Origin of the sequence: Photobacterium carnosum (genome assembly GCF_021236965.1) — a bacterium.
Taxonomy (GTDB): domain Bacteria; phylum Pseudomonadota; class Gammaproteobacteria; order Enterobacterales; family Vibrionaceae; genus Photobacterium; species Photobacterium carnosum.
The window spans coordinates 57,672-113,048 of sequence record NZ_WMDN01000013.1 but is presented as its reverse complement, the minus strand read 5'-3'; the positions used below and the strand labels follow the sequence as shown (position 1 = coordinate 113,048).

At 41.0% G+C, this 55,377-nt stretch carries 45 protein-coding genes, 2 tRNA genes and 1 riboswitch (1 of these 48 cut by a window edge); of the genes, 19 read left to right on the top strand and 28 right to left on the bottom strand.

Annotated features, from left to right (window positions below):
- The first annotated feature begins 40 nt into the window (after positions 1 to 40).
- From GLP24_RS13225 to tamB, 4 genes are all read left to right on the top strand, one after another.
- Positions 41 to 117 (top strand) — tRNA-Asp (locus GLP24_RS13225).
- A 658-nt stretch (positions 118 to 775) separates the two neighbouring features.
- Entirely contained in the window at positions 776 to 880 is a 105-nt protein-coding gene (locus GLP24_RS19965; RefSeq protein WP_232604051.1) for a DUF1107 family protein, read from the top strand.
- A 478-nt stretch (positions 881 to 1,358) separates the two neighbouring features.
- Entirely contained in the window at positions 1,359 to 3,083 is a 1,725-nt protein-coding gene (tamA, locus tag GLP24_RS13220; protein WP_232616138.1) for an autotransporter assembly complex protein TamA, read from the top strand.
- On the top strand, positions 3,080 to 6,841 hold the full coding sequence (gene tamB / locus GLP24_RS13215; protein WP_232616137.1) for an autotransporter assembly complex protein TamB: 3,762 nt from the start codon (positions 3,080 to 3,082) through the stop codon (positions 6,839 to 6,841). The genes tamA and tamB overlap by 4 nt, the downstream gene beginning before the upstream one ends.
- 81 nt (positions 6,842 to 6,922) lie before the next feature.
- Here the strand turns inward: tamB and GLP24_RS13210 are convergent, their stop codons facing one another.
- The 3 genes from GLP24_RS13210 to fbp all read right to left on the bottom strand — a co-directional run bounded on the left by GLP24_RS13210 (position 6,923) and on the right by fbp (position 9,020).
- Positions 6,923 to 7,303 carry a rhodanese-like domain-containing protein gene (locus GLP24_RS13210; RefSeq protein ID WP_232616136.1) on the bottom strand — a complete coding sequence of 127 codons (381 nt, stop codon included), beginning with the start codon at positions 7,301 to 7,303 and terminating at the stop codon, positions 6,923 to 6,925.
- 12 nt (positions 7,304 to 7,315) lie between these two features.
- Positions 7,316 to 7,843: an inorganic diphosphatase gene (ppa, locus tag GLP24_RS13205; RefSeq protein ID WP_232579222.1), complete on the bottom strand. Its 528-nt coding sequence runs from the start codon at positions 7,841 to 7,843 to the stop codon at positions 7,316 to 7,318.
- 166 nt (positions 7,844 to 8,009) lie between these two features.
- Positions 8,010 to 9,020: a class 1 fructose-bisphosphatase gene (fbp, locus tag GLP24_RS13200; protein ID WP_232577628.1), complete on the bottom strand. Its 1,011-nt coding sequence runs from the start codon at positions 9,018 to 9,020 to the stop codon at positions 8,010 to 8,012.
- A 196-nt stretch (positions 9,021 to 9,216) separates the two neighbouring features.
- Here fbp and mpl point away from each other — a divergent pair, with 196 nt between their 5' ends.
- Both mpl and GLP24_RS13190 read left to right on the top strand, forming a co-directional pair.
- On the top strand, positions 9,217 to 10,572 hold the full coding sequence (gene mpl, locus GLP24_RS13195) for a UDP-N-acetylmuramate:L-alanyl-gamma-D-glutamyl-meso-diaminopimelate ligase (protein ID WP_232577622.1): 1,356 nt from the start codon (positions 9,217 to 9,219) through the stop codon (positions 10,570 to 10,572).
- A gap of 11 nt (positions 10,573 to 10,583) precedes the next feature.
- Positions 10,584 to 11,207, top strand: a complete 624-nt coding sequence (locus GLP24_RS13190) for a flavin prenyltransferase UbiX (RefSeq protein WP_101769195.1) — start codon at positions 10,584 to 10,586, stop codon at positions 11,205 to 11,207.
- 107 nt (positions 11,208 to 11,314) lie between these two features.
- Here the strand turns inward: GLP24_RS13190 and argR are convergent, their stop codons facing one another.
- Complete coding sequence (gene argR / locus GLP24_RS13185) at positions 11,315 to 11,785, bottom strand: transcriptional regulator ArgR (RefSeq protein ID WP_101769196.1); 471 nt, start codon at positions 11,783 to 11,785, stop codon at positions 11,315 to 11,317.
- A gap of 394 nt (positions 11,786 to 12,179) precedes the next feature.
- Here argR and mdh point away from each other — a divergent pair, with 394 nt between their 5' ends.
- Positions 12,180 to 13,118: a malate dehydrogenase gene (gene mdh, locus GLP24_RS13180; protein WP_232577621.1), complete on the top strand. Its 939-nt coding sequence runs from the start codon at positions 12,180 to 12,182 to the stop codon at positions 13,116 to 13,118.
- Positions 13,119 to 13,190: 72 nt separating this feature from the next.
- Here mdh and GLP24_RS13175 read toward each other — a convergent pair whose 3' ends face one another.
- Together GLP24_RS13175 and ispB are read right to left on the bottom strand one after the other, a co-directional pair.
- Positions 13,191 to 13,382: a hypothetical protein gene (locus tag GLP24_RS13175; RefSeq protein WP_232577619.1), complete on the bottom strand. Its 192-nt coding sequence runs from the start codon at positions 13,380 to 13,382 to the stop codon at positions 13,191 to 13,193.
- A 148-nt stretch (positions 13,383 to 13,530) separates the two neighbouring features.
- On the bottom strand, positions 13,531 to 14,502 hold the full coding sequence (ispB, locus tag GLP24_RS13170; protein WP_101769199.1) for an octaprenyl diphosphate synthase: 972 nt from the start codon (positions 14,500 to 14,502) through the stop codon (positions 13,531 to 13,533).
- 278 nt (positions 14,503 to 14,780) lie between these two features.
- On the opposite strand from ispB, the gene rplU reads away from it, so the two are divergent.
- The 7 genes from rplU (at position 14,781) to folA (ending at position 19,557) form a co-directional block, all read left to right on the top strand.
- Positions 14,781 to 15,092, top strand: coding sequence for a 50S ribosomal protein L21 (rplU, locus tag GLP24_RS13165; protein WP_045028003.1), 312 nt, complete (start codon positions 14,781 to 14,783; stop codon positions 15,090 to 15,092).
- 18 nt (positions 15,093 to 15,110) lie between these two features.
- Positions 15,111 to 15,368 (top strand): 50S ribosomal protein L27, encoded by a 258-nt coding sequence (rpmA, locus tag GLP24_RS13160; RefSeq protein ID WP_036796188.1) that lies wholly within the window; start codon positions 15,111 to 15,113, stop codon positions 15,366 to 15,368.
- 67 nt (positions 15,369 to 15,435) lie between these two features.
- Entirely contained in the window at positions 15,436 to 16,362 is a 927-nt protein-coding gene (locus GLP24_RS13155; RefSeq protein WP_101769200.1) for a DMT family transporter, read from the top strand.
- A gap of 87 nt (positions 16,363 to 16,449) precedes the next feature.
- Positions 16,450 to 17,625 carry an Obg family GTPase CgtA gene (cgtA, locus tag GLP24_RS13150; protein ID WP_101769201.1) on the top strand — a complete coding sequence of 392 codons (1,176 nt, stop codon included), beginning with the start codon at positions 16,450 to 16,452 and terminating at the stop codon, positions 17,623 to 17,625.
- Between the two features lie 130 nt (positions 17,626 to 17,755).
- Entirely contained in the window at positions 17,756 to 18,559 is an 804-nt protein-coding gene (locus GLP24_RS13145; protein ID WP_194164830.1) for a threonine/serine exporter family protein, read from the top strand.
- Positions 18,556 to 19,020 (top strand): threonine/serine exporter family protein, encoded by a 465-nt coding sequence (locus GLP24_RS13140; RefSeq protein ID WP_232579219.1) that lies wholly within the window; start codon positions 18,556 to 18,558, stop codon positions 19,018 to 19,020. Before GLP24_RS13145 ends, GLP24_RS13140 begins: the two co-directional genes overlap by 4 nt.
- A 51-nt stretch (positions 19,021 to 19,071) precedes the next feature.
- Positions 19,072 to 19,557, top strand: a complete 486-nt coding sequence (gene folA, locus GLP24_RS13135) for a type 3 dihydrofolate reductase (protein WP_232579218.1) — start codon at positions 19,072 to 19,074, stop codon at positions 19,555 to 19,557.
- Between the two features lie 65 nt (positions 19,558 to 19,622).
- Here folA and GLP24_RS13130 read toward each other — a convergent pair whose 3' ends face one another.
- The 6 genes from GLP24_RS13130 to lptD all read right to left on the bottom strand — a co-directional run bounded on the left by GLP24_RS13130 (position 19,623) and on the right by lptD (position 26,585).
- Positions 19,623 to 20,441 (bottom strand): symmetrical bis(5'-nucleosyl)-tetraphosphatase, encoded by an 819-nt coding sequence (locus GLP24_RS13130; protein ID WP_152654003.1) that lies wholly within the window; start codon positions 20,439 to 20,441, stop codon positions 19,623 to 19,625.
- A gap of 50 nt (positions 20,442 to 20,491) precedes the next feature.
- Positions 20,492 to 20,908 carry a Co2+/Mg2+ efflux protein ApaG gene (apaG, locus tag GLP24_RS13125; RefSeq protein ID WP_233462193.1) on the bottom strand — a complete coding sequence of 139 codons (417 nt, stop codon included), beginning with the start codon at positions 20,906 to 20,908 and terminating at the stop codon, positions 20,492 to 20,494.
- A gap of 101 nt (positions 20,909 to 21,009) precedes the next feature.
- Positions 21,010 to 21,831, bottom strand: coding sequence for a 16S rRNA (adenine(1518)-N(6)/adenine(1519)-N(6))-dimethyltransferase RsmA (rsmA, locus tag GLP24_RS13120; RefSeq protein ID WP_101769206.1), 822 nt, complete (start codon positions 21,829 to 21,831; stop codon positions 21,010 to 21,012).
- Entirely contained in the window at positions 21,828 to 22,820 is a 993-nt protein-coding gene (gene pdxA / locus GLP24_RS13115; protein WP_101769269.1) for a 4-hydroxythreonine-4-phosphate dehydrogenase PdxA, read from the bottom strand. The genes rsmA and pdxA overlap by 4 nt, the downstream gene beginning before the upstream one ends.
- 10 nt (positions 22,821 to 22,830) lie before the next feature.
- Entirely contained in the window at positions 22,831 to 24,138 is a 1,308-nt protein-coding gene (gene surA, locus GLP24_RS13110) for a peptidylprolyl isomerase SurA (protein WP_232576143.1), read from the bottom strand.
- 47 nt (positions 24,139 to 24,185) lie between these two features.
- On the bottom strand, positions 24,186 to 26,585 hold the full coding sequence (gene lptD / locus GLP24_RS13105; RefSeq protein WP_152654001.1) for an LPS assembly protein LptD: 2,400 nt from the start codon (positions 26,583 to 26,585) through the stop codon (positions 24,186 to 24,188).
- 170 nt (positions 26,586 to 26,755) lie between these two features.
- Here lptD and djlA point away from each other — a divergent pair, with 170 nt between their 5' ends.
- Positions 26,756 to 27,601, top strand: coding sequence for a co-chaperone DjlA (gene djlA / locus GLP24_RS13100; RefSeq protein WP_101769209.1), 846 nt, complete (start codon positions 26,756 to 26,758; stop codon positions 27,599 to 27,601).
- A 79-nt stretch (positions 27,602 to 27,680) separates the two neighbouring features.
- Here the strand turns inward: djlA and GLP24_RS13095 are convergent, their stop codons facing one another.
- Entirely contained in the window at positions 27,681 to 28,634 is a 954-nt protein-coding gene (locus tag GLP24_RS13095; RefSeq protein WP_232602979.1) for a D-2-hydroxyacid dehydrogenase, read from the bottom strand.
- Positions 28,635 to 29,186: 552 nt separating this feature from the next.
- Positions 29,187 to 32,108, bottom strand: coding sequence for an RNA polymerase-associated protein RapA (gene rapA / locus GLP24_RS13085; RefSeq protein WP_232616135.1), 2,922 nt, complete (start codon positions 32,106 to 32,108; stop codon positions 29,187 to 29,189).
- Between the two features lie 341 nt (positions 32,109 to 32,449).
- On the opposite strand from rapA, the gene GLP24_RS13080 reads away from it, so the two are divergent.
- Positions 32,450 to 33,826 carry a PhoH family protein gene (locus GLP24_RS13080; protein ID WP_232616134.1) on the top strand — a complete coding sequence of 459 codons (1,377 nt, stop codon included), beginning with the start codon at positions 32,450 to 32,452 and terminating at the stop codon, positions 33,824 to 33,826.
- Positions 33,827 to 33,904: 78 nt separating this feature from the next.
- Here GLP24_RS13080 and thiQ read toward each other — a convergent pair whose 3' ends face one another.
- From thiQ to leuA, 8 genes are all read right to left on the bottom strand, one after another.
- A complete protein-coding gene (gene thiQ, locus GLP24_RS13075) occupies positions 33,905 to 34,627 on the bottom strand; it encodes a thiamine ABC transporter ATP-binding protein (protein ID WP_107237511.1) in 723 nt (240 codons plus the stop codon).
- A complete protein-coding gene (gene thiP, locus GLP24_RS13070) occupies positions 34,620 to 36,227 on the bottom strand; it encodes a thiamine/thiamine pyrophosphate ABC transporter permease ThiP (RefSeq protein WP_232616133.1) in 1,608 nt (535 codons plus the stop codon). The genes thiQ and thiP overlap by 8 nt, the downstream gene beginning before the upstream one ends.
- Positions 36,228 to 36,239: 12 nt before the next feature.
- The gene (thiB, locus tag GLP24_RS13065; RefSeq protein ID WP_232616139.1) at positions 36,240 to 37,202 is read right to left on the bottom strand and encodes a thiamine ABC transporter substrate binding subunit; all 963 of its coding nucleotides are present in this window, start codon (positions 37,200 to 37,202) and stop codon (positions 36,240 to 36,242) included.
- A gap of 144 nt (positions 37,203 to 37,346) precedes the next feature.
- A riboswitch (TPP riboswitch) is annotated at positions 37,347 to 37,463 on the bottom strand.
- Between the two features lie 28 nt (positions 37,464 to 37,491).
- Positions 37,492 to 38,274, bottom strand: coding sequence for a DUF547 domain-containing protein (locus tag GLP24_RS13060; RefSeq protein WP_232616132.1), 783 nt, complete (start codon positions 38,272 to 38,274; stop codon positions 37,492 to 37,494).
- Positions 38,275 to 38,402: 128 nt separating this feature from the next.
- Positions 38,403 to 39,005 carry a 3-isopropylmalate dehydratase small subunit gene (leuD, locus tag GLP24_RS13055; RefSeq protein ID WP_045036352.1) on the bottom strand — a complete coding sequence of 201 codons (603 nt, stop codon included), beginning with the start codon at positions 39,003 to 39,005 and terminating at the stop codon, positions 38,403 to 38,405.
- A gap of 13 nt (positions 39,006 to 39,018) precedes the next feature.
- Positions 39,019 to 40,461: a 3-isopropylmalate dehydratase large subunit gene (leuC, locus tag GLP24_RS13050; protein WP_232616131.1), complete on the bottom strand. Its 1,443-nt coding sequence runs from the start codon at positions 40,459 to 40,461 to the stop codon at positions 39,019 to 39,021.
- A gap of 11 nt (positions 40,462 to 40,472) precedes the next feature.
- Complete coding sequence (gene leuB / locus GLP24_RS13045; protein WP_232616130.1) at positions 40,473 to 41,561, bottom strand: 3-isopropylmalate dehydrogenase; 1,089 nt, start codon at positions 41,559 to 41,561, stop codon at positions 40,473 to 40,475.
- 56 nt (positions 41,562 to 41,617) lie between these two features.
- The gene (leuA, locus tag GLP24_RS13040; RefSeq protein WP_232616129.1) at positions 41,618 to 43,159 is read right to left on the bottom strand and encodes a 2-isopropylmalate synthase; all 1,542 of its coding nucleotides are present in this window, start codon (positions 43,157 to 43,159) and stop codon (positions 41,618 to 41,620) included.
- Positions 43,160 to 43,892: 733 nt separating this feature from the next.
- Between leuA and GLP24_RS13035 the strand changes: the two genes are divergently transcribed.
- The 3 genes from GLP24_RS13035 (at position 43,893) to ilvN (ending at position 48,263) form a co-directional block, all read left to right on the top strand.
- Complete coding sequence (locus GLP24_RS13035) at positions 43,893 to 45,716, top strand: AMP-dependent synthetase/ligase (protein ID WP_232616128.1); 1,824 nt, start codon at positions 43,893 to 43,895, stop codon at positions 45,714 to 45,716.
- 331 nt (positions 45,717 to 46,047) lie between these two features.
- Positions 46,048 to 47,766: an acetolactate synthase 3 large subunit gene (locus GLP24_RS13030; RefSeq protein WP_232616127.1), complete on the top strand. Its 1,719-nt coding sequence runs from the start codon at positions 46,048 to 46,050 to the stop codon at positions 47,764 to 47,766.
- Positions 47,766 to 48,263 (top strand): acetolactate synthase small subunit, encoded by a 498-nt coding sequence (gene ilvN, locus GLP24_RS13025; protein WP_101769220.1) that lies wholly within the window; start codon positions 47,766 to 47,768, stop codon positions 48,261 to 48,263. The genes GLP24_RS13030 and ilvN overlap by 1 nt, the downstream gene beginning before the upstream one ends.
- Positions 48,264 to 48,337: 74 nt before the next feature.
- On the opposite strand, the gene GLP24_RS13020 is transcribed toward ilvN, so the two are convergent.
- From GLP24_RS13020 to GLP24_RS12995, 6 genes are all read right to left on the bottom strand, one after another.
- Entirely contained in the window at positions 48,338 to 48,961 is a 624-nt protein-coding gene (locus tag GLP24_RS13020) for an FCD domain-containing protein (protein WP_101769221.1), read from the bottom strand.
- Positions 48,962 to 49,340: 379 nt separating this feature from the next.
- On the bottom strand, positions 49,341 to 50,753 hold the full coding sequence (gene pykF, locus GLP24_RS13015) for a pyruvate kinase PykF (RefSeq protein WP_152653990.1): 1,413 nt from the start codon (positions 50,751 to 50,753) through the stop codon (positions 49,341 to 49,343).
- A gap of 507 nt (positions 50,754 to 51,260) precedes the next feature.
- Positions 51,261 to 51,336 (bottom strand) — tRNA-Ile (locus GLP24_RS13010).
- Positions 51,337 to 51,514: 178 nt separating this feature from the next.
- The gene (gene rpoD, locus GLP24_RS13005; protein ID WP_101769223.1) at positions 51,515 to 53,368 is read right to left on the bottom strand and encodes an RNA polymerase sigma factor RpoD; all 1,854 of its coding nucleotides are present in this window, start codon (positions 53,366 to 53,368) and stop codon (positions 51,515 to 51,517) included.
- Positions 53,369 to 53,460: 92 nt separating this feature from the next.
- Positions 53,461 to 55,218 (bottom strand): DNA primase, encoded by a 1,758-nt coding sequence (gene dnaG / locus GLP24_RS13000; RefSeq protein WP_101769224.1) that lies wholly within the window; start codon positions 55,216 to 55,218, stop codon positions 53,461 to 53,463.
- A gap of 131 nt (positions 55,219 to 55,349) precedes the next feature.
- Positions 55,350 to 55,377: the end of a GatB/YqeY domain-containing protein gene (locus GLP24_RS12995; protein ID WP_101769225.1), read on the bottom strand. The gene runs 416 nt beyond the window's last position; 28 of the gene's 444 nt are visible here — the last part of the coding sequence; its start codon lies beyond the right edge, outside the window; it ends in the stop codon at positions 55,350 to 55,352.

Here is a 55,377-nt window from a genome sequence, read left to right as displayed (position 1 = left end):
ATAGAGACAACAAGTTGCATTTATGCTGAATAGACACTGCGGAGTGGTAGTTCAGTTGGTTAGAATACCGGCCTGTCACGCCGGGGGTCGCGGGTTCGAATCCCGTCCACTCCGCCATTTTTGAAGAAACCTGAATCGAAAGATTCAGGTTTTTTTTCGTCTATAGAAAATGGCTATCATAATGCTTATGCCGATCTGGAAAATCAACTGGTTATGTTAATCTAATCTTTTGAATATATTTTAATGACACATATAGCCGATTTATTAAAGTGATTTTATGTAATACAGATTTTGATTTGCAAGATAGTGCTGTTGGGACCAGCTTCAAACTTGTTCAATAGGATTAAGTTTAGGGGAATATGGTAGACGTTTAATGTGACTGAGTTTCAATATTGTGTTGTTGGTATTGATACTGTAATTATTGGCCGTTTTATGGGAATATTTTTTAATAGGGGCTATGTTATTGTTATTATGAAATACCTACTGACGATTAGATCCTTAATTAATAACGGCTACCATTAATATTTCTTAAGCAATAAATATAAATTTATTAGTGAATTTATTTATCTTTGTTCGTTACTTGTAACAAGCTATAGAATCGTGTTTTTTAATATTGTCATCACGGACTATGCACTTTTAATAGTAATATTTTACTTAATTCTCAGTTGATTTTATGTGGCAGATTGTTTGCATGTATTTATTAGTAATGACCCCTGTTTTACTTGTTATTATGTGAGGATATCTCAAGTTTATCGTCCTATTCAGGTGGCGAAATTTGTCGATTTTTTTTAAGGGGCGACTTTTTATCAATGGAATTAGTTGTTTTAAATTTGAATATGGGCGTTTGCTTTTACCTAATCGACAGATATTAAAGTGTTAAATCTACTATCTAAAGTGAATCAGGCACTTTCAATTATTATTGTTTAAATGAGGCTTGATTTTACTGATAATACAACTACAACGGTAGGTTATGACTAATAAATTTTATGATAATAAGCATCAATCGGAATAAAATAAAACTTAGAGTAGTAATGGGTTTTTATTTTGCGATGCATATTGATAAATTTTATGTCCCTGTTAGGCTATATTTTTATATTATCTGAAAAATAGAGATAATTTAGCTAGAGTTATTTGATGGCTATGTAACACTTTAATTATGTAAGTTGTTTTTATGATCATCAGAAGAGCTGTTCGACTTTAAATAAATGAAACTAATAGAATGTGTTATTAATGATACATATTTGCAGTGAGTTATTTATTATTAATAATATTCGTAGCTATTGTTGGTATAGAGCGGCACCATTTGCCAAAATAGAAAATGTGAATGAATCTAAATTTTCCCAAGAAGCATAATTCGAATGAATAAAGTTTATCAATGGCTAGGTGTTGCATCTTTTGCCTTAGTATTATCAAGTCCGGTAATGGCGGCATCTCTTAAAGTTAAGGGATTAAACAGTAGCCTTGAAGATAATGTAGATGCCTATTTATCGGCTATTTCTAAAAATGACTATAGTAATACCTTACGCTTTCAAGAGCAGGTTAAATCTGAAATCAGTCAAGCATTACAAGCGCTAGGCTATTATCAGCCAACGTATGACTATCAGGTTAAAGGGAGTGGCAAAAAGACGGATATAATTGTTACTGTTGATGCTGGCCCTCGTACTCATATTAGCCAAAGTAATATTATTATTACTGGGGAGGCTAATAATGATCCTGCCTTTGTTTCATTATTAAAAAATAGCGGATTAGGCGTTGGAATGGCGCTTAATCAGGGTAAATATGAAGCCTTAAAATCAGCGTTACAAAGTCTGGCAGTGCGCCGCGGTTACTTTGACGCTGAGCTGAAAAGAAGTGAATTAGGTGTTATTCCTACCCGTAATGAAGCAATTATCACGATAGATTTTGACTCTGGACGCCGTTATACTTTTGGTGATACCAATTTTACAGGGAGTCAAATTAAGGATGAGCGCCTTCGTTCAATGATCCCATATACTGAAAATGAACCTTATTTAGCCTCTAAATTAGGGTTATATAATGAACGCTTATCTAACGTTGGCTGGTTTTCATCTATTTATGTTGGTGGAGATGTTACCAAGCGTAAGGATGATAAAATCCCGATTGAGGTTGCTTTAACTCCTCAAGTTAGAAATCAAATTGAAACGGGTATTGGTTTTTCAACTGATACGGGTCCGCGCTTAAAATTTAATTGGAAAAAACCTTGGGTCACCAGTAATGGTCACAGTTTTTACCTTAAATCCGAGATATCCAAAGAGCAGCCGAAACTTGAGGCTGCCTATAAAATCCCATTAGATGACGTCTTAAATAATTATTATCAAATTGTTGGCGGTATTCGTTACGTTGATAATCACGATACCATTAGTACTCAATTTGGTTTAGGGGTTGAACGCCACTGGAAGTTAACTTCTGGATGGGAGCGTACAGTTTCACTGCATTGGCTTAATGAAAAATATAAGCAGGGTGGTGATGAGAGTGGTACCTTCAATATCTTCTTGCCAGGGCTTTCCTACAGTAAGAGTCAGTTTACTGGTGGTGTATTCCCAACGTCTGGTAGTAAGTATAATTTTTCCGTGGAATTTGCAGATAAATCGTTAGGTTCAAATACGAGCTTAATTCGTATACAAGCAAAATCGGCATGGATCCGCACCTTAAGTGAAAACCAACGAGGCCTTTTCCGTATTGCGGGGGGAGCTGTACTGGCAGATAACATTCGTGATATTCCACCATCATTACGCTACTTTATTGGTGGTGATAATAGTATTCGTGGCTATGGCTATGAGTCTATTTCACCGCGTAATGATTTAGGTCGTATGGTCGGTGGCCAATATATGGCGACCAGCAGTATTGAGTACCAATACCGTTTATATGGCGATTGGTGGGGTGCATTATTTTATGATTATGGTTCGACATGGAATGACAACAAACCGGATTGGATGCGAGGTACTGGTTTTGGTGTTCGTTGGGCATCTCCTGTGGGTCCGGTTCGTATTGACTTTGCTTGGGGGCTTGATAAACCCGACAAGGATAAGTTTCAACTTCACTTTTCTTTAGGGCCTGAATTATGATCTGGGTGAAGCGCATATCCCTGACTATTTTAGCAATTTTATTGTTTTTAGTGATCACTATTGCAGTGATCTTATATACCCCAGCAGGGTTGAAATTTGCCAGTTGGGGAGCGCAAAAAGCTTTACCTGCGTTATCTATAGGTGATACTTCAGGCTCTCTATTACGTGGTTTTCAAGTCGATAATGTACGCTATCAAAACAGTAATATGAATTTAGCCGTTAAACAGCTAAATCTAACCTTGGATGATAGCTGTTTATTGACGCCTGAAATTTGTATTTCAGATGTAGGGGTTAACGGTGTTAAGTTTTCAATGCCAACATTGCCGCCAACCACTGAGCCCGAGCAACCATCAAAACCGGTAACTGAAATTAGTCTGCCTATTCCCATTAAAGTTGATCACGTTACTTTAAATAATATTGATCTTGATATCTTATCGAATAAGGTGAATTGGCAACATTTCTCTACTGCCGCAACGGTTATTGGTAGCCATGTAACGTTAAAGCCGACCGATTGGGATAATATTAAGTTAGCACTTGCTCCTGCGGAAAAATCTGTAAAATCGAAATCAAAGCCAAAATTAAATGTTAAGGCTAAATCTGATGCTACCGTTATCACATTGCCAGATGTCGTATTACCAATGTCGTTTGATATTGAACGTTTTACAGTTAAAAATTTCGAATTAGAAGGTAAAACACCGCAAAAAGTATCTTTACTTGAAGTGATTGCATCAGGAAAAGGGAGTGAAATTAACCTTAAAAAGCTACAGCTTGATGCGCCACAAGCGAATTTAAACGCGAAGGCACAAGTAACATTAGCGGGTGATTATCCTTTAACACTAAATGCTGATGCTAATATCGCAATGAAGCCGGTTAGTGGTCAAACGCTGACGTTAAAAGCGAGTGGTTCATTACAAAAGCTCGTTATTGATGCGCAGCTTAAAGGCAAATTAGACGCTATTGTTAAAGGCAAGTTATCACCGCTAAAGGCTGATTTTCCATTTGATGTGGCAATCTCTAGCCAACACCTACAGTGGCCAATCGATAAGCCGGCTGAATTTACGGTTGATAAGACTATTATTGATGCGAAAGGCAGCTTGAACGGTTTTACATTTAATGCGAAAAGTAACATTAATGGTAAACCGATACCTGCTGTAATGTTTGCGCTTAATGGTAAAGGCGATCTTAATAAGGTTGACCTTTCATCATTAAAAATTAATACCTTGGGTGGTGTTATTTCTGGTAACGCAAAAGCGAGCTGGAAAGATTTAGTTAATTGGAGCGGGCAACTACAATTTTCTGATATTCAACCAGGTTTACAATGGCCAGCAGCGCAAGGCAATGTAAGTGGTAAGCTTGCGACTTCCGGTGGTTTAACCAAGCAAGGTGGTTGGTTTGTTAAATTGCCACAGTTGGCAGTTAACGGCACCATCATGAAACAAGCGTTAACGTTGGTTGGTAAGTTAGACGCATCTGATGCTAATGGTAAAGGTGACTTACTTCGAGTCAATACGCCAGGGCTAACATTAAAACATGGTCCGAATGGAATGGTGGTGAAAGGCCAGCTAGATAAAACATGGAATATGGTTGCTAATATTGATGCACCGAATTTATCTAAATCATTAAAAGGTCTTCATGGTGCTGTTAATGGTAATGTGATGTTATCGGGCAGTATGGCGACTCCGGATATTAAGCTTGATTTACAAGGTAATGATTTAGGTTGGCAACAGTTAGCAAGCTTAGCTTCGTTTGATCTTAAAGGTAATGTGACGCCTTTACCTGATATGAAGGCGGATGTTAGTTTGACCGCTGCGAAAGGTAAATATGGCACAACAACCCTTGATGATCTTAAGATCTTATTTAAAGGTACTGAGCAACAACACAGTTTAAGTGTCAATGTAAAAGGTGAACCTGTTGGTGCTAATATATTGATCAATGGTGACTTTAATAAGAAAACGGGCTGGAAAGGTACATTAGTTAAAGGTGATATTAGTACGCCTTTAGGTGACTGGGTACTTAATCATCCGACCTTAATTCGTTATGATCTTAAAACCGCGATGGCAACTGTTGGTGCGCATTGTTGGCAACAAGGGCAAGCGGGTATTTGCTTAACTAATGATCTTAGTGCCGGAACGTCAGGTCAAGCGCAGTTAGCTATTCGTAAATTTAACTTTGATTTGTTAAAACCGTTCTTACCGCCAGAATTAAAAGTGACGGGTGAACTAGGTGCGAATGTTGCCGCTAAATGGTCACCTAAAACAGCGCCTTATCTAAAAGCGAATATCATTATGCCTGCTGGTGGTTTTAGCCAACAGATCAGTAGTGATGAACAACCGCTAACGTTAGGCTGGGATAAAGTGACCGTTAATGCGGATATGCAAGATAATGTATTAAATGCGAATTGGTTAGTTGCGATTAAGAATAATGGTGATTTAAGTGGTCGTGCAAAGATCACTCATCTGCAAGGTGATAAGCAGATCAATGCCAATGTTAAGCTTGATCGTTTTACCCTCGGATTCCTTGAACCGATGATCAAAGATTATCATAAGTTTGATGGTCAAGTTGATACGAACTTAACCGTGACCGGGCCTATCTTACATCCTGCGGTTAATGGCTTATTACAAGTGTCTCAGCTAGAGGCAACGGGACGTAAAGTACCATTAGATATTAAAAATGCAGATATTAAGCTGGCCTTTAATGGTTATAACGCCAATCTGATCGGTAATATTTATACGCCAGATGGACAGTTATTGCTGCGGGGTACTGGTGATTGGCAGAATATGAAGGCTTGGAAAACGAAGCTGAATATTAATGGTAAAGAGTTAAAAGTAAGTGTACCGCCAATGGTTGCATTGAAGGTATCGCCAGATTTAACGATTGAAGCATCACCAACAATGGCTGAAATTACCGGAAAAATCGGTATCCCGTGGGGACGAATTACAGTTAATCAGTTACCTAAATCAGCGGTGAGAGTATCAAAAGATCAAGTGATCTTAAAAGATGACATGCAGCCATTAAAAGAAAAACCAGAAGTACCATTTGATATTAAAACCAATATTTTTGTTCATATTGGAGATGATGTTAAATTGTCTGCATTTGGCTTAAAAGCAAGTTTGTTGGGGGATTTAAATGTCCGCCAAGCAGGTAAAGGACCGATGATTTATGGTGAAGTCAATATTGCTAAAGGATCGTACTATCGCGCACTAGGACAAGAGTTATTGATCCGTAAAGGACAAATTTTGTTTAATGGTCCAGCAGAACAACCTTATCTTTCTATCGAAGCGATTCGTGATCCAGATAATGTTGAAAATGATGTGATTGCTGGTGTACGTGTTACTGGCCCGGCTGATAAACCTGAAGTAAATATCTTCTCAGATCCAGCGATGCCGCAACAAAATGCCTTGTCATATATTTTAACGGGTAAGAATCTTGATTCTGAAAACTCCGATGGTAGTAACAGTGCCATGACAACCGCATTGATTGGTATGGGGTTAGCACAAAGTGGCCAATTAGTCGGTGATGTTGGTGAGGCCGTGGGCGTCAAAGATCTTAGTTTATCAACGTCTGGTGCGGGTGATGATTCGCAAGTGACGATCAGTGGTTATATTGCTCCTGGGTTGCAAGTGAAGTATGGGGTGGGTATTTTTAACCAAGTGGATGAATTTACTTTGCGCTATCGATTATTGCAGAATCTGTATGTTGAAGCGGTTTCTGGTCTTGATCAGACCGTGGATTTACTCTACCAATTTGAATTTAATTAATCACAACCTTGATGCTTTAGCGTCTGTACATTGATAATGAAAGGCCCGATTAGTGATAATCGGGCTTTTTTTATCATGTTATTATGGGATTGGATGTGGTTGTGTTGCTTTGAGATCTTGATAATTACGCCCATTATATACTGCGGTGTATCCTAGCTCTTGTAACGTTGTTGCTGCTATTTCTGCTCGTCGACCTGATTTACAGTACAGTAAGATCGGTTGATCTTTATCTTTATAGGCCGTCACTATGGTTGCAATATCTTGATAAGGGATATTGATAGCCGAAGTGATATGTCCTTGTGAGAACTCGGTTGGTGTTCTAACGTCGATAATGACATGTGGTTGTTGTTGCTGTAGTTGCCAAAATTGTTGTACAGAAACATTCTGGGCATAACTTATTGGCACTATAGCTGTAAGACTAAGTATGGTTATTAATAATTTATATTTTAGTATGTGCTTCATTGACGTTGATCGCTATTTTTGTGCACGTTCAAATGAGGAGATGATTTCTTCTTTTGCTGCCGCTACATTTTCCCAACCATCAATTTTGACCCACTTGTTAGCTTCTAATTCTTTGTAATGTTGAAAAAAGTGAACTATTTGTGCTTTCAATAAGTTTGGAAGATCATCTATGTCTTGAATATGATCATATTCTGAACTGAGTTTGCTATGAGGAACGGCGACAATTTTGGCATCTTCACCTGATTCATCTGTCATTTTTAATACCCCAATAGGACGACAGCGAATCACTGAGCCTGCAAGTAATGGATATGGGGTTGGCACTAATACATCAACCGGATCGCCATCAAGGGAAAGGGTGTGATTAATATAGCCATAGTTACATGGGTAAAACATCGGTGTTGAAGTAAATCTATCAACAAATATGGCGCCACTGGCTTTATCAACTTCATATTTGATAGGATCAGCATTGGCTGGAATCTCAATAATCACATTAATATCGTGAGGAAGATCTTGTCCTGCTGTGACTTTATTTAAACTCATGAATAGTCCTCTTTTTGTGTTGATTAAATGTTGCATGCATTGAGGTTGTCATTATTTATATTAAACACAACCGCCACCATAACACCGTCGTTGAGGAAATAACGATGGCCGGAGACATTATTGGTTATCTCAAGGTGGTTAATACCACCTTGAATTTTAGTGGTTGTTATTCATCTATTTCGTGAAGGAAGGCTTCTACTTTGTTGACCATATTGGTTGAGCCAACAAAAAAAGGTACCCGTTGATGTAACTCGGTTGGCACGAGATCTAAAATACGTTGTTGGCCATCTGTTGCTCGTCCGCCAGCTTGTTCGATTAATAATGCCATCGGATTACATTCATATAATAGCCGTAATTTTCCATTGGGATAATTGGCAGTACTTGGGTAAAGGTAGATGCCACCTTTTAATAAATTACGATGAAAATCAGCCACTAAAGAGCCGATATAGCGTGATGTGTAGGGGCGGTTATCTTGTGGTACATATTCTTGGCAATATTTTATATATTTTTTAACGCCTAATGGAAAACGAATATAATTGCCTTCGTTGATGGAATAAATATTACCATCAACAGGAATTTGCATATTTTCATGAGAGAGGCAAAATACACCCAGAGAGGGATCATAAGTAAAACCATGGACGCCATTACCTGTGGTATAAACTAGCATGGTGGATGAACCATAGATAACATAACCCGCAGCGACTTGGCGGTGGCCGGGTTGAAGAAAGTCGGCATCAATGGCTGGTGAGCCTACGGGTGATATACGACGATAAATAGAGAAAATTGTTCCAACGGATACGTTAACATCGATATTAGATGAGCCATCAAGAGGATCCATTAGCACTACATATTTAGCATCTCGGTTTAACTGTCGCTTAAAGCTAACGGCTAGATCTTCTTCTTCACTGGCAATGCCGCACACTTGATCGCGCGCTTCTAATGCAGCTTTGAATTTATCGTTGGCATAAAGGTCGAGTTTTTGTTGTTCTTCACCTTGAATATTTTCTGTGCCAACGGATCCGGTTATATCGGCTAATCCGGCCTTATTGATTTCGCGGTTTACGATTTTAGCCGCTAGTTTTATCGATCCGAGTAGTGAGGATAGTTCGCCACTGGCATGAGGAAAATCACTCTGTTTCTCGACAATAAATTCACCAAGCGTTCTAATATCAGTCATAAACAATCCTTGCATTATGTTGTCATAAGATGATGTAGGTTCAGTTGTATACTTGTTAGATCTTAATGTGTAATGAGTGCTAATGCCTCACAGTATTTTTTGTTATATAAAGAATTGTATATAAAGATCTTTTTTATGGTAACGAAGTAACGTCAAAGCGTGACATTAATAAAATTTAAGGATGGAAACAGCAGTTATGCATATTCATATTTTAGGTATTTGTGGAACATTTATGGGAGGCGCTGCTACATTAGCGACTCAACTTGGTCATAAAGTGACGGGTTCTGATGCCAATGTATATCCACCAATGAGTACCATGCTTGAGTCTCAAGGTATTGAAATAATTCAAGGATATGATCCTGAACAATTAAAACCAGCGCCTGATTTAGTCGTTATTGGTAATGCCATGAGCCGTGGTAATCCATGTGTTGAATATGTGCTTAATAACAATTTACGTTATACCTCTGGTCCGCAGTGGCTACATGATTATTTATTACAAGATCGCTGGGTAATGGCGGTGGCTGGAACGCATGGTAAAACGACGACGGCAAGTATGTTAGCGTGGGTATTAGATGATTGTGGTTATCAACCGGGCTTTTTAGTAGGCGGAGTACTTGGAAACTTTGGCATTTCTGCTCGCCTAGGTGAAAGTATGTTCTTTGTTGTTGAAGCCGATGAATATGACAGTGCTTTTTTTGATAAACGTTCGAAGTTTGTTCATTACCAACCTCGCACATTGATCATGAATAATCTTGAGTTTGATCATGCTGATATTTTTGATGATCTAAAAGCTATTCAGCGTCAATTCCATCATCTTGTACGAACAGTACCAAGTAATGGACGTATTTTAGCGCCACATGGAGTGAAAAATATCGATGAGACGCTAGCTATGGGATGCTGGAGTGAGTTGGAATATATCGGTGATGATGGCCATTGGCGTGCTGATAAAAAGCTGGCGGATGGCAGTGTGTTTGATGTTTATCTTGATGATCAATTAGTCGGTACTGTTGATTGGGCATTAGTGGGCGATCATAATGTCAATAATGCTTTAATGGCGATTGCAGCAGCTCGACATGTTGGCGTAACGGCAAATTTAGCGTGTGAGGCATTAGCTAAATTTATCAATACTAAGCGTCGATTAGAATATAAAGGCGAGGTTAATGGCATTACGGTTTATGATGATTTCGCGCATCACCCAACGGCTATTGAATTAACATTAGGTGGATTAAGAGCTAAATTGGGTAAGTCTCGTATTCTTGCTGTGCTTGAACCGCGTTCAAATACGATGAAATTAGGGGTCCATAAACACGATTTAGCGCCTGCATTACATGCTGCTGATGAAGTGTTTTTATTTCAACCAGATAATATTCCATGGTCAGTGCAAGAAATTGCCGATCAATGTTCTCAACCTGCATTTTGTAGTGATAATATTGATACGCTGGTGGCTAATATTGTTGAATCAGCTCAATCAGGTGATACGATTTTAGTGATGAGTAATGGTGGTTTTAGTGGTATTCATGACAAATTATTAGCCGCATTAACAGCAAAATAAAGTGAGAAATAATGAAAAATAAACAGATAACATTAGCATGGACGGGTGCGTCTGGTGCTCCTTATGGTTTGCGTTTGCTTGAATGTTTATTGGCGGCAGATTATCAGGTTTATCTGTTGATTTCATCTGCTGCTCGAGTGGTATTAGCCACTGAACATGGACTTAAATTATCAGCAGCTCCTGATACTGCACAACAACAATTAGTCGCACATTTACAGTGTTCAGCTGAAAAATTGGTCGTTTGCGGTAAAGAAGATTGGTTTTCACCGGTAGCATCTGGTTCTGCGGCACCAAAGCAAATGATAATTTGTCCTTGTTCGGCATCGACGTTGGCATCTGTGGCTTATGGTATGTCAAATAACTTGCTTGAACGGGCGGCAGATGTTGTTATCAAAGAACGCGGTCAATTATTACTGGTGATCAGAGAAACGCCATTCTCAAGTATTCATTTAGAAAATATGCTTAAGTTATCGCAACTGGGGGTGACGATTATGCCTGCGGCTCCGGGGTTTTATCATCAACCACAAACCATTGATGATTTGGTTGATTTTATGGTGGCGCGAATATTAGATCATTTAAATATAGAGCAAGGTCTGGTTCCGCGGTGGGGATATGATCAACGTCAACCATCATAAAAATAGCTGAGTATTTTTAATTAATTGGAATGGTACTAAAACTCAGGGTCTATATTTCTTGAGCATTTATTTAATGCTCTAACAGTGAGATAGACCCTAATTATTGATTAATTACTATAATCAAATAGATCACATACTGTCTCGTGAAGGTCAGTTGTAGTGATATTATTTGTTGGTGTGATGAAAATAGTATCATCACCAGCGACAACGCCAAGGATCCCTTCCGCTCGGCCTAATGAATCAAGTAAACGAGCAATAACTTGTGCTGCGCCAGGGCCAGTATGAATCACAACTAATGCGCTGTTAAAGCCAATTTCCATCACTAATTCTTTTAATGGACTAGTGATTGTTGGAACGCCAAGTTCAATCGGTAAGCAATACACCATTTCCATTTTGGCATTGCGAGTACGTACCGCGCCGAATTTTGTTAGCATGCGAGAGACTTTTGATTGGTTAATATTATCAAAACCCTGTGCTTTTAATGCCTCAACAATCTCACCTTGAGAACTGAACTTTTCTTCTTTTAAAATTAATTTAAATGCTTTAACTAAACGTTCTTGTTTATCTGAATTTCGCATAAGTAAATATTATCTACAGGGACGAGGTAGACCATTTTTGCATAACCTGTGACTTACTAGCAAACAAAGTGAATCAAAATAAACATGTGAAATCGCATTTTTGGTATAAATAAAAAAATTTATTGCGACGTTTGTCATTGTTTTGCCATAACTAATTGGCTGGAATTAGTTAATAAATAGTAATGATTAAATTTATAATTTATTTGTCTGATAAAAGCATTTTGGTGCATTTTTATGGGATTATGCGTTACTTCGCAAAGCGAGTCGGAGATGATTGTATTTTTTTGGGGCTTAATATAACGTCCATAGATTGTTATTCAGTTACTACTATTATTAACTGGATTAGGTTGTACCCACTTTAATAAATATACTTCTATCGTAAAGGAGAACGAACATGAAAGTTGCTGTAATTGGTGCGGCTGGTGGTATTGGTCAAGCATTAGCATTGCTATTGAAAAACCGTTTACCTGCAGGCTCAGATCTTGCTTTATATGATATAGCGCCAGTAACACCCGGTGTTGCGGCTGATTTAAGTCATATCCCAACACCTGTAGCAATTAAAGGGTATTGTGGGGACGATCCAACACCAGCGTTAGAAGGGGCTGATGTTGTGCTTATTTCTGCAGGTGTTGCACGTAAACCTGGAATGGATCGTGCCGATTTATTTAATGTTAATGCAGGTATCATAAAATCATTAGCTGAAAAAATTGCGGTGGTATGTCCACAAGCATGTGTTGGTATTATTACAAATCCAGTGAATACCACGGTTGCAATTGCTGCTGATGTACTCAAAAAAGCAGGTGTGTACGATAAGCGTAAGTTATTTGGTATTACAACTCTTGATGTGATCCGTTCTGAAACGTTTGTTGCAGAACTTAAAGGCGTTTCACCGTGTGATATTCGCGTTCCCGTTATTGGTGGTCACTCGGGTGTGACTATTTTGCCATTATTATCGCAAGTTGAAGGCGTAAGTTTTACTGAAGATGAAGTAAAAGCATTAACTCCACGTATTCAAAATGCAGGAACTGAAGTTGTGGAAGCTAAGGCGGGTGGTGGCTCTGCAACGTTATCTATGGGCCAAGCGGCATGTCGTTTTGGTTTAGCGATGGTACGTGCGCTGCAAGGTGAGCAAGGTGTGGTTGAATGTGCTTACGTTGAGGGTGATGGCAAGCATACACGTTTCTTCGCCCAACCTGTTTTGCTAGGTAAAAACGGTATTGAAGAAGTAATGGACTATGGCAAACTAAGTGCGTTTGAACAAAATGCATTAGAAAGCATGCTTGATACATTACGTGCAGATATCATTCTTGGTGAAGAGTTTGCCGTAAAATAAGTAGATATAATTTTTAGAATAAAAAAGCGGCCTAATTAAAGCCGCTTTTTTATATTCGTAATTTTGTGAATATCAATAATAACGATCACAACCACTATGCAGTTGAGGTTGCTCAATAAGATCTTCAATATTAATTGACTGCAATTGATGATCTTCGCGGTGCTCAATGATCACTGAGTGGTGCTGATGATCTATGCCGATCACCTTTCCTACCCCGTGATGAGATTCTACCCACATCCCCGTTGTTAAATGATTAATATCCATGATCACCTTCTTGGTCAATAACACATAATATATCGATGGTAGTGATAGTATAGATCATGGTTGATCGTGTTATAGCTTATGTTTATTTTGGCTTATTAGGCATAAAAAAACCTGCCATAAAGACAGGTTTTTTATAAATTGGAGGGGGTTATTTTTTTCGTTGTACTGCCATGTGCGCGAGTGTAATTAATGCTTGTTTGTAAGCTGAATCAGCAATAGGAGCCAGAGCCGCAATGGCTTTCTGTGCTTCTTGTTCTGCGCGTTGTTGGGTGTACTCTAATGAGCCGTGTTGACGCATACAAGCCAAAATAGCATCAAGCTTATCCATGCCATTAGCATGTACAATAGCTTCACGAATCATTGTTGCTTGGGCTTGATCGCCATGATGCATAGCATGCAGTAAAGGTAACGTAGGTTTTCCTTCCGCAAGATCATCGCCGACATTCTTGCCCATTTCTTTGCCATCGGCAATATAGTCAAGTACATCGTCAATGAGTTGGAAAGCAGTGCCTAAATAGCGACCATACTCTTGCAATGCAATTTCAACCTCAGTTGATGCATCAGCAATAATTGCTGCAATTTGAGTTGACGCCTCAAATAAACGGGCTGTTTTTGAGTAAATCACCTGCATATAGCTAGTTTCGGATGTGTCAGGATCATTACAGTTCATTAACTGTAACACCTCACCCTCGGCGATCACATTGGTTGCCTCACTCATGATATCAAGGATCCTTAAGGATCTTAGGCTTGTCATCATCTGAAATGAGCGCGTATAAATGTAGTCACCGACTAACACACTAGCGGCGTTCCCAAAAGCGGCGTTTGCAGTTTCTTTGCCTCGACGCATATCTGATTCATCAACCACGTCATCATGAAGCAATGTGGCAGTATGAATAAATTCAACAAAAGCAGCGGCTGTGATGTGTTTATCACCGTCATAGCCAAGTGCACGTGCTGCTAATACAGCGAGCATGGGGCGAATACGTTTTCCACCACTGTTTACAATGTAGAATCCGAGTTGATTAATAAGGGCGACATCTGAGTTCAGTTGTGCCTGTATCTTCGCGTCGACTTCCGCCATATCGTTGGCGGTGAGCGCTTGGATAGCTTTAAAATCCATTATACGTCCAGCAAGATTGTTAGCCGCGTAGGGCGGAAAATATTTTGAATTGATATGTGAATCTTACACTAAAATAACCATATCGTCATAACCTCAAATACAGCTATTTCAAACAGTTTTTGTGTTGGGTAGCTTTTCACCAATTTTCTTTCGAGAATGGCTTGCCACTAAGTCTCTTTTCGCGTAACATTCGCGCCCTATTGATGACAAGATTAAACGCATACCCATTGCCCATTTTAGACGTGGCAAATGGCCTGTGCGGAGAAGCGGAGTAAGACATGTACGCTGTTTTCCAAAGTGGTGGTAAACAACACCGTGTAAGCGAAGGCCAAACCTTACGCTTAGAAAAACTAGATGCTGAAACTGGCGCTAGCATTGAATTTGACTCAGTACTTTTAGTAGCTAATGGCGAAGAAGTATCTGTAGGCGCACCATTTGTAACTGGCGGTAAAGTAACTGCTGAAGTTGTTACTCACGGTCGTGGCGATAAGATTAAAATCGTTAAGTTCCGTCGTCGTAAGCACTCTCGTAAGCAAATGGGCCACCGTCAGTGGTTCACTGAAGTCAAAATTACTGGCATCAGCGCTTAATAACAGGAGAATTTAAAGATGGCACATAAAAAAGCTGGCGGTTCTACTAATAACGGCCGTGATTCAGAAAGTAAACGCCTAGGTGTTAAGCGTTTTGGTGGCGAGTCTGTTTTAGCAGGCAACATCATCGTTCGTCAACGTGGTACTAAGTTCCACGCGGGCACAAACGTTGGCCTAGGTAAAGACCACACTCTATTCGCTCTATCTGACGGTAAAGTGAAGTTTGAAGTTAAAGGTCCTAAAAACCGTAAATTCGTATCTATCGACGCTGAATAATTTTCAGATTCGACACGAATATTAAAGCCCTGCCTTTTTGGCGGGGCTTTTTATATCTGGAGGGTTTATGATTGATCGCAGCCCTATGATTGGTTTTTTTCTTGCAATGACAACCGCCGTTTTTTGGGGCGCTTTACCGATTGCAATGAAACAAGCCGTAGAAGTGATGGATCCTTTTACGATTGTTTGGTACCGCTTTATTGTCGCGGCATTTGGCTTAGGCCTTTTTTTAATGTGGCGTAAGAAATTACCAATAATATCAAATCTTGGGCGCATGGGTTGTGTGGTGTTAATCATCGGCAGCTTAGGTCTTGCAGGGAACTTTGTGCTGTATAACAGCTCATTGAAATATTTAAACTCTCACGTTGTACAAGTTCTTATCCAATTAGCGCCAGTGATGCTGTTAGTATCGAGTGCTTGGGTATTTAAAGAAAAATTAGGTCGGCATCAAGTTGTGGGTGTAATTGCTCTGATTGGTGGTTTGATCTTATTCTTTAATGAACGGCTTATTGAGCTGTTTACCAGTTTTTCTGGCTATACTGTAGGTGTTAGCTTTGCTGTTACTGCCGCGTTAGTGTGGGTCGTTTATGGTCTGGCCCAGAAGTGGCTATTACGGCAATTTTCATCAGCACAAATATTACTGATGATTTATGTTATCTGTGCTGTAATACTGACCCCAATGGCACAACCACAACAAATTTTCGCAATGGATAACCGCCAATTAGGGATGTTGTTATTCTGTTGTATTAATACGCTTGTTGGCTATGGTGCATTTGCAGAAGCAATGTCACGTTGGCAAGCATCACAAGTGAGTGCAGTGATCACACTGGCTCCTTTGTTTACGATATTATTTGTCGATCTTGCGAGTTTGGCTTGGCCACAATATGTTACGACAGCCTCTTTGAATATATGGGGTTATCTCGGTGCTATAGTTGTGGTAGGTGGCGCTGTTTGTTGTGCTATAGGCCATAAGTTTATTAGCCCAAGCAAATAGTCAAGGTCCATGAAATAATTACTACGCGGTGATATGTGCTAAATTCCCTCATCGCAGTATGTTAAACGCCACAGTGCGGAGAAAAAAATGAAGTTTATAGATGAAGCGGTTATTCGCGCCGATGCCGGTGATGGCGGTAATGGTGTAGTAAGTTTTCGTACTGAAAAGTACATTCCTCGTGGCGGCCCTGATGGCGGCGACGGTGGCGACGGCGGTGATGTTTATCTTTACGCCGATGAAAACTTCAATACACTAATTGATTACCGTTTTGAACGTTTCCATGCCGCTGAACGCGGTGAAAATGGCCGAGGCGGTAACTGTACCGGTAAACGCGGTGAGGATGAAGTATTAACAGTACCTGTAGGTACACGTGCTATCGATGAAGATACTGGCGAAGTAATTGCCGATCTAACTGATCATGGTATGAAAGTGATGGTTGCTAAGGGCGGTTTCCACGGTCTAGGTAACACCCGCTTTAAATCATCTGTAAACCGTGCACCACGTCAAAAGAGTATGGGTAGTAAAGGTGAAATTCGCCATTTACGCCTAGAATTACTACTTTTGGCTGATGTAGGTATGCTAGGTCTACCTAATGCAGGTAAATCTACGTTTATTCGCGCTGTATCATCGGCTAAGCCGAAAGTAGCGGATTACCCATTTACTACCCTTGTTCCAAGCTTAGGTGTGGTACGTGTTAATGCTGAGCGTAGTTTCGTTGTTGCAGATATTCCTGGTCTAATTGAAGGTGCTGCTGACGGTGCTGGCTTAGGTATTCGTTTCTTGAAACACCTTGAGCGTTGTCGTGTGTTATTACACATGATTGATCTGTTACCTGCTGATGGTTCTGATCCAGTAGAAAATGCATTTACGATCATTAATGAGCTTGAGCAATACAGTGATAAACTGGGTAACAAGCCGCGTTGGATTGTATTTAACAAAGCTGATCTTCTTGATGAAGAACAAGCACAACAAAAGATCAATGAAGTTCTTGAAGCATTAGCATGGGAAGGACAGCATTACAGCATTTCTGCTCTTAACCGTGTTGGTACTAAAGAATTAACTTATGATCTGATGATTGCTATCGATGCACTGCCTCGTATTAAGTACGAAATTGAAGAGCAGAAAGCCGATAAAGTTGACTTTAAGTGGGATGATTACCACGCTGAACAAATTAAGAAAGTTCAGGATGAAGACGACAATGATGATGATTGGGATGATTGGAATGAAGATGATTACGATGTAGAAATCATCTATAAACCATAAACCATTATCGTGCAATATGCGAAAGAAGCCATACCATTGAGGTGTGGCTTTTTTTTGTGCTTAATCAACACCTATGAGACTGGTTTCGGTATGCTAGTTATTCTGAATTGTTTTTTATAATGGATTGTAAATGGATATCGACATGGAGCGCGTATTACTACCGTTAAGTGAAGCTCAGCAACGGAAAGTGACTCGATTGGCAATAGAGGCGGGCCAGCGGTTATTACAACATGGCGCTGAGAGCTCTGTTATTACGGATGTTACCCGTCGATTGGGTTTAGCTCTCGGTGTAGAATATGTTGAAGTGTCATTGTCAGCCAGTTCGATGGTGATCAGTACTCGTCATTTAGGTTGTTGTATTACCACCACTCGACGATGCCAAGACGGTGGTATCAACATGCAAATAGTGACCGATATTCAGCGTATCTGTATTCTTGTTGAGCGGGGATTATTGGATGGTAATGACGTTCAACACCGCTTAGAAAACCTCAAAATACAGCGTTATAATCGTTGGATAGTAGTGGTTATGATCGGCTTATCATGTGCCGCATTTAGCCGTTTAGCGGGAGGGGATTGGCCAGTATTTTTACTCACTTTTTGCGCCTCATCTGTGGGGATGTATGTCCGCCAACAAATAGCCAGTTATCACTTTAATCCACTGTTAAATTTTGGTGTTACCGCGTTTGTAACCACCTTAATTTCAGGCCTTGGCGAAGTGTATAATATAGGTGCCCAACCCTTTTTAGCGATGGCTTCATCGGTACTAATGTTAGTGCCTGGTTTTCCATTAATTAATGCCGTAGCTGACATGGTAAAAGGCTTTCCAAGTATGGGATTAGCCCGTTGGACGATGGCAACATTATTGACCTTATCGACCTGTATGGGGATTATTGCCGCGATGAACATACTGGGTGTGTGGGGGTGGTTACTATGATATTAATGTTGGCATTACTGAATGATATGTTACTGGCGATGATCCCTGCATTAGGGTTTGCATTGGTATTTAATGTTCCCCAAAAAGCCCTGAAATATTGTGCTATTGGTGGGGCTATTGGCCATGGGACTCGGTTTTTATTAATGCATTGGGGGCTTTCGATCGAATGGTCAACCCTTGCCGCTGCAACTCTAGTCGGCATGATCGGTGTTCATTGGTCACACCGCTTTTTAGCTCATCCGAAAGTGTTTACGGTTGCTGCGTTGATCCCTATGGTACCAGGGGTATTTGCCTTTAAAGCCATGATTGCCATTGTTGAAATTAATCACCGTGGCTTTTCGCTAGCTTTATGGGGATTGATGATTGATAACGTACTGAAAGCGGTATTTATTGTGGCTGCATTAGCAATTGGGTTAGCTATGCCGGGGTTATTATTCTATCGTCATCGTCCTGTGGTATAACTACGATAGAATGACAAAACCAATACTGGCAACGTAAATGGAGATGCAAAAATGAAGATCAGTATGATCGCCGCAATGGCTCACAAACGGATCATTGGTAAAGACAATAGTATGCCATGGCATTTACCTGCTGATTTTGCATGGTTTAAACGTTGTACGCTAGGTAAACCAATAGTGATGGGGCGTAAAACCTTTGAATCGATTGGTCGACCATTACCGGGGCGATTAAATATCGTGATCAGCCGTAATCTTAATTTTAGTGCCGATGGTGTCACTGTCGTTAGTGATATGGCAGCTGCAAAATTAGCCGCTGGTGATGCACCTGAGCTAATGATCATTGGTGGCGGTAGTATTTATCAGGCGTGTTTACCTATAGCGGATAGATTATATTTAACCTTTATTGATGCTGATATTGATGGCGGTGATACGCAATTTCCTGAGTGGAGTGATCATTGGCATCGCGTTGAAAGCCAGTATTATGATGCCGATGACAAAAATGCGTATGCGATGGAGTTTGTGATCTTAGAGCGATCATAGCTGAAATCGTTTTGTTGATACCATGAATGCCGACAAATGATTGTCGGCATTTTTATAACTACTGATCAGGCGTAGAGTGGACACTCTGTCACAAATCGTTGTCCATCTTCCCAGCGTAGCATGGTTAAGCTATTGCCCCATACGCAACCAGTGTCTAAACCAATACAGTGTTCATCCTGATGACCCATCAATGCTGCCCAATGGCCAAAGACAATGGTTTTTCCTAATGGTTGATCTCGTTTAACGTCAAACCAAGGGATCAGATTACCGACAGTGGGATCGTTGGGTTGTACTTTGCAGTGCATATCCAATCGACCTTGAGGATCGCAAAATCGCATTCTCGTAAAGCTGTTGATCGTAAATCGTAGCCGTTCTAAGCGCGAAAGATCCTCTTGCCACCAATCAGGACCATCACCATACATGTTTTTTAGCAGCCACAAGTAATCATCAGACTGAAGTAATTGTTCAACTTCTTGAGCATGTTGACGTGCTTGTTCAAGTGTCCATTGTGGTGTGATACCGGCATGCACCATCACCAGTGGATAGTGAGGATGCTCGGCTAGTAGTGGCTGGTGGCGTAACCAGTTAAGTAATTCTGGTCCGTCTTCTGCAGTGAAAATTTGATGAATATTATCACTTTTTTTAGCGCGTGCGGGTTGATGTGATACCGCTAATAAATGCAGATCATGATTGCCCAATATTACCGTGGCATGATCACCTAATGCTTTCACAAAGCGTAATGTTTCTAAAGATTCTGGTCCGCGCGCAACCAGATCGCCAGCAAGCCATAAATGATCATTAAGGGGATCGAAATTAGCTTGTGCCAGTAATTTTTTTAAATCGGGTAAACAGCCTTGAATATCACCGACAAGATAAGTCGCCATGGTGCTCCCATTATTAATACGTTAATTAATATGAAATTAATCATATTAGGTTAATGAAGAATGTTCGGTATTGCTAGTCGAAATGGTGCAATCTCAACTTTAAATACATTACCCGTATCATCTTCCATAGTGTATTGACCCTGCATAACACCAACGGGCGTTTCGATGACGGTGCCACTGGTATAAGTGAACTCATCTGCAGCATTAATATGTGGTTGTTGACCGATAACGCCATCGCCTTCAATAACCATTTTTTTATTATTAGCATCAGTGATTAACCAATACCGCTTAAGTAAATGGGCGTTGCCTCGACCTAAATTTTTGATGGTGATGGTGTATGAAAAGACATAGCGTTGCAGTTCAGGTTGTGATTGTTCTGTAAGATAATGGCTTATAATGTGGCATTTAATCGTGGGGGGAGATGAGAGACTCACTGGCAATATCCTTTGCTGATGATTTATTCTCATTTTAGTATTGTTAGCTGATAAATAAAGAAAACCCTGCCTAACACGTGACATGTTACACAGGGTTCTGATGTTATGTGCGCCGTTGTTAATGCGCGATAACGTTATTGCTCTTCTTTTTGGAAATTAACGTCAAGCCAATTCGCCATAGCAACAAATTGTTCAACCGTAATGTTTTCAGGGCGATGACCAGGGTTAACGCCTAGCGCTTCAAGTTGCTCTGGAGTGAACAAGCCTTTGTAACAGTTACGAATTGTTTTACGACGCTGGTTGAAGCCTTCACGACACACACGATCTAACCATTTACGGTTAGTACATGGGAACGGTAATACTTCATATGGTGTTAAACGTACTACGGCAGAATCTACTTTTGGTGCTGGTACAAAAGATTCTGGCGGCACTTCAAGTACAGGCATCACTTTACAGTAATACTGTGCCATCACCGTTAGACGACCATAAGCCTTACTACCTGGACCTGCCGCTAGACGATTAACCACTTCTTTTTGAAGCATAAAGTGCATATCTAATACGTCTTTATGGAACTCAAAAATGTGGAACATCAACGGGGTTGAGATGTTATAAGGCAAGTTACCGAAGATACGCAGCTTGTTATTCGGTTGAATAAGTTGCGTAAAATCGAAGCGCATTGCATCGCCTTCATGGATCGTTAGTTTTGAGGCAAGATCGGGGTGGTTGCGTAAACGCTCTGCCAAATCTCGGTCAAGTTCGATAACAGTAAAGTTATCAACTAACTTGCCAACATATTCAGTGATTGCACCAAGGCCGGGGCCAATTTCTACCAAGTTTTGGCCTGGTAAAGGGTTAATCGCTGACACAATGCCATCAATAATGTATGGGTCTTTTAAAAAGTTTTGGCCAAAGCGCTTACGCGCGCGGTGACCTAAGTGGACTTGATCGCTGCTCATGCTTGTTTTTCTACCAATTCGAGGGCGTGGGATAGCGCTGTCCGAAGGCTACCTATGTCTGCTTGCCCAGTACCTGCGAGTTCCAGTGCGGTACCATGATCTACTGAAGTTCTGATAAAGGGAAGTCCCAACGTAATGTTGACAGATTTACCGAAGCCTTTGTATTTTAGCACCGGTAACCCTTGATCGTGATACATGGCTAATACCGCATCGGCATTAGCTAAATATTTTTCTTGAAAGATGGTATCAGCCGGTAACGGCCCGATAAGATCCATACCTTCTTGTTGACGTAGTTGCTCTAATGTTGGAGTAATGGTGTTAATTTCTTCCATTCCCAAACAGCCATCTTCACCTGCATGAGGATTGAGCCCACAAACATAAATTTTTGGGAATTCAATGCCAAATTTAGTGACTAAGTCGGCGTGCAAGATACGAATAACTTGTTTGAGCCGAGGTTCTGTAATGGCCTTTGCGACACAGTTTAAAGGAATATGGGTTGTTACTAAAGCAACGCGTAAACCTTCAGTTGCGAGCATCATAACAACTTGCGCTGTATTTGATTGCTGCGCAAAAAACTCAGTGTGACCACTAAAAGAAACCCCAGCGCGGTTGATTATCCCTTTATGAACGGGGCCGGTAACAACCGCTGCGAATTCACCATTCATACAGCCTAAGGCTGCACGCTCTAGTGTCGCTAATACATAGAGACCATTTTGCTCGTTAAGTTGCCCGGAGACAACCTTAACAGCACTATCAACCTGAACCACTGTCATGGTGCCGGCTTGATGCGGCTGAGTGGTTAGCTCGGGTTGATAAGGTAAAATGGTTAAAGGTAAACCTAATTGAGCCGCACGTTCTACCATAACCTGCGCATCAGCACAAATGACAAGTTGGTGCGGCCAATGTTGTTGGCACAAGGCAATGACTAAATCAGGGCCAATTCCGGCCGGTTCACCAGGGGTGATGACAATCCGTTGTATGTTAGTCATATGCTTGTTATTAGCCATTATTTACCTTATTCATTTGTTCGATATATGCACCCGCACGTAGGTCTTGTAACCAGGTTTGTGCTTCTTCATTAAACTTACGATTAAATAGGATTTGAGCCGCACGATTTTTTAATGCCGCTTCAGTACGATCGACATTACGACGACCTTCTACTTCAACAATGTGCCAGCCAAACTGTGATTTAAACGGTTGGCTAATTTTATCTATCGGTAATGTTTCTACTTCTTTTTCAAAAGCTGGTGCATAGATTGACGGTACTTGCCAGCCTAATTGGCCACCATTCACCGCAGAACCAGGATCTGCGCTGTATTGTTTTGCTGCTGCTGCAAATGTTTCTTTGCCGCTAATGATTTTTTGACGAATCGTTTCTAGTTCACGTTTTGCAGCCGCATCACTGAGAATAACAGAGGTTTTAATTAAAATATGGCGTGCTTTTACTTCAACTACAGAAACTGTTGGCATACCTTTAACGTTATTAATTTTTAAAATATGGTAACCAACACCACTACGGAAAGGACCGATGACACTGTCTTTGCTACTGGTTTTAATTTGGTCAGCAAAAATCGTTGGCATTTCTTCTTTGCTCATCCAGCCCCATTCGCCACCTTTCAGTGCTTTAGGGCCTTTTGAATAACGGTAAGCCAATTCAGCAAAATTAGCGCCTTTTTTTAGCTCGGCATAAATTTTATCCGCTTCTTGTTTGGCTTTTTCGCGGGTGGCTTTATCTGCATCGTCATCAACGGCAATTTGAATCTGACTGATGTTATATTGCACATTTTGTTGGGTTTGTTTTGCTAATTGCGCTGCTAGGTTGTCCACTTCCTGAGGAAGAATATTCACTCGCTTACGAACAATAATAGTGCGTGCTTCAGAGGCTAGCATATCGTTACGTAATTGTTCACGGAACATAGGGTAGCTAATACCCGCACTGGCTAAATCTTGACGCAATTGCGCTACGGTCATTTTACGTTGTTTAGCAACATCAGCAACTGCTTGATCTAGTTGGCTTTCATCAATTCGTAAACCCAGTTGTTTCGCTTGTTGGATCTGCAAATTCTCCATAATCAATTTATCCATCACTTGCTGACGTAAAATATTGTTAGGAGGCAGTTGTTGGCCTGCTGCTTCAGCATTAAGATGAACGGTTTTCAGCATTGCATTAACGTCACTTTGTAAAATAACGCCATCATTAACTGTGGTTACAATTTGATTTAATTCTTGCAGTTGGGGAGCCGCAACTGCTGTTGCAGTCATACCCATTAGCATTACGCTTAGCGCCGAATACTTCCACTTTTTCATTTATAGTCCGTCATGTTGAGTGGCGATATGTATTATCGCCACGATCATTAATTTTTAAGTGTGAATGGGTCTGCATAACCCAGAATATTGCCGCCATCATCTGAAGCTTGACCAATTGGTCGCGCACCTTGAAGTCCAAGGAGACTAAACGAGAAACTAACATTGCTGTCGTATTCGGTAAAATCCTGGTTCAATGGATCTTTTGCATAGCGATTATAGCTTAAACCTATCATCCAACATGCAGAGCGGTAAACTAAACCTACACGGCTCTCTAGCATTTTATTGACATTCATATCTTGGAAATAATCCGCGGTAATATCAATGTTGTCGTTAATAGGGAAACCTGCAGATAAGCCTAATTGTGAAATACCGTCACGTTTACCATTAACTTCAACATTAGGATTCTCAACATATTTAGTTAAGTAACTACTTGATACATAGCGATAACTTGGCTGAACAAAAACTCGTCCATTACGGTATTCAACCGCAGTACTGCCTTGCTGAACCTCATTTTCACTTGAGTCATATTGCATTGAACTTTTGAAGAACAAATTATCGTCAAGGTTAAATTCAGTTTCTAGTGCCGTTGCAGAATAACTTTTTGCTTCAGTGCCATCAGCGATGGGTTTATCAATATAGAAAATTTGACCCAATGAAAGGGTAAAACGTTCCTTAAAGTTTGCATCATAGTAACGCGTTGTGGCACCGACCGTAAATTGGTTCGCTGGTGCGATGTAATCATGACCACTATATGTTCTATCACTAAACAGGCCATAATAGTCTTGTTGTAAACGGGTTGAGTCGTAGCCTCCACCGTTATAATTAACCGGGTTATAGATGCCACTTTGGTCAACATTTTTAACGTATAAATATTGTAACTGTGGCTCTAAGCTTTGGGTGTAATGTTCGCCCATAATTGAGGTGTCACGCTCAAAATACAAGCTACTGTTGACTCTGAATTCTGGCACCGTACGATTAGCTGTTTTATCGAGAGTACTTAATTTTGAATTTTCATTAACATCAAATTGTTGGTTGTAATGGGCATACCTTAATTTAGCTTGGGTGGTGACAGACCACCAAGGCGTTGCATATGGCAAAGTTAATGTTGGATCAAAGGTAACCCGATCAGCTGTTGGTTTAGATCTATCATCGGTATCAAATTTACTGATACTCATCGGTAAACTAAAATCTAAACCATAAGGAAGATCTGATTTATAGTAGGTACTTGATAGTTGAGGCATTAAACGGTATTGCGTGCCTTCGCCACTTGCTGTTAGTGGTTGGAAGTCACGTACCATTAAGCTGGTGTCCCAATTATCATTACGGTACGCCAACGATGCTGTTTGTAGCAGGTTATTATCTTCACGTTGACCGATAATTGAGTCAACGTCATCAAAATATTTAGCATCACTGACTTTGCTGTAATCAATATTCAGTAACCAGTTTTCATCGATAATACCGCTGTGTGTCCATTGGAAACCCCAACGTTTATCATAGTCTTGGTATTTTTTATCGTGACCTAAATATTCACCGATTACTTTACCTTGACCAAAATCAGACAAATAACGAAATTCAGAGGTTAACTGTAATCCTCTGTGGTTCATATACTTGGGGGTGAAAGTTAAATCGTAATTGGGTGCTATGTTCCAGTAAAAAGGTGTTTCTAGCTCCATACCGTTTTTCGAACCGTAGCTAATTGACGGATATAGAAAACCAGTAAGACGTTGATCAGTAACTGGAACACGTAACCACGGTAGATAAAAAATAGGTACATCAAGCACTTCAAAACGGGCGTTATACAGATCGGCAAATGGTGAGTCACCATCACGTTCTAGGCTGCCAGCGGCAAAACGCCAACTTTTATCCTTACTTGGACAGGTTGTATATGTGCCGTCTTTCATCTTATAAAATTGAGTGCCATCAACATTACGACGTTCAATTAATTTAGCGTCACCACGGCCGGCCTGACAGGTCATTTGATAGACCGCATCATTCATTTGGGCATCTTTAGTATCAAGGTCGCTGGTTAAGCTTTTGGCATCAATATCCATGCTACCATCTTGATAGAAAACATTGCCGTTAGCGGTCACAATGTTGGTAGGTTGTTGCAAGGTCGCTTTATCAGCAACAATCGTCCGCGTACCTTGTTTTACGATCACATCACCTGAATATACAGCTGCTGTATTTTGTTGTGCTTCAACACGGTCAGCACTGATATGGATGGGTTCATTATTGGTGTCTTGTTTGCGATCTTTTTCCGGGATGCAGACACCACGTACCATCGCAATTGGATTTTTGTTACCATTAATTGCATTATTAGCTGGATCAGCAATATTTTTTGGGGTGTGAGTATCACCGTTTGTAGGGGTAATATCAGCAGCCATTGCAGGGCCATATAGGGCTAAGCTAATCATGGTGGCTAGTAAACTGTGAGAGGTAAGTGACATCTAATTCAACATTCCTGTATCAATTTGGTGCAAGGCGAATTGTTGCGCTTTTTACAAGCATTCCCGACAAATGACAGCTATCATAATGCAAATTTAACGCGACGGCATCTTTTCAGCGCATGCTGTTGGGTAAACAGTGAAAAAATTAACGAACTACCAGAGAGTATAGAATGCAGAGAACAGGTATATGGGGAAAAATTTTCGGTGCTCTACTGGGATTATTGTTTGGCCCTAAATATATAGGTTTTTTAATTGGCTTATTTATTGGTCATCAATTTGATAAAGCGTATGCCCGCAAAAGGAATGGTGGTTTTAGCGGTTTTGGTGGTAAAAATGCCACTAATGCTGAGCGTCAAGCTGAGTTCTTTAATGCTTGTTTTGCTACCATGGGACACATGGCGAAGGCCAAAGGTCGCGTAACTGAAAATGAAATTCGTGTTGCCAGTACGATCATGGATCGAATGGGGCTACAAGGTGAATCTCGTCGCCAAGCACAAAATGCATTCCGTGAAGGAAAAGAAGATAACTTCCCTCTAGAAGAAACCCTTAACCGCGTTCGTAGTCGTGCTGGACGTGCTGATTTATTACAGTTTTTCTTAGAGCTTCAAATTCAAGCGGCGTTCGCTGACGGTGAATTACATCCTAGAGAGCGTGAGTTATTGCATGTAATTGCACGTTATCTTGGTTTCTCTGAAGCCCAATTAGAGCAACGTTTACAAATGCAAGAAGCCGCATTCCGTTTTCAACAAGGCGGTTATCATCAGCAGCAAGGCGGTAGTTTTAAAGCGCCACCCACTCGTGACCAATTAGCCGATGCGTTTAACGTGTTAGGTGTTAATGATGAAGCATCAGCACAAGAAGTGAAACGTGCTTACCGTAAACAAATGAATGAACACCATCCGGATAAATTGGCAGCAAAAGGTTTACCACCAGAAATGATGGAAATCGCTAAGCAAAAAACCCAAGAGCTACAAGCTGCTTATGATTTGATCCGTAAAGAAAAAGGCTTTAAATAGTCAACTAACGGAAACAATGATTGAACTGTAATAAAAAAAGCGAGCGTAATGCTCGCTTTTTTGTGGCTGAAAATTGAGATTAAAGCTGATTTTTATGGGTGCCTTGATGGAAGCTATTAATATTATCAATCAATTGATTCACTAATGTTTGAATGGCTGAGTCTGATCCCCACGCCACATGGGGCGTTAAAATTAGGTTTGGCAACTGACAATGAGCGATTAATGGGTTTGACGGCAATGCAGGCTCAGTTGTAAATACATCGATACCCGCACCCGCTATTTGGCATGAGAGTAGCGCATCCACTAAGGCTTGTTCGTTAATCAGACCGCCACGGCTGGTATTAATAATTATTGCGCTTGATTTCATCAGTGCCAATTGTGGCGCGGCAATCATATTTTTAGTGGTTGCTGTCAGTGGACAGTGCAAGCTAATGATGTCAGCTTCCCGCAGAACTTGCTCAAAGGGATGGTAGCCATCACGGCATTGGGTTGCCCCTGCATGTTCGGCAAATAGAACGTTCATTCCGAGGGCTTTAGCAACCGTTGCAACGGCTTGACCTAAACTGCCGTTACCCATGATCCCTAAGGTTGATCCTGCGACATCAGTAATGGAATGCGTGAAAAAACAAAATTGTTGCTGATGTTGCCATTCACCGTTAGCAATGTCTTGTTGATAGCCGGCAAGATTGCGTTTGAGGGCAAAGATCATCGCGATAACATGTTCTGGTACCGAGCGAGTGGCATAGCCTTGAATATTGGCGACTTTAATATTGTGACTGCGACAATAGTCGAGATCAACATTGTTGGTGCCTGTTGCGGCAATAGCGATAAATTTAAGTTGTGGTAACTTGGCCAGAACCTGACTATTGAGGACAACTTTATTGGTGATTGCAATGGTAGCGAGTTGTAGGCGCGCAATCACTTGTGATGGTGTAGTTGTAGCGTGCTGATGCCATTGGTGACAAAAAGTTGGGCGAGGAATACTAATGTGTGCAGGTATGGTTCCATGATCAAGAAAAACGATGGTTTCCATGGGTCATCTCAATAAACAATGAATGCAAGCTTTACGCTAGCATTCATTGTGAAAGAAGCCTACCGCTTATGGGTAAATTGTTTGGGTTGGTGCTTGTAGATAAAACTCACACGGTGCAAAAAGATGCATTGGCTTATTAGTTTTAGGGCGAGTAAAGGTTAGCTCTGCTGCGTGTAATAACAGTCGCGGTGATGTCGTAATTGATTCAGCATTGGCATAGAAGTTATCACCTGAAATAGGGTGTCCTAATGCAAATACACTGTCATGGTGCTCAGGTTGACGACCGAGATTAGATAATAAACCTGAAGGTTTGTTGACTGCGATAATATCGTTAGAGAGTATCTAACCAAGGATCGGCTGGTGGATTATAGTTCAATACTAGCAATGGTTTAATGATGCGCACATCGGTGAGAGTGAAAAATTTGGTCAGTAGACTAATATGAATATATTACAAGTGGTATGTCTATAATGTTATAGCCATAAAAAAGCCGCCGATTAAATGTAGTAAACATATAATTGGCGGCTGAATTTTTATGATGAGAACGTTAGTAATTAGTTATGGCTAACAACAATTAAACGTAATGAATCAAGTTGAATTTGCGCTTTGGCGATGTAATCGGTCAAATCTGAAATTTGGGATTCAATTAACTCTAACTCGTCATCACGAATGTTAGGGTTGACGGCTTTTAATGCCAGTAAACGTTGATGTTCAGCTTGTAATGTGGCTTCCATCTCGGCTTGTGCTTGGCTACGAACAGTGACTAATTCTTTGTCAATTTCGCGTTCAGCATGGGCAATTAGCGTATGGATTTCTTTTTGCACTGAGTTAACTAATTTACTGCTCAAATGGCGGTTAATCGGGCTTAACTGACGGTTAAAACTTTCAAACTCAACATTGGCAGAAAGGTTGTTACCTTTGCTATCAAGTAGAATACGAATCGGTGTTTTCGGTAAGAAACGTCCAATACCTGATTGTTTTGGTGCTTGTGCATCAACCACGTAAATCAGTTCTAATAACAATGTACCGACAGGCAGCGCTTTGTTTTTCAGTAATGAAACCGCAGTCGTACCAACACCTTCACTTAATAATAATTCAATGCCACCTTGAATCATTGGGTGTTCCCAGCTGATAAAGTGCAAATCTTCGCGTGACAGTGCAGTGTTACGATCAAAAGTAATGGTGCAACCGTCATAAGGTAAGCCCGGGTAGCTTGCAACCATCATATGTTCTGATGGTGTTACTACAATTGCATTTTCACCTTTATCGTCTTGGTTAAGACCGATAGTATCAAACAAGCCTAGTGCGAAAGAGATTAAGTTGGTATCGCCATCTTTACTGCTGATCTGCTCCACTAACTGTTGAGCAGCTTCGCCGCCGTTAGAGTGGATTTCCAGTAATCGGTCACGACCTTGCTCTAGCTTAGTTTTGAGTTCGTTATGTAGCGCAGCGCTTTGAGTGATCACCGCTTCTAGTGCGTCACTGTCTTGCTTCTCACTGGCAAGTAGCGTGATTAATTCTTCACATACTGCTTCATAAACCGGACGGCCTGTTGGGCAGGTTTCTTCAAAGGCATTTAAGCCTTCGTTAAACCAACGTGCCAATAAAGCTTGTGAGGTACCTTCAAGATGCGGTACGTGGATTTCGATTTCACGTTGCTGACCGATACGATCTAAACGACCAATACGTTGTTCTAGCAAGTCAGGATTGCTCGGTAAATCGAACATCACTAATTGGTTAGCAAATTGGAAGTTACGACCTTCTGAACCAATCTCTGAACAGATTAATACTTGAGCGCCACTTTCTTCCTGAGCAAAATATGCTGCCGCTTTATCACGTTCAATGATTGACATCCCTTCATGGAATACGGTGGCACGAATACCTTCACGCTCACGCAGGGCTTGTTCTAGTGTTAATGCAGTTTGAGCACGAGAACAGATCACCAATACTTTCTCATTACGATTGGCTTTTAGCATATCTAACAGCCAGTTAATGCGAGGATCAAAGTTCCACCATGTGGCTGATTCACCCTCAAAGTCTTGATAGATATCTTCAGGATAAAGCAGTTTAATTGCTTTTTCGTTAATGCTTAGTTTGCCTGACATCATGCCAGCAACACGCATTGCAGTGCTGTATTGATTTGGCATCGGCAATGGGTACATATTAAGGTGACGTTTAGGGAAACCTTTGATCGCTGAACGGGTGTTACGGAATAACACGCGGCCAGTACCATGACGATCCATTAGGTTACGGATCAATTCGTGACGTGCTTCAAGTGCTTCTGCGTCGTCGGCTGTAACTGCATTTTCAATCGCAGTGATCATTGGCTCAACATTCTGACCTGCAAGCAATTCGATTAGGGTTTGCTTAGCATCGCTATCAAGTTTTTTACCTGCAAGTAATTGAGATACAGCATCGGCAACGGGTTCGTATAGACGCTCTTCTTCAACAAAGGCTTCATAATCGTAAAAGCGATCAGGGTCTAATAAGCGTAGGCGAGCAAAGTGGCTTTCACGGCCTAATTGTTCAGGCGTTGCAGTTAGCAGTAATACGCCAGGGGTTTTTTCAGCAATCGCTTCAACGACTTGGTATTGACGGCTTGGACGCTCTTCACTCCACTCAAGGTGATGCGCTTCATCAACAATGAGTAGATCCCAATCTGCATCTAATGCTTGTTCAAAGCGACGACGGCTTTTACGCAGAAAATTAAGTGAACATAATACAAATTGTGCAGTATCAAATGGATTAGCAGCATCCGCTAAAGATTCAACGCAACGTTCTTCATCAAAAATAGAAAAGTGAAGGTTAAAGCGACGCATCATTTCTACAAGCCATTGGTGCTGTAGGGTTTCTGGTACCAAAATCAGAATGCGTTCAGCACGACCAGATAGTACCTGCTGGTGGATGATCATGCCCGCTTCAATGGTTTTACCTAAACCTACTTCATCCGCTAAAAGCACACGTGGTGCATAACGGCGACCGACTTCATGAGCAATGTAAAGCTGATGCGGAATTAAGCCTGCACGCATGCCACATAAGCCACGTAATGGACTTTTTAGTTGTTCATATTGATTTTTTAGCGCGCGGTAACGTAATGCAAATCGATCCATACGATCGATTTGACCTGCAAATAATTTATCTTGCGGTTTATTAAAACGAATTTGATGGCTTAAAAATATTTCACGTAACGCGACATCGCTTTCTTCGGTATCTATACGGGTACCGATATAAGTGATAATTCCTTTATCTTCTTCGATCGCTTCAACTTTTAACGACCAGCCTTCGTGGCTTTCAATCACATCACCAACATTGAACATTACACGGGTAACTGGTGCATCATGTCGAGCGTATAAACGGTTTTCATCTGATGCTGGAAACATCAAGCTAACAGTACGTGGCTCAATAGCGACGACTGTGCCCAAACCTAAATCACTTTCTGTATCACTGATCCAACGTTGACCCAAAGCAAATGGCATAGTGCTAAAAACCTTCTAATTATTTGATATAAAGGAAAATGTTATAATTCGCGTTGTCAGTTTATCGTCTATAATAAAACTAAATGCATAGATGAATAATATGACATACGCATAATTCAAAATGGGGGAGTCATGTTACTGCATGATGTGATTAAGGTCACGGTGAAAGTGTGTAAAAGAAGCGTGAGTATTAATGTCATTTTAGTTTAATCAATAGATGCTTTAATTGTTATGAACGCTGATCGTTATAAATACTGTAATTAACACAAACGTTAATTTTGACGTAAGCTAAAAGAGTGATAGCCAAGTTTATTGTTGTTCGCCCTACCAAGGAGGTGCTTATGGACAATGCCGAACGGAAACTGTTTGTACTTGATACAAATATTCTGCTTCATGAACCTCTCGCTATCTTTTCTTTTCAGGAACATGACGTCGTGATCCCGATGACGGTACTGGAAGAATTAGATCGTATTAAAGACAGTAAGCGTGATGTTTCACGTGATGCGCGGGTTGCTATTCGCGCCCTTGAAAATATCTTTCACGATGCGACCCCTGAACAAATTTCAGCGGGTATTCCTTTTAATGATCAGATTCCACATAACGGCACGATCGCTATTTTTGCTGATTATGAAGTCAAACAAACGGTACATGCCTTTAGTGATAAAGCAGGTGATAACCGTATTCTTAATAGTGTTCTTTTCCTTCAGCAAAAATATGCCCCTAGAAGCGTAGTATTAGTCACCAAAGATATCAATATGCGCTTACGAGCCAAAGGGGCTGGGGTGTTGAATGTTGATGATTACCGTTCCGATCAATTGATTGATGATGTTGCTTTACTCAGCAAAGGTTTTCACCGTTATAACGGTAATTTCTGGGACAATGTCGCTGAGTGTCATTCTGAAAATCGGGGTCGTGCAACCTTACATACGTTACCGAAAGAGTTATTTGATAACCCATATCTTAATCAATATCTATTGGATGACAGTGAGGATTTTGCTGCACGAATTAAAGCCATTGATGGTGAAGACGTCACCATTAAAGACATTAGTTATGACCGCTTAATGCATCGTCAAGCATGGGGTATACAGCCTAAAAATATTTATCAAGGTATGGCGTTGGATGCAATGCTTGATCCTAGCATTGATTTGGTGATTTTAACGGGGCCTGCGGGTTGTGGTAAAACCATTTTAGCGATGGCGGCAGCGTTAGAACAGGTGATTGAAAAAGGGATGTATGACAAGATCATTGTTACGCGTAATACCCCTGAAATCGCAGAATCTATTGGTTTTCTACCCGGCACTGAAGAAGAAAAAATGTTGCCGTGGTTGGCGGCAGTAACCGATACCATGGAAGCGTTACATAAGCATGATGTCTGTACTGAAGGTTCAATGAAATACATTTTTGACAAAGCCAATATTCAATTTAAATCAATTAACTTTATGCGCGGTCGTTCAATTCAAAATGCATTTGTATTGCTCGATGAGTGTCAGAACCTAACCGCATCACAGATTAAAACCATTATTACCCGTTGTGGTGAGGGAACTAAGTTGGTGTGCTCGGGTAACTTGGCACAAATTGATTCCAATTATTTATCACCAGTAACATCAGGATTAACTTATATTGTTGAACGGTTTAAACACTTTGAGGGTAGCGCCAATATTTATATTAATGGTGTGGTGCGAAGTCGTTTAGCAGAATTTGCGGAAGAAAATCTTTAAGTTCATCGTTGTTGTTTTAACAATATAAGCCGAGCTCTAGGGATAACATACTGAGCTCGGCTTTGTTTATGGCCGTTATTACGCTAAGCCTAAGTAATGACGTAAGTCTGGTTGTTGGGGATGGTTTAATAGCACATCAGTCTCCCCAAATGCTTTTACTTCTCCGTTATCAATAAAAATGCATTTATTGGCGATTTTTTTAGCATCATCAGGGCTATGAGTGATCATTAATACGGTGATGGCTTGCTGTTGAGCCAGTTGCTGTACCAGCTGTAGCATGTCGTTACGCAACGCAGGATCAAGCGCCGAAAACGGTTCATCAAGTAGTAATAAAGGCCGTTGTCGAATTAAACAGCGCGCTAATGCCACCCGTTGCCGCTGCCCGCCTGATAGCTGCTCGGGCAGGCGGGGTAAATACGCCGTTAACCCCACTTTTTCCGCTGCATCATGTACCTGTTGGCGTTGTTGGGGACTTAATTTAAGACGAGGATCAACGCCAAGAGCAATGTTTTCATAGACCGTTAAATGCGGAAATAAATTATGCTCTTGAAACAGCATTGATAAGGGGCGTTGAGCAGGATCAAGCGTAATAATTGATTGCTGGTGGATACAAATTTCACCACTATCAGGCTGTAAAAATCCCGCAATAAGCGCCAATAAGGTACTTTTCCCCGCACCACTTGGACCGATTAACGCCGCAATATCACCTTGTTGAAGGGTAAAGTTAAAGCTTAACGGCATAGGGTGTTCATGCTGGTGTTGAGGTTGATAGGTATAACATAATTGGTTGATATCAAGCATGGTGTTTGCCTTTGGTTCGCCGAGGCTGGAAGCAATATTCAATTGCGCTGAATAAACCTAAGCTGAGTAATAACAATAATAATGCAGCCACAGCAGCACCATCCATGCGATAGCTACCCATTAATTGGAATAAATACAGCGGTAATGTTTGAAAATCTTGACTACCGAACAAAGCAATTGCACCGAGATCACCCAGCGACAATACCAAGCTGATAGCCAATGACTGTGCGATAGGCTTACGCAGTGCTCGCCATTCTACAAGTCGTAATCGAGACCAACCACGCATGCCTAAACTATGACATAACATATTGTATTGTTGAGCAATATGCAGCATTGGTTGGCTAAGGGTTTTGATCACATAAGGCAGTGCCATTAAAGCATTAACTCCCACCACAACCCAAAAAGCAGCGCCATAGGCATCGGTATATTGACGCAGTAATAAGAAAATACCGGTACTTAACACTAGCCCTGGAGTAACTAAAATAATGGTGCCGATCATTTCAATACTATCGGCACTCAAACGTTGTTTATTTAAGCGTAATTGTCGACTCGCGAGTAAGATCATCACCCCCAAAACAACCGCTAAGCTACATGCCATGACCGCAATTTCAAGTGAATTAGCGACTGCATGCCACAGTGCAGGTTGTTGTAATAACTGCGGTAATTGACGGTTTAACCCAGCAACAAAAACGGCAATAATTGGTGGGATCACCAGTAATATTGCAGCCACGATCCAACTCCAATCCCACCATTTTGCCCGCCAATTATCTTGATAATTAACCACATTTTTACCCACAGAGGCACTAAAGGTTGCTAATGGTTTGGCAAAGCGATGGCTCAGTAACACTAATCCGCCACAAAGTAACATTTGCCATAGCGCTAAAATCGCACCAGTTGCAAGATCGAAGTCGTAGCGAATTGCTTGGTAAATCGCAAGTTCAATGGTGGTTGATTTAGGGCCGCCACCCAGTGACATGATCACCGCAAAACTGGTAAAGCACAGCATGAAAATAAGCCCGGCTACATGGGGTAATTGTTGGCGTAGTCGAGGCCAAGCGACAAGTTTAAATTTATGCCAACCAGTAATGCCTAAATGGGTGGCTAATTGGTGCTGTTCATGAGGGATTGATTCTAAACTTTGGAGTAAAAATCGCACGGCTAATGGTAAGTTGAGAAAGACATGCGCCAGCAAAATGCCGCTTAAACCATAAATATTGAGTCGGGGTAATCCGAGCCAGCTTAATCCATGACTAATGATGCCGCTTTTACCGTAGATCGCTAATAAGCCAAACACCGCCACTAATACAGGCATCACTAGCGTCATAGCAAACAAACGTAATAACAGTTGTTTACCTATAAAATTGCGTCGTGATAGTGCGTAAGCAATCGCAATTGCAGGCACAATACTGAGTAAAGTAGACAGCAAGGCTTGGTAAAAACTAAATCGCGTCACATGACGTAGATAAGGATCATGCCATAAGCTACTCAGTTGCCATTGTCCAGCATGAAGTATAAGGCTGGTGATCGCGGCGATCACCAGTAATAGAATAAGCCCGACACTTAATAGTCCGGGCAATAATTGAGTTACACGTTTATTCACAGCGGTATGCCATTATTGGGTCAGCGCTTGCTGCCATTCTCGAATCCATGCTTTACGCTTGTGAGCCACTTCATCAGCACTAAATTCTAATGCTTTATCTGGCATCGTTAATTGATTAAATGCGGCGGGCAGTGGTTGTTTGGTGACAGGGTACATCCAGTTGTGGGTCGCAATTTGAGATTGAAAACCATCACTGACAATGAACTGCATAAACTGATCAGCCAGTTTAGGATGCGGGCTGTTTTTCATTTTGGCTGCGACTTCAACTTGCATGTAATGGCCTTCTTTAAAGTTAGCCGCTTTATACTGGTTTTTGTGCTCTTCCATAATGTGATAAGCCGGTGAGGTGGTGTATGACAACACCATATCGGCTTCACCATCAAGGAACATGCTGTAAGCTTCTGACCAGCCCTTTGTTACCGTTACTGTGTGTTTAGCAAGTTGTTGCCATGCGGCAGTCGCTTTATCACCGTACACTGATTTTATCCATAACATCAGCCCTTGACCGGGGGTTGATGTGCGCGGATCTTGGTAGATCACACTGATGTTTTGATCGTTAACTAGCGCTTTTAAACTGGTGGGTGGGTGGGGTAATTTGGTGCTGTCATAAACAAACGCAAAGTAGCCGTAATCATAAGGAATAAAGGTATCGTCGTGCCAGCCTTTTGGAAGGGTAAGTTTACTAAGATCAACATGTTGCTTGGCTAATAACCCCGTTTTTTTGGCTTCGGTCATGAGGTTGTTATCAAGCCCTAACAGAATATCAGCTTTACTGCTGTTACCTTCTAAACGGACTCTATTTAAAATAGAAACGCCATCTTCTAACGAAACAAAGTTAACCTTGCAACCGTCACATTGGGCTTCAAAGGCTTTTTTGATGATCGGCCCCGGTCCCCACTCTGATGAAAACGAGCTGTAGGTATAAACATTAAGGGTGTTATCGGCGGCAAAAACGTTACTTGAGAGTAACGACATTGATATTAACGGTAAAAGTGTATAACGGATTTTCACTATGCGCTCCTGATGTCAGCATCCTGCAAACAAAATAAAGAGAGAGAGCGGCACAGGCTTGAGAGGTTTTAGTATCATGCTGTAATAGCAGATTGGCAGTGGTGAAATACCAGTGCGTTTCTCAATTCCTACGCCAGCATTACCTGGTTCAGGTTCAATGGGTTCTGCTATATCAATCAAGATAATAACAACAATCTCAGCCTAATGGCTCCCCAATGAGAACGCGAGTATTGTACCCGTAACTAGCGTTAAGTTATAGCTTCTGATTTAACAACCAGTTGTAATCAAATTTGATGTTATTGCCATTGATTTTTTTATGCAGTCGATAATGATTTATATGCTGCAATAAAGCCTGTCTATTACCAAAATCAACGCTATACCAGTCATAAATTGATGATAAGGTCGTTTGCTTTGAGTTGGTATGTACCCCTTTATTACTATTAATAAAACGGCTGGCGGCAGTATTCAGTTGCTGCTCAAGCTGATGGCTGTCAAAGACTTGAGGTAGTAAGTCAGGGCACCCTAAGCTGGCGCAATTGACCGCATAATGAATACGAGGATCGCGCCAGATCGGACGTAATATACGATGTTCTATGTCATTTAAACTTAGGGTTTTCTTCATGATAGTAACAATGGGTTGATCCCATGGACCAAAACTGAAAAAACCACCGAGTTTAGTAATTGAGGTGAGTGGATAATTATCAAGGATCAATTGGACGGTAAGGGCATTATAAAGATTAACCCAATAAGCAAATTGAACATTACGATTATATTGGCGAGGATCAAGCTGGCTCAGTTGATAGATGTAAGTATGTAATTTTTGTTTATCAGCAGGAGTCACTGCGCTGTAACGAAATAGGGTTTGGTGTGGTTCTACAACCAGATATTTATTTAATAACTGTTGCCATTGCTGATGATCAATATCCTGTTGATTGGTGGTAACTTGATCTTGCCAATAAGGCAGTAGATTGGCCTTTGGTGCTGCGAAAATATTCAGTGACCAGAAAATGAGTAACAAGCTCAACATTATGCGCATAAATAACCTGTTTATAAAGATAAGAGAATGATCAAGACCGTTATGGTGCTGGGTTTATTGCAGTGTAAAGAGTGAGGTCATAAATCAACGCCTGTTTACTCACAGGCGTTTTTTATTGAACAGATGACCTAAGCAAGATAAGTGGGAATATTCGCCTCATACTCAGCAATTTTGGTTTGGTGTTGTAGGGTTAAGCCGATGTTGTCTAATCCGTTTAACAAGCAATGACGACGAAATTCGTCAATTTCAAATGGATATTGTTTGTTATTGGCATTTACTGTCATTGCTTTTAGATCAACGGTGATCTCAGCGGCGACGGTTGTTTCTACAAATTCAAATAATTCATTAACCTGTTGATCGGTAAGACGAACAGGGATCATTTGGTTATTGATCGAATTGCCATAAAAAATATCAGCAAAACTGGGGGCGATCATCACTTTAATGCCGTAATCAGCAAGGGCCCACGGAGCATGTTCACGTGATGATCCACAGCCGAAGTTTTCTCGTGCCAGTAAAATGGTTGCACCTTGGTAGCGAGGGGCATTCATTATAAAATCGGGATTAGGTTGTTGGCCGCCATCATCTAAAAAGCGCCAGTCATGAAATAAATGTTGTCCAAATCCAGTACGGGTTACTTTTTGAAGAAACTGTTTTGGAATAATGGCATCGGTATCAATATTGGCGGTATTTAACGGTACTACCAATCCTGTATGCTGAGTAAAGCCTGTCATAGTTATGTCCTTATTATGCCGATAGCGGCTCAAGTTGACGAATATCGACAAAGTGTCCTGCACATGCCGCCGCCGCAGCCATTGCTGGGCTGACTAAGTGGGTACGACCATCTCGGCCCTGACGACCTTCAAAGTTACGGTTACTGGTGGATGCGCATCGCTCTTGGGGGCCTAAGCGATCATTATTCATTGCAAGACACATAGAGCATCCCGGTAGTCGCCATTCAAAACCTGCCTCAATAAAGATCTTATCAAGGCCTTCTTGTTCTGCTTGAGCTTTGACTTGCTCAGAACCAGGTACGACTAAGGCTTGGACGTTAGCTGCGACCTTGCGGCCTTTGGCAATCGCGGCGGCTGCACGTATATCTTCGATGCGAGAGTTGGTACAAGAACCGATAAAAACTTTATCGATAGCATAATCAGATAATGATTTATGAGGTTCTAGTCCCATGTAAGCCAAGGCTTTTATAGCCGATTTTTGCTCTACTAAATCACTGAAACTTTCAGGGGCTGGGATCGGCTCATCAACGGCAATCACTTGACCGGGGTTGGTGCCCCACGTGACTTGCGGTTTTATTGTGGTGGCATCTAAAGTGACGATAGCATCAAATTCTGCGTTATTATCACTGGCGAGGGTTTGCCAATAAGTGATGGCTGCATCTAAATCGGCACCTTGAGGCGAAAATTTACGGCCTTTAATATAATCAAAAGTGGTTTGGTCTGGAGCAATTAAGCCTGCTTTAGCACCCAATTCAATCGCCATATTACACACCGTCATACGACCTTCCATCGTCAGATCCGTGATCGCTTCACCACAGAATTCCACCACATAGCCAGTGCCTCCAGCAGCGGTAGTTTTACCGATAATCGCTAGCACGATGTCTTTTGCGGTAATGCCCGCTGCTACTTTTCCTTTGACTTCAATTTTCATGGTTTTAGCGCGAGATTGTTTAAGAGTTTGGGTCGCTAACACATGTTCAACTTCAGAGGTGCCGATACCAAATGCGAGTGCCCCAAAAGCGCCGTGTGTCGCGGTATGTGAGTCCCCACAAACAATGGTCATTCCGGGCAAGGTAATGCCGAGTTCTGGCCCCATAACATGGACAATACCTTGATATTTATGATTCAGATCGTAAAGGGTAACCCCAAAGTCAGCACAATTTTTTGCCAGTGTTTCCATCTGAATTCGCGCCATTTCACCTGATGCGTTGATATCTTTGGTTTGAGTGGAAACGTTATGATCCATGGTGGCAAAGGTTTTATTTACTTGGCGAACTTGACGACCTTGTTCGCGCAGCCCATCAAATGCCTGTGGTGAGGTCACTTCATGCACTAAATGACGATCAATATATAAGATTGGGTTTTCGCCAGCCGCTGCTACTACCACATGGGCATCATAGACTTTTTGATAAAGCGTCTTGGCTGATGTTGCCGTTGACGGAGTGTTATTCGACATTATGCTGTTCCTTATGCATGTTGAATATAGGCGGCGATTTTGTCACCCATTTCGCTGGTGGTCAGGGCGATGTTATTACCCGCCAAATCTGCCGTTAGTTGCCCCGCTTCTAGTGCTTGCGCTACCGCTTTTTCTATTGCACGAGCCGCATCTTCTTCACCAAGGCTATACCGTAACATCAAGGCTGCTGATAGAATTTGGGCAATGGGGTTAGCACTATTTTTACCTGCGATATCAGGCGCTGAACCGCCGGCTGGTTCATAGAGACCAAATTTTTGTTGGTTTAAACTTGCAGATGGCAACATGCCCATTGAACCGGTGATCATGGCGCATTCATCGGAAATAATGTCGCCGAAGATATTGGAACATAGCATTACATCAAACTGCGATGGATCTTTGATAAGTTGCATGGTGGCGTTATCAATGTACATGTGGCTCAAGCTAACATCAGGATAATCCGCGGCTACTTCTTCGACCACTTGACGCCATAATATAGAGCTTTGTAGTACATTGGCTTTATCGATGGAGCAGACTTTCTTACGGCGTAAACGCGCAGATTCAAAGGCTATTTTAGCAATGCGCTTAATTTCATAGCGGTGATAAATTTCAGTATCAAAGGCTTTTTCTTGTGCGCCTTCGCCTTCACGACCTTTGGGCTCGCCAAAGTAAATACCGCCAGTGAGTTCACGTACAACGGTAATATCAAACCCTCGCTCAGAAATATCAGCTCGTAGAGGGGAAAAGTGTTCTAGACCACGGTGGATTTGTGCCGGACGTAAGTTACAAAACAATTCAAAGTGCTTACGCAGCGGTAAGAGTGCGCCACGCTCAGGTTGATCATTCGGGGCGAGGTGTTCCCATTTATGGCCACCGACAGAGCCAAATAATACCGCATCAGCGGCTTCACAGCCTTTTAGGGTGATGGACGGTAAGGGACAACCATGATTATCAATCGCAATACCACCAACATCGAACTGATGACACTCAAGGGTTATATCAAATTGCTGTTGGACGGCGGCCAAGACTTTGTGCGCTTGTTGCATCACTTCGGGGCCAATACCGTCACCGGGTAGTACTGCTATATTATATGAACCTGCCATGGTGGGTGCTCTCCATAATGTACTAAAAATAAAATTAAATTCGTCAATGAATAACGTTAGTGGTTATGTTGTTGTTTTATCGTTGCTATTTGATCGGCTCGATAAATACTATTGATAACGTGGATCAGAGCCTGACCCGACGCTTCAACAATATCTGTCGCAAGACCCGTGCCGTGGTATTTACGGCCTTTGTAATGAGCAATGATATCCGCTTGGCCTAAACCATCTTCACCTTCCCCTTTGGCGGTAAGATCAAACTTGTCTAATATAATCTCATACCCAGTTAGGCGGTAGATGCATTGATACAAGGCATCTACCGGACCATTACCGACAGCGGCTTCACATTTTTCTTTATCACCACATTGAAGCTTAATGCTGGTGGTTGCCATTACGCTGCCAGATTGGACGCTTAAATAGTTTATTTTGAAAAAGTCATCTTCATCACGCAGATTAGAAAAATGCATTAAGGCTTCAAGATCATAATCAAACACTTGGCCTTTACGATCGGCAAGGCTAAGGAAATCCGTATACAGTTTATCAAGGTCATATTCATGCTCAGTGTAGCCGAGGGTGTCCATATGACTTTTCACCGCAGCGCGACCAGAACGACTGGTCAGATTTAATGCCTGATTTTTAAGGCCAATTGACGTTGGGGTCATGATCTCGTAGGTATTTTTATTTTTTAGCATGCCGTCTTGGTGAATGCCTGACGAGTGGCTAAAAGCGTTACTGCCTACAATGGCTTTATTGGCTTGAATCGGCATGTTACATAACTGACTAACCATTTTGCTGGTGCGGTGGATTTCGTCATATTTGATATTAGTGTGGACCCCCAATAGTGATTGACGGGTTTTAATTATCATTGCTATTTCTTCAAGGGCGCAATTACCAGCACGTTCACCTAAGCCGTTAATCGTCCCTTCGACTTGGCGGGCGCCTGCTTGAATGGCAGCCATTGAATTGGCGACTGACATGCCGAGATCATCATGACAATGCACGGAGATGATGGCTTTATCGATATTCGGTACGCGATTAAAAAGTTGGGTGATAATGCCACCAAATTCACTTGGCAGGGTATAGCCAACAGTATCGGGAATATTAATCGTATTTGCGCCCGCTTTAATCGCGGCTTCCACCATTTTGCAGAGGTTATCAATCGGAGTTCGTCCTGCATCTTCACATGAGAACTCAACATCATCAGTGTATTTACGCGCCCGCTTAACCGCGGCGATCCCCATTTGTATTACGTCATCATAGCTGCGGCGTAGTTTATCTTGTACGTGGACGGTAGAGGTTGAAATAAAAGTATGGATACGAAATGCTTCAGCTGCCTTTAATGATTCAGCGGCAACATCAATGTCTTTTTCAACTGCGCGCGCTAAGGCACATATTCGACTTTGTTTGATGTGGGTTGCGATGGTTTGTACTGATTCAAAGTCACCGGGGGATGACACCGGAAAACCCGCTTCGATAACATCGACACCTAAGCGTTCAAGAGCATAAGCAATTTGTAATTTTTCTTTGACGGTTAGGCTGGCTGATAAAGCCTGTTCACCGTCACGTAAAGTAGTATCAAAAATAATGACCTGATTGTTCATCGTGACATCCTTTTACTTTTATATGTGGGCCTGTATAAGGCTACGTTCCGCATTCACTTGCGCTGGTCAAAATATGAAAAAACCCGCGCTTGCTTGCGCGGGTTTTGAAATCTTTAGTGGTGTTTCCCACTCGATAGCAACCCGCGTGATTACGTCACGATGAGGAGTAAAGCTAAGAGGAGATAGAAAGGTGTTTTCATTTCATTAAAGATTCCAATAAATGTTGTTAACAAATAAATATCAAATAGACGGGCTATAGGTCAACCAAAAATTGTATTTTTTTTATACTTTAAGTAAAGATTAAGGAAGGGAGACTAAAAATTTAGCGTGAGAGTTATGTCGTACCGATCCATTTTATGATGAATGTAGATGTTACGAATACCTCTTCAGGTATTCGTGATCTTCTTTTAGAAGATAGAGTTAATACAACACTGCACGTTATTTTAAAATTAGTGTTATAAATCAAGGTAGTGTTGGTGATCTTTAATCTTCATCTTACTACGTAGATTATTTATGTTCTTTTTCTGTAATGAAACCATGTTATTTATAGATTCTTACACTTTTAGTGTTTATTTAAAAAGTTATTGAAGACAATAAGTAAGCAGGTATAGAGTGATCTAGATCGTCAGAAGCTATAATTTAATACGCATTATAGTTGGCTTTTTAAAGGCTGAATTGTAGACTGCATATCTCAAATCAGCTTACAAGTGTAAGCTAAAAAAATAGAGTACTTATGGCACAACATGATTTCCATATTGTTCACCGTATTCGTCAGCAAATTGCGCGCTTAGGCGACAGTCCTGCTTTACGTCATCAAGTTGATGACGAGTGGCAAGATATTAGCTGGAATAATTTTGGTGAAAAAATTCAACAGTTGGCGTTAGCGTTATTAAATCAAGGTTTAGCTGTACAAGATAAAGTGGGTATTTTTGCTAATAATATGCCACGTTGGACTATTGCTGACTTTGCTTCGCTATATAATCGCTGTGTTACGGTGCCTATTTATCCAACCAATACACCTCAGCAGTCGGTATATGTTATTAACGATGCTAATGTCAAAGTGCTGTTTGTGGGTGAGCAAGCACAATTAAACATTGCTGTTTCTATTGCTGATCAGTGTCCGAATTTAGAGCGTATAGTTGCGCTAACTGATGATGTTGAATTACCCCAACATCCTTTGGTTTGTCATTATGTCGACTTTTTAAAGACTGCTAGTTTAGAACACCAAGTAGAGCTTGATACTCGTATTGGTGATTTAGCGATGGATGATTTATTAACGCTGATTTATACCTCTGGTACGACAGGTACGCCTAAAGGGGTGATGCTTGATTATTCTAATGTTGCTTCACAAATTATTGCTCACGATGAGCGATTAGCATTAGATGAAGGAGATACTTCACTGTGTTTCTTACCACTATCACACGTATTTGAACGTGCTTGGACATTCTATGTCTTGCACCGTGGTGTAATTAACTGCTATTTGTCTGATACTAATAAGCTTAAAGAAGCGTTAGTGACGGTGAAGCCTAATTATATGTCAGCAGTGCCACGTGTGTATGAGAAAATATACTCTGGTGTGCATGAGAAAGTCGCTCGAGCGCCATTTCATCGAAAGATGATTTTTACTTGGGCTGTGAATATAGGCGCAAGAATGTCGCTGGCTCGTCAACAATGCCGAGAACCATCATGGTTATTACAAAAAAGTTATAACCTTGCCGATAAAATGGTGCTGTCTAAATTACGTGCGGTACTGGGTGGTAATATTAAGTGTATGCCATGTGGTGGTGCTAAATTAGATGAAGGGATTGGACGTTTTTTCCATGCTATAGGCGTTAACGTTAAGTTAGGTTATGGCATGACAGAAACAACGGCAACAGTATCTTGCTGGGATGATCGTTGTTACAACCCTGATTCTATTGGTATGCCAATGCCTGGTGCTGAAGTTAAAATTGGTAAAGATAATGAAATTCTAGTACGTGGTCCGATGGTGATGCGCGGCTATTACAATATGCCAGAAGAGACGGCGAATAATTTTACTGATGATGGTTTTCTCAAAACTGGTGATGCAGGTTATATTGATGAGCAAGGTAATTTGTTTATTACTGATCGCATTAAAGAGCTAATGAAAACGTCTGGTGGTAAATATATTGCCCCTCAAGTGATTGAAGGTGCGATTGGTAAAGATCATCTGATTGAACAAATTGCCGTTATAGCTGACACCCGTAAATTCGTATCAGCATTAATTGTACCGTGTTTTGAAACACTAGAAGAACATGCGCGCGAGCTTAATATTAAATATAAAGACCGTATGGAATTGATTAAACATAGTCAAATTGTTGAGTTAATTGAAAATCGCGTAATTGAGTTGCAGAAAGACTTGGCACGTTTCGAACAAGTGAAAAAATTCACGTTATTGCCTAAATCATTTTCAATGGATAAAGGTGAATTAACACCAACGCAAAAACTACGTCGTAAAGTGATTCAAGATCGTTATCACAAAGAAATTGAACATATGTACGAAGAAAGCCATAAAAAGGCCCAACAAAAAGACGACTAAGATGTTTTTTGCTTAGATTTAAGAAAGAAGCCTTTAAGGCTTCTTTTTTATGTCTATTACATAGTGATATGTGCTGATCCCTAGTCTAATACTAGTAGTTGGTAGTGATCTGTTAATAAATGGTTATATAAAGAATCGGTAATACCCATCACGTTAGATAAAAAAGATAAATTCCTATTTTGCTCTAGTAATGAATGATGCAAAAGCGTTAAGGTTGTTGCGGTTATTCACGTTTATTATTGCAACTGTGATCAACACAGCATGATTTGTCATGTTTTTTATTAGGCTAAAAATAAGCCCTAACTATGTTTCATTGATCTGGAGACAAAATATGGAAATGTTGTCTGGCGCAGAGATGATCGTTCGTTCGATGATCGATCAAGGCGTTAAGCATATCTTCGGTTATCCCGGAGGTTCAGTACTTGATATTTATGATGCATTGCATGAGAAAAGTGATATTGAACATGTGTTAGTTCGTCATGAACAAGCGGCGGTGCACATGGCTGATGGTTATGCTAGAGCAACAGGGGATGTTGGTGTTGTTCTTGTCACATCCGGCCCTGGAGCAACCAATGCGATCACTGGTATTGCTACCGCTTATATGGACTCGATTCCACTTGTTGTATTGTCAGGCCAAGTAATGAGTAACTTGATTGGTAATGATGCCTTTCAAGAATGCGATATGGTTGGTATTTCACGCCCGGTCGTAAAGCATAGCTTTCTGGTAACTAAACCTGAAGATATCCCTACCATTATTAAAAAAGCGTTTTATATCGCCGCTAGTGGCCGCCCTGGACCTGTTGTAGTTGATATTCCTAAAGATATGCTTAACCCAGCAGAAACCTACCCATATCAGTATCCTGAGTCGATAGCATTACGTTCTTATAATCCCACGACGCAAGGCCATAAAGGTCAAATAAAACGGGGTGTAAAAGCCTTATTATGCGCCAAACAACCTGTACTCTATGTCGGTGGTGGGGCGGTTATGTCTGATTGTAGTAAACAATTAATGGCGTTAGCGGAAAGCTTACATCTTCCTGTGGTTAATACTTTAATGGGGCTGGGTGCTTTTCCTGGGACGCATGAGCAATGTTTGGGTATGTTAGGTATGCATGGTACCTATGAAGCTAATATGGCAATGCATAATGCCGATCTTATTTTTGGGATCGGGGTTAGATTTGATGATCGTACTACTAATAATCTTGAGAAATATTGCCCTAATGCGACCATCATGCACATCGATATTGATCCGTCATCGATATCAAAAACCGTCGCCGTGGATATTCCAATTGTCGGCTCAGCAGATACTGTACTTACCAGTATGCTTAAATTGATTAATGAGCAAGATAGTTGTGATAGTAAAGACATTTTGCAACCGTGGTGGCAACAAATATCAACGTGGCGTCAACGTCAATGTCTACGTTATGACACCACTACCGACCGCATCAAGCCGCAACAAGTGATTGAATCGTTATATCGCCTTACTGATGGTGATGCGTATGTCACCTCAGATGTGGGCCAGCATCAGATGTTTGCTGCTTTGTATTATCCATTTGATAAACCTCGACGTTGGATAAATTCTGGTGGTCTTGGCACCATGGGATTTGGCTTACCTGCGGCAATGGGGGTTAAATTTGCATTACCGAATGCAGAGGTTGTGTGTGTGACAGGAGATGGCAGTATTCAAATGAATATTCAAGAACTGTCGACGGCATTGCAATACGATATTCCGGTGAAAATAATTAACCTTAATAATCGTTTTCTAGGCATGGTAAAGCAATGGCAAGATATGATTTATCAAGGTCGCCATTCTCAGTCTTATATGGATTCTGTGCCTGATTTTGCCGCGATCGCTGAAGCTTATGGGCATGTAGGGGTTCGTATTTCTGATCCTAAGTTACTTGATCAGCAATTAGAACAAGCATTGGCATTGAAAGATAAATTGGTTTTTATTGATATTAGTATTGATGAAACAGAGCATGTTTATCCGATGTTGATCCGTGGTGGTGCCATGAGTGATATGTGGTTAAGTAAAACGGAGCGAACTTAATGCGTAGAATTATTTCAGTATTACTTGAAAACCAGCCAGGGGCACTTTCACGGGTGGTGGGATTATTTTCTCAGCGAGGCTATAACATTGAATCATTAACGGTAGCACCAACAGATGATCCTACTTTGTCTCGGTTAAATATTACCACTCATGTTGAAGATGAAGCTGCGTATGAGCAAATTGAAAAGCAACTGCATAAATTAATTGATATTTTAAAAGTCAGTAACGTGACAGCCTCTGATCATATTGAACGGGAGTTGATGTTAGTAAAAGTAAAAGCCAGTGGTTTTGCGCGAGCAGAAGTGAAACGTACCGCTGATATTTTTAGAGGCTTAATTGTCGATGTCACCAGTCAGATTTATACCATTCAAGTGACAGGAACGGGTGAAAAATTAGATGCGTTTTTAGCTGCGGTAGGTGAGGCGACTGATATTATTGAAGTAGCACGCAGTGGTGTGGTTGGTCTTGCTCGTGGTGAACGCGCTTTAAAAGTATAACATGAGATATGAGACAAAAAACCCATGACATAATAAATGTGGCATGGGTTTATTATTGAATTATGTGGGTAAAACTAGAGATAAGGGCTCACAGAACTGACCGCATTTTTTGAGTGCTCATTCATTATTTTTTGTGCCAGCTCAATATCACGATCCAATACTGCTTTCATTAACGCTTCATGTTCACCGCTATCATGATAGCGATTTTCACTATCACGAGATTGACTTAACCAAATATGACGATAGCGTTTAAGTTGTTCGTAGATATCAAGGTAAAGATCCAGTAATACGGGTGAATTACTGCCTGATAAAATAGCAATATGAAAATCGCCATGGCGCTGTTCCCATTCAGAGAGGTCAGCGTTATCAGAGGTTGGATTAAGGCGGCTTAATTTATGGTAGCTAGTAAGAATATTGAGTTCCCAAGCTTCATCGCCTTGTAAAATGGCTTTTTTTAATAATTCGTGTGAAATTAAGTGGTGAGCATTAAAAAGGTCTGTTAGTTCTTCCACTGAAACTGGCGCTACCCAGCAACCTTTTTGTGGTGCAAATTTAACATATTTTTTCCACGATAATTGGACTAAAGCTTCACGAATAGGGGACGCACCAACTTGATAATGTTCTTTCAAATCGGCAACAACAAGTTTTTGTCCGGGAGTCAATTTGCCAAGTAAAATATCTTGTCGTATGACCTCCATGATTTTATTCGTTTGCGTAGGACTGGACACAGTTTCCCTCTTTGTTGTTATATTTATTCGACGTTATACAGATCTAACCTTTGGTTGAGGTTATTGGTTTTTTAGTATTTATTGATAAGGAGTATAACTGGCTTTGTTTATTGCTTAAACATTAAAGAGAAGGATAAGCAATGATTAAAATAGATTGGCACTGGGAATGTAACAACGGTAGGTCATTGATTTATAAAATAGTGATGTTAGATAGATTTATCAAGCATTGATTTATAAATATTGTCGATGATCAGGATAAAGTAGAGGTGTAAGCGTGTTACGAATAAGAAAATATAGACAAATAAAAAGGGAGCCTAAGCTCCCTTTTTTAATATCTGTTTACGAACAATTATAGAACGTGAACAGATGCAGTATTTGTTGTGCCTGAAGCAACAAGTGCACCAGAAACCATTACTACGATATCGCCTTTAGCGCCAATGCCAGATTCTAATGCTAGTTCTTTACCGCGTAGGTAGAATGCATCAGTACTGTCAATTGAATCAACAACAACAGGTGTAACACCTTTAGAAAGACATAGCTGTGCTGCTGTCTTAGTATTAGTTGTTACAGCAAGAATACGTGCTGTTGGGAAGTACTTACGGATTGAACGAGCAGATTTACCTGCTTCAGTTGCAACAATGATCAGTGGAGCGTTTAGCTTCTCTGCTGTGTCAACTGCGCCTTTACATACCGCTTCAGTGATACGTAAACGTGGGCTATCTAGACGTGAACCTAGCTCAGCTTTAAGTACTTTATCTGTACGTTCACAGATTTTCGCCATGATAGTTACAGCTTCGATTGGGTATTTACCCTTAGCTGATTCACCAGAAAGCATTACTGCGTCAGTACCATCCATGATTGCGTTAGCAACATCACCCGCTTCTGCGCGTGTTGGACGTGGGTTCTTGATCATTGAATCAAGCATTTGTGTTGCAGTGATAACAACTTTACGAGCGCGATTACACTTCTCGATCATCATCTTTTGAGCAAAGATAACTTCTTCAACTGGAATCTCAACACCAAGGTCGCCACGAGCAACCATGATACCGTCAGATGCTTCAAGAATAGAGTCAAAGTTATCAACACCTTCTTGGTTTTCGATCTTAGAGATAATTTGAATGTTAGCGCCGCCGTTTGCAGCTAATAGTGCACGGATTTCTAGTACGTCTTCAGCCTTACGGATGAAAGATGCAGCAACGAAATCAACGCCTTGCTCACAACCAAATTTAAGGTCAGCTTTATCTTTTTCAGCAAGAGCTGGAAGTTTTACAGAAACGCCAGGAAGGTTAACACCTTTGTTTTCGCCTAGGTCACCGCTGTTAAGTACTTTACACTTAACTTCAGTTTCTGTTGTTCCCAACACTTCCATCTCAATTAGACCGTCGTCTACTAGGATAATGTTGCCTTTTACTAAATCTTTAGCAAAACCAGGGTAAGTCACTGCCACACAGTCTTGGTTGCCGATTACAGATGTATCTGTTGTAAAAGTGAAATCTTGACCAGCTACTAGAGTGAAGTCATTACCACCTTCTAGTTTGATAGTACGAATCTCAGGACCTTTAGTATCTAGCAAGATAGCTAGTTCTTTGCCTGTGTTAGCCATAACTTCACGTAAGTTCGTGATACGCTGACCGTGTTCTTCAAAGTCACCGTGTGAGAAGTTAAGGCGCATTACGTTCATACCAGCGTTAGCTAGTTTAGTAAGCATTTCTACAGATTCAGTTTTCGGTCCAATCGTACATACGATCTTGGTCTTTTTCATTGAGGATACTCTCCGGACGAACTATTTACCCAAGGGAAAATTAACATTAGTCATTATTAGATAATCAACATATGGTTGTTATCGAATAGTGAATAATGAAGAAATAAAAAACGCTTTAAAGATTACTTTAAAAAAGCGTTAGTGCGTTTTTTTAAAGTTCATATTTAGGTGATCTTAAGTGGTATTGAATATAGTGCTGTTGTTATGAACAAATAGATAAATGCCTCTGCAGCATTGATTATAACCCTAATATTCAAGCGCAGAATTATAGCAGATATTCCATCATTTAGCACCCTGAGATATAGCTGTTCATTATTGATTTTATGTATGACATAAAAATGATGATTATGTGGGAAAATAAAAATAAAGCTTTGCTATTTATCAAGTGTCAGTAGGTTAATGATATTTTTTGTCGTGGTAGCAACATAGAGAGTAACAGGATATTTTTATTTCATGGATCTGAAACGGAAAAAAGCTGAAGTAAAAATACTTCAGCTTTTTCGAATTTGGTGGCCCCTCCCAGACTTGAACTGGGGACCAAGCGATTATGAGTCGCGTGCTCTAACCACTGAGCTAAGGGGCCATATGCGACGAATTATAGGGGATGGTGTCGCACTTGTCTAGTGATTAACACTAAGAAATTGTTTGCTTTTTCGACAGTTAGAAAAAATAAATGCGTTATTTAACGTTTGATCGCTTTATTGCACATAATAAAAAAGCGAGCTCAAGGCTCGCTTTTTTTATAACGTTATTGCGTTTTCTTATTCGTCTAGGAAACTACGAAGTACATCTGAACGGCTTGGGTGACGTAATTTACGTAACGCCTTCGCTTCGATCTGACGGATACGCTCACGAGTAACATCAAATTGCTTGCCTACTTCTTCTAACGTGTGGTCGGTATTCATATCGATACCAAAACGCATACGAAGTACTTTTGCTTCACGAGGCGTTAACCCAGCAAGTACATCGTTAGTTGCTGCACGCAAGTTAGTTGCAGTTGCAGCATCCATTGGAAGTTGAAGTGTTGTGTCTTCAATAAAATCACCAAGGTGTGAATCTTCATCATCACCGATAGGTGTTTCCATTGAGATTGGCTCTTTAGCAATCTTCAGTACTTTGCGGATCTTGTCTTCCGGCATTTGCATGCGTTCAGCCAATTCTTCAGGTAACGGCTCACGACCCATCTCTTGAAGCATCTGACGTGAGATACGGTTCAATTTGTTGATGGTTTCAATCATGTGCACAGGAATACGAATAGTACGTGCCTGGTCAGCGATTGAACGAGTGATTGCCTGACGGATCCACCATGTTGCGTACGTTGAAAATTTGTAACCACGACGGTATTCAAATTTATCAACAGCTTTCATTAGACCGATGTTACCTTCTTGGATCAGATCCAAGAACTGTAGTCCACGGTTGGTGTACTTTTTCGCGATAGAGATAACAAGACGCAAGTTTGCTTCAACCATCTCTTTTTTCGCACGGCGCGCTTTCGCTTCACCGATTGACATACGACGGCTGATGTCTTTGATTCGCTCAATAGACAGACCCGTTTCTTGTTCAAGTATGCGTAGCTTTAACGATGAACGACGAAGATCTTCTTCATAGTTCTTTAAACGATCAGCATAAGGCTTGCCTGAGTTAAGTGCGGTGTCAATCCAATCGCTGTTTGATTCATTACCTGCAAATAAGCTAATGAATGTTTTCTTTGGCATTTTACTGTTATCAACACACATACGCATGATAAGACGCTCGTTAGTACGAACCTTATCCATAGAGTTACGTAGTGAGCTAACTAGACGATCAAATTGCTTTGGAATCAGACGGAATTGCTTGAAGATCTCTGACAATTCTTCAACAGCAATTTCGGTTGTAGCATGTTGACGACCGTTAGTGTCAATGGCTAATGCCATTTTTTCATAGGAGTGACGAAGTTCTAAGAACTTTTCACGCGCTAATTCTGGGTCGATGCTACCATCGTCTTCTTCTTCATCTTCCGCATCGTCGTCGCTGTCACCGTCTTCAAGATCTTTATCTTCATCTTCAAGATCGGTTTCGCTTAGCTCTGAGCCAATGTGTGTTGCTGTTGGTGCTGCGGTAGCTTCTTCGTTTGGATCAACGAAGCCTGAAATGATATCAGTTAGACGAAGTTCATCGGCTTCAACTTTGTCAAACTGCTCAAGTAAATGAGCGATTGCTGAAGGGTATTCAGCAACTGAGCATTGAACTTGGTTAATACCATCTTCAATGCGTTTTGCGATATCAATTTCGCCTTCGCGAGTAAGTAGTTCAACTGTACCCATTTCGCGCATGTACATACGTACTGGGTCTGTTGTGCGACCGATCTCGCTTTCTACGCTTGATAATGCTTGCGCCGCTGCTTCAATGGCGTCTTCGTCGGCATTATCTTCAGTCATCATGAGTTCATCGGCATCTGGGGCAGTTTCAACTACCTTAATACCCATGTCATTAATCATTTGAATAATGTCTTCAACCTGATCAGAATCAACAATATCTTCTGGTAGGTGGTCATTTACTTCGGCGTAGGTCAGATAGCCTTGTTCCTTGCCTTTAGCAACAAGTAACTTTAGCTGTGACTGCGGATTTTGCTCCATAGACGGTATCCAACTTCGGGTCTGAGTGATAATTTAGTATGCAGAGTTGCAAACCAGTCATTATAACAAATTTCTTAATTGTTGACTACTTATTAGGCAGGACGATCCAGTAATAAGGATTGTAATTCCTGCTTTTCTTCGACTGATAAGCCGACAGTTCTTGATTTAGTCTGCAACTGTTCAATTTGTTGATTAACGCATTGAATAATAATTTTATCCATTGCGTCTAAAAATACATCGAGGCTGTTGTCTTCATCATTTGACAACGGTAGCTCCCACGCGGCAAGCCGTGCCATCATGGCTTCGTTTTTGGTGCCACGCCAATATTCTAAAAGCTGTCCAGTGCTAATATTGGGATTGTTTCGGCATTTATCAACTATTGAGAGTAATAAATTTAATCCAGCGAGCTCAATACCCGTAAATGCGTCCATATCAAATTCAAGCTGTTGCACAAAGTGCGGGCGCTGAATCAGCAATGCAATAACTTCTCGCATTGGCGTACGCTTAATTTGTATTTGGCCGACAGCTTTAGTGATTTGACCATGTTTTGATAGTAGCTGTTGTAATTGTGTTTCATCCGGTAAACCGAGTTTTTTGCCTAGCAACTCACGTAAGTATAGTCGTAGAGTACCACCTGGTACTTTATCAATTAAGGGAACAGCGAGCGTGGTTAGCTTCGCTTTGCCTTCACGACTACTGGTATCAATTTGGAGCATTAAGCTGTTAAACAAAAATTCAGACAACGTTGTAGCGCTATTAAGACGTTGTTCAAATTGTGCTTTTCCTTCGGCTCGAATACAAGAATCAGGGTCTTCGCCATCAGGTAAAAACATAAATTTTAATTGGCGGCCATCGGTTAAGAAGGGCAATGCTTGTTCCATTGCTCGCCAAGCGGCTTCTCGTCCAGCACGGTCACCATCATAGCAACACACGACTGTACTGGTTTGACGGAACAGGCTTTGAACATGATCGCCTGTCGTCGCTGTTCCCAACGATGCTACCGCATAATCGATCCCAAATTGGGCCAACGCCACGACATCCATGTAGCCTTCAACCACCATAATTTTTTCAGGTTCACGATGGGTTTGTAATACTTCATATAAACCATAAAGCTCACGGCCTTTATGAAAAATATCAGTTTCCGGTGAGTTAAGATATTTAGGGGTACCATCGCCTAATACTCGACCACCAAAACCAATTACACGTCCACGACGATCATGGATCGGAAACATCACTCGTCCACGAAAGCGATCATAACGACGACCTTGGTCGTTTTCGATCAGCATTCCTGTATTAACAAGTGCTTTTTGCGATTCATTATCCCGCCCAAAGCGAGTACGTACCATGTCCCATTGATCTGGGATAAAACCGATATTGAATTTTTTCACAATATCGCCAGATAAACCACGACCTTTGAGGTAATCAACGGCAATCTGAGCGTCTTGTGCCCGTAATTGCGATTGATAAAACTGTGATACTTGGCCCATGAGTTCATAGTAATTACGTTTATCAGCGGCTTTGGGGCCACGAGGTGCATTGGTGCCATCGTTTTCACGTGGAACTTCTAAACCTAATTGTGAGGCTAGTTCTTCAATAGCATCGACAAACTCTAACCGATCATACTCCATCACGAAATCAAGTACGTTGCCATGAACGCCGCACCCAAAACAATGATAGAACTGTTTTTCTTGGCTTACCGAAAAAGAGGGGGTTTTTTCATTATGAAAGGGGCAGCAGGCACCAAAATTCTTACCTTGCTTTTTGAGTTTTACACGCGCGTCAATAACATCGACAATGTCGTGTCGAGAGATTAAATCATCAATAAATGAACGCGGTATTTTTCCTGACATAACAAAGCAAACAACCTAGAGTAAACAAAAAGAGTGTAACGGTTAGACCGTTAAAAATGAGGATTGTCAGATACAAACAAGCCGCGCATTCTAAAAGAATAGCACGGCTTGTTGCAGAATAAGAGGAGTGATTAACCTAGCTTGATTTTCACCAGCTTG

Excerpts from the sequence above, each read along its gene's own strand:
- GLP24_RS13130 (WP_152654003.1), bottom strand. The coding sequence starts at position 20,441 with ATGGCGACTTATCTTGTCGGTGATATTCAAGGCTGTTTACCCGATTTA.
- leuC (WP_232616131.1), bottom strand. The coding sequence starts at position 40,461 with ATGTCGAATAACACTCCGTCAACGGCAACATCAGCCAAGACGCTTTAT.
- rpoD (WP_101769223.1), bottom strand. The coding sequence starts at position 53,368 with ATGGAGCAAAATCCGCAGTCACAGCTAAAGTTACTTGTTGCTAAAGGC.
- GLP24_RS13095 (WP_232602979.1), bottom strand. The coding sequence starts at position 28,634 with ATGGAAACCATCGTTTTTCTTGATCATGGAACCATACCTGCACACATT.
- thiB (WP_232616139.1), bottom strand. The coding sequence starts at position 37,202 with ATGTCGTTACTCTCAAGTAACGTTTTTGCCGCCGATAACACCCTTAAT.
- rpmA (WP_036796188.1), top strand. The coding sequence starts at position 15,111 with ATGGCACATAAAAAAGCTGGCGGTTCTACTAATAACGGCCGTGATTCA.
- argR (WP_101769196.1), bottom strand. The coding sequence starts at position 11,785 with ATGCGAAATTCAGATAAACAAGAACGTTTAGTTAAAGCATTTAAATTA.
- GLP24_RS13155 (WP_101769200.1), top strand. The coding sequence starts at position 15,436 with ATGATTGATCGCAGCCCTATGATTGGTTTTTTTCTTGCAATGACAACC.
- thiQ (WP_107237511.1), bottom strand. The coding sequence starts at position 34,627 with ATGCTTGATATCAACCAATTATGTTATACCTATCAACCTCAACACCAG.
- tamA (WP_232616138.1), top strand. The coding sequence starts at position 1,359 with ATGAATAAAGTTTATCAATGGCTAGGTGTTGCATCTTTTGCCTTAGTA.
- GLP24_RS13030 (WP_232616127.1), top strand. The coding sequence starts at position 46,048 with ATGGAAATGTTGTCTGGCGCAGAGATGATCGTTCGTTCGATGATCGAT.
- rsmA (WP_101769206.1), bottom strand. The coding sequence starts at position 21,831 with ATGAGCAGCGATCAAGTCCACTTAGGTCACCGCGCGCGTAAGCGCTTT.
- surA (WP_232576143.1), bottom strand. The coding sequence starts at position 24,138 with ATGAAAAAGTGGAAGTATTCGGCGCTAAGCGTAATGCTAATGGGTATG.
- pykF (WP_152653990.1), bottom strand. The coding sequence starts at position 50,753 with ATGAAAAAGACCAAGATCGTATGTACGATTGGACCGAAAACTGAATCT.
- leuD (WP_045036352.1), bottom strand. The coding sequence starts at position 39,005 with ATGACAGGCTTTACTCAGCATACAGGATTGGTAGTACCGTTAAATACC.
- GLP24_RS13060 (WP_232616132.1), bottom strand. The coding sequence starts at position 38,274 with ATGCGCATAATGTTGAGCTTGTTACTCATTTTCTGGTCACTGAATATT.
- GLP24_RS13080 (WP_232616134.1), top strand. The coding sequence starts at position 32,450 with ATGGACAATGCCGAACGGAAACTGTTTGTACTTGATACAAATATTCTG.
- mdh (WP_232577621.1), top strand. The coding sequence starts at position 12,180 with ATGAAAGTTGCTGTAATTGGTGCGGCTGGTGGTATTGGTCAAGCATTA.
- GLP24_RS13190 (WP_101769195.1), top strand. The coding sequence starts at position 10,584 with ATGAAAAATAAACAGATAACATTAGCATGGACGGGTGCGTCTGGTGCT.
- GLP24_RS13140 (WP_232579219.1), top strand. The coding sequence starts at position 18,556 with ATGATATTAATGTTGGCATTACTGAATGATATGTTACTGGCGATGATC.
- ppa (WP_232579222.1), bottom strand. The coding sequence starts at position 7,843 with ATGAGTTTAAATAAAGTCACAGCAGGACAAGATCTTCCTCACGATATT.
- leuB (WP_232616130.1), bottom strand. The coding sequence starts at position 41,561 with ATGGCAGGTTCATATAATATAGCAGTACTACCCGGTGACGGTATTGGC.
- tamB (WP_232616137.1), top strand. The coding sequence starts at position 3,080 with ATGATCTGGGTGAAGCGCATATCCCTGACTATTTTAGCAATTTTATTG.
- fbp (WP_232577628.1), bottom strand. The coding sequence starts at position 9,020 with ATGACTGATATTAGAACGCTTGGTGAATTTATTGTCGAGAAACAGAGT.
- ilvN (WP_101769220.1), top strand. The coding sequence starts at position 47,766 with ATGCGTAGAATTATTTCAGTATTACTTGAAAACCAGCCAGGGGCACTT.
- ispB (WP_101769199.1), bottom strand. The coding sequence starts at position 14,502 with ATGGATTTTAAAGCTATCCAAGCGCTCACCGCCAACGATATGGCGGAA.
- GLP24_RS13035 (WP_232616128.1), top strand. The coding sequence starts at position 43,893 with ATGGCACAACATGATTTCCATATTGTTCACCGTATTCGTCAGCAAATT.
- mpl (WP_232577622.1), top strand. The coding sequence starts at position 9,217 with ATGCATATTCATATTTTAGGTATTTGTGGAACATTTATGGGAGGCGCT.
- djlA (WP_101769209.1), top strand. The coding sequence starts at position 26,756 with ATGCAGAGAACAGGTATATGGGGAAAAATTTTCGGTGCTCTACTGGGA.
- GLP24_RS13210 (WP_232616136.1), bottom strand. The coding sequence starts at position 7,303 with ATGAAGCACATACTAAAATATAAATTATTAATAACCATACTTAGTCTT.
- GLP24_RS13020 (WP_101769221.1), bottom strand. The coding sequence starts at position 48,961 with ATGGAGGTCATACGACAAGATATTTTACTTGGCAAATTGACTCCCGGA.
- rplU (WP_045028003.1), top strand. The coding sequence starts at position 14,781 with ATGTACGCTGTTTTCCAAAGTGGTGGTAAACAACACCGTGTAAGCGAA.
- lptD (WP_152654001.1), bottom strand. The coding sequence starts at position 26,585 with ATGTCACTTACCTCTCACAGTTTACTAGCCACCATGATTAGCTTAGCC.
- folA (WP_232579218.1), top strand. The coding sequence starts at position 19,072 with ATGAAGATCAGTATGATCGCCGCAATGGCTCACAAACGGATCATTGGT.
- GLP24_RS13175 (WP_232577619.1), bottom strand. The coding sequence starts at position 13,382 with ATGGATATTAATCATTTAACAACGGGGATGTGGGTAGAATCTCATCAC.
- leuA (WP_232616129.1), bottom strand. The coding sequence starts at position 43,159 with ATGAACAATCAGGTCATTATTTTTGATACTACTTTACGTGACGGTGAA.
- apaG (WP_233462193.1), bottom strand. The coding sequence starts at position 20,908 with ATGAGAATAAATCATCAGCAAAGGATATTGCCAGTGAGTCTCTCATCT.
- cgtA (WP_101769201.1), top strand. The coding sequence starts at position 16,450 with ATGAAGTTTATAGATGAAGCGGTTATTCGCGCCGATGCCGGTGATGGC.
- GLP24_RS13145 (WP_194164830.1), top strand. The coding sequence starts at position 17,756 with ATGGATATCGACATGGAGCGCGTATTACTACCGTTAAGTGAAGCTCAG.
- dnaG (WP_101769224.1), bottom strand. The coding sequence starts at position 55,218 with ATGTCAGGAAAAATACCGCGTTCATTTATTGATGATTTAATCTCTCGA.
- rapA (WP_232616135.1), bottom strand. The coding sequence starts at position 32,108 with ATGCCATTTGCTTTGGGTCAACGTTGGATCAGTGATACAGAAAGTGAT.
- pdxA (WP_101769269.1), bottom strand. The coding sequence starts at position 22,820 with ATGACTAACATACAACGGATTGTCATCACCCCTGGTGAACCGGCCGGA.